Here is a 56,265-nt window from a genome sequence, read left to right as displayed (position 1 = left end):
GGCCCCTCCTGTCAGACAGGAGGCAATGTGTGTCCGAACCCGGGGCAAGGATGGCTCCGTGTATGGTGCGGGGAGGATTGCCGCATACCATCCCGCCACCACTCCGGTATACCCCCACGGCGAGCGCGCTCCCGGACGCCTGCGGGGCTTGAATGCCGCGCGCCCAAGGCCGTCTGGTGATACGCCCATGCCCACCATGAAACGCGCCGTCCTCGTCCTGGCCGCCCTCGCCCTCACCACGCTCAGTGGCTGCGCCGCGCTGCAGAGCCTGCTGAAGGGGGCCTTCAAGAAGCCCTCCCTCACCTTCAAGACGGCGCGGCTGTCGAGCGCGTCCCTCTCCGACGCCACCGTCGACCTGGTCTACGAGGTCAACAACCCCAACGGCTTCGGACTGGAGCTGGCGTCGGTGGACTACGCCTTCTTCGTCGAGGGCAAGCAGGTGGTGGCCGGCAAGCCGCGCAAGGGCCTCAACCTCAAGGCCAACGGCAAGAGCGAGCTGGTCTTCCCCGCCAACGTGAAGTTCGCGGACATCGTCCCCGTGGTGGAGACGTTCCTCAACAAGGACAAGGCTGCGTACAAGGCCCAGGGCAGCGTGGGCGTGGAGACGCCCATCGGCGTGCTGAACTTCCCCCTGCAGAAGGAGGGCTCCTTCGACGTGCCCAAGATTCCGCAGGTGTCCTTCCAGCCGCCGCGCATCACCAACATCAACCTCACCAGCGCGACGGTGGAGTTCCCGCTGAGCATCACCAACCGCAACAGCTTCCCCCTGCCCGTGGCCGGCATCACCGGCGCGCTCAAGGTGGCCGGCGCCGACGTGGGCACCCTGTCCACCGGCAACCTGGGCATGCTCGACGGCAGCGGGACGAAGCAGGTGACGCTGCCGCTCACCATCAACTTCGCCCGCGCCGCCTCCGCCGCCATGGCCCTGCGCTCCGGCGGCAACGCCAAGCTGAGCCTGGACGGACGGCTGACCTCGGACGCCCAGTCCGTGCCGCTCAACCTGAGCCAGCTCGTCAACATCGTGAAATGACGTCTACCCGGGGGGCAGGCAAGGGAGGGCCAACCTCGTGGTTGTCCCAGGACGCCCTTGCCGTTACGGTTGACCGCCTTCCGGGACCCAAGCCATGCGCCGCATCCTCTTCAAGTCCAAGATCCACCGCGCCACCGTGACCCAGGCTGACCTGGATTACGAAGGCTCCGTCACCATCGACCAGGACCTGCTCCGCGCCGCGGACATCCTGCCCTTCGAGAAAGTGGCGGTGTGGAACGTCACCCGGGGGACGCGTCTGGAGACGTACGCCCTGGAGGGCGAGTCCGGCAGCGGCGTCATCTGCATCAACGGCGCCGCCGCGCACCTGAACCAGCCGGGTGACCTGGTCATCCTCGCCACCTTCGCGGAGGTCGAGGAGTCGGAGGTCCCCACCTGGAAGCCCACCGTCATCTTCGTCGACGCGAAGAACCGCGTCGTCCCGGGCGTGACGGAGGAGATTCCGGGGCCCGCGCGTCGCTCCGCCTGAGCTCGCCTGCTGTACGGGCGCTTTGCCCCTCCCCGCGCCTTTTGCCATGCTCGCCCCTCCTTTGCAGGTGGGGCCATGGCCCCGGAGGCGTCATCAATGAGGCGGATGTGGGTGGCAGCGAGCGCGCTCGCGCTGGGACTCGTCGGCTGTTCGGGGTTGGGCTCCTTCCGGCCCAATCCCAATGACGAGGACCCCCTCTACGGGGCCATCCCCGTCATCAAGGCCCCCACGCAGAGCCGCTGTGTGGCCCACGGCAAGTCGTCCGTGCGCGCCAACTGCGACGAGGCCCTCTACCTGGCCACCGAGTACACCCGCCGACTGTCCGTGGGCGACGAGGTCTGCCTGGAGGGCGGCTACGGCGAGGAGCCGGGCTATGCCTGCAAGGCGCGCGCGGCCGTCATCGACACGTCACCCAACCAGGTGAAGCTCGAGGTGCGAGGGGCCAAGCCCGACTCGCGCTGGTTCAACGTGGAGATGCGTCACGCCTGGTACGAAGAGGGCGCGCTGGTGGACCTCTACCTGTCCGAGCGGGGTTATTAGAGGGACGCGCAACACGAAGACAGGAGTGTCGTCATGGGCATCTACGACAGCGTGGCCGAGCGGCTGGCCTTCATCAAGAAGCTGACTCCGGCGGAGCTGAAGAAGCTCGGCTCGACGCGGCTGTCGGACATCGTCCTCCAGGAGACCAAGCGGGCCAAGGTGCGGGTGGCGGAGCTGGAGAAGCGCTACCCGCAGGCCCAGGCCCGGGAGCTGGCCCAGCGGCTGGTGGACGAGAAGAAGAACCTGGCCAGCATGGTGGGCGGCGTCAGCGGCGTGTTCGGCCTCGTCGCGCTGCCCGCCGACCTCCTCTTCATGGCCTACCTTCAGATAACGCTGCTCACCGACGTGGCCACCCTCTACAAGGTGAACCTCAAGAGTGAACGGACCCGCGCGGAGATGCTGGACCTGTTCGGTTACGCCAACGGGCTGGGCCCCCTGCAGCGCTCCAGCCCCAAGGTGATGGGGAAGCTGGCCGAGCTGCTGCTGAAGAAGGGTGGCATGCACACGCTGGGGCGCGCCATGCCGCTGGTCGCCGCCCCCGTCACCGCCTACCTCAACAACCAGCACATCCAGCGCGTGGGCGAGCAGGCCGTCCGCTTCTACGAGGGCTTCGACAAGGCCCACGCCAAGGCCCGCGCCCAGCGCAAACAGGCCAGTTGAGGCCGACCCCGCGTGAAGTCCACCCGCGCTGCCGGGGGGCCTGACGAAAAATTCCGACACGGGTCCGATATGCCCTCGTCGCCCCGCCGTTCACGGATCATGGCGGGGCGGAAGCCCCTTCGATGACGGGTCGCCAGGATGTTTCAGGGCCGGCGGACCCGAGAGGCGGAGGCACGAAGATGTCCGAGCTTTCGGCGGAAGTGCGGGTGCAGGTGGCGCGGTTGCGGAACCTCCTCATCGACGTAGCGCGGTGCGGCGCGCTCAACAGCCCCCTGGGCGCCCTACCCCATCACGAGCTGGACCCCATGGAGGTCCAGGCCATCTGGTGGCTGAAGGCCGAGAGCCTCCTCCCCGTGAACGTCCTGGCGGACCGCCTGGGTGGAATCGCCATGCCGCGCCTGAGCCGGCTGCTGGACCGGTTGGAGGACGCGAAGCTCGTCCAGCGTGAGCGCTCGGTGCGGCATGATCGCCGCCGGGTGCGCGTGCGGCTGACGGAGCAGGGCCGGGCGCTCGCGGAGAACGCGGACTCAGTCGTCCAGGAGCGCATGGCGCGGCTGCTGATGCCGCTGGGGGGCGAGCAGCGCAGCGCGTTGATGGACCTGCTGGAGGGCTGGGTCGAGGCGATGGGCTGCTGGAACCGCGCCGAGGAGATCGCCGCCGAGGAGGCCTCCGCGAACAACCCCAAGCCCACCCGGCATCCCCTGTTGACCGCCGTCGAGGACGTCGGCGTCACCGCCAACGCGGCCTGAGCCCCGAGCACGGCCACGCGTCACGGGCGAAGCGCCAACCCCACCGGAGAGAAGACCCGAACCGCATGAGGCCCGCGCCAGCGACGAGGCTGGCGCGCGCGCCTTTGCCGAGGAGGGGCTCGAACCTCCTGGGTGGCTCGACCCACGCGAGGCCCGCGCCGCTGCTGAGCCTGGCGCGCGAACCATTCCATGAGCAGGAGCACGAACCTCCTGGGTGGCTCGACCCACGCGAGGCCCGCGCCGCTGCTGAGCCTGGCGCGCGAACCATTCCATGAGCAGGAGCACGAACCTCCTGGGTGGCTCGACCCACGCGAGGCCCGCGCCGCCGACGAGGCTGGCGCGCGAACCATTCCATGAGCAGGAGCACGAACCTCCTGGGTGGCTCGACCCACGCGAGGCCCGCGCCGCCGACGAGGCTGGCGCGCGAACCATTCCATGAGCAGGAGCACGAACCTCCTCGACGGCTCGACCCACGCGAGGCCCGCGCCGCCGCTGAGCCTGGCGCGCGAACCATTCCATGAGCAGGAGCACGAACCTCCTCGACGGCTCGACCCACGCTAGGCCCGCGCCGCCGACGAGACTGGCGCGCGAACCCTCCAGGTGTCACAGGTGGACCTCCGCCAGCCCGGCCGACGCGCACGACGCGGCGATGTCTCCGGACCAGGAGTCCCGCGCCTCCCGCGACACCTCGACCTGCACGGGGCCCTCGCCCACTCCGCCGAGCCGCGCGAGTCCTTCCACGTCCGTGAGCAGCCGCAGGGGTGGCAATGAGCCCCTGGCTCCCGAGAGCGTGACGCCCGCTCCGGACACCGGCGCGCCTCCCGACATGACGCGCACCACACAGGTCGCGCCATCCTCTCGCGACGAGGGAGCGACCTGTCGCTCCCGAATCTCTCCATCGAACACGACCGGCGCCGTCGGTTGGACGTCCACGGGCGACGCCGCCACCTGGACACGATACGTCCCCACCCGCTCCACCGACACGGCGAGCCCCTGCGCATCCGGCAGGAAGTGCTCGGCCGACTCCGTGAGCCACCGCCCGTCCTCCGCCCGCCGCTCCAACAGGAAGACCGGATAGGGCCTCCGCGCGCGCGCCTCCAACTGACTCCGCGCGAAGGGGTCCATGCGCAGCACGAGCCAGCGATACGCGGGGACCCGCCACGTCACCTCCGCTTCCGTGTCACGTGGGGACGGAGTGAACGAGAACAGCCGCGACGCCGGAGCGATGGGCCGCCCCCCGCTCGCGGGCGGCATCGTCACCGTGAAATGGGAAGGTCGCCACGACGGCAGCCCCTCGACGACGAACCGGCCATCCCCAGCCATATCGACCGCGCGCCCCTCGGGTCCCATCAGCCGTGCACCGGGCGGAGCCGCCGACGTCCCCTCCAGCAACACCCGTCCCCGCAACGCGACCGTCTTCGCCAATCCCCCCGGAAAGAGCGCGTCGACGTCCAGCACGACCGTCTCCACCCACCCTTCTCGCAGCGCGACCTCCACCGGCCCCGACTCCTGCCCCGACTCCGCGCGCAGCCACAACCGCACGGCCGCGTCCGGCAGCAGCGGCACGAGCGCGACCTCTCCCTCCGCCTCGAACGACAGCGCGGTGCCTTCTCCCAACGCGGCGGCCACGCGCGGCGCGGCGTGCCGCACCAGCGGCCACAGCTCGCTCGCGCGCTCCACATCCCGCGCGTCCTCGCCCACCCCGCGCGCCAGACGCAGGGAGAACACGCCCTGCGCTGGCCGCGCGCCCTTCAACCTCACGCGCACGCCCGTGGGACGCCGTGCCCGCAGGACGCCCAGGTCCAGCACACCCGACGCCGGCACCTCGCCCGGTTCCAAGGACTCCCACCAGAACGTGCCGTCCGGCTCCCACGCCATCACCTGATAGCGGACCGCCGGCGCCACGGGCTCCGGCCCCAGCACGCCGCCCACGGCGGAGGGCGCCACCGTGGCGCGCTCCCACGAGGCCACGTTCGCCAGGTCCTCCCGTCGCGCTGGCCCCGCGCCACCCGAACCCTCGCGCCGCGCGGCCTCCCACCGACGCGCATCCTCCGAGGCGATGGTCGCCGCGCCGATCCGCGCCTCACCCTGGAAGGGATGCGCGCCCTCCAGCACCGCGCGCAGCCACAGCCCCCTCGGCGCCACCGTCGCCTCCGACGCCGGCAACGGCGCGACCTCCGGCATGGCGGGGCGCGAGGTGGACACGGGACGCACGGGCCCGACGACGGGCGCCGCCGTCTCCCGCCACCACACGCAGACGAGCCCCAGCAACCCCGCGGCGAGGGCCCACCCCTTCATGCGAGCCGAGCGACTCAATCCGTGTCGCTGTTGGAATACAGGGTGACGTACACCGGCGCGTGGTCGGAGAGCCGGGTGACGAAGTCGAGCGTGTCCGCGATGTAGTCGCGCCCCGTCGAGGACAGCTCCGTCACATAGGTCGGCTGCATCCAGAAGTGGTCATAGGCGCTGACGAAGGCCCCGTTGGCGTTGAGCGTGGTCGGCACGTCCAGCTTGCAGCTCACCGTGGGAGACAGCGCCGCCAGCTCCGCCCACGAGGCCGCGGTGCAGGGCATGTTGTGGTCTCCCAGCAGGATGACGTCCTGGTCTCCGGGGTTCGCGTCCTGCACCGTCTGGAACACGGTGTCGATGGCCCGCACCTCCGCGTCGCGCTCCGCGGCCGTCCCCCAGATGGCGTGCCAGTTGAGGAACGTGTAGTCCGCGCCCGTGGGCACGTGGCGAACCTGGACCACCTGCGGCTCGCGCTCGAAGCGGTCCTCCGGGTCGGGGTGGACGGTGGAGGACACGAGCGACACCGTGTCCGTCCGGAAGAGCACCGCGTAGCTCTCCTTGTAGGAGGAGCGGCCCAGGAGCGGCGTCTGCGCATACCCCCACGTCACCCCGGACACCTGCGTCAACGCGGCGGCGATGCTCGGCGCCACCGTCGAGTACATCGCCTCCTGGATGAACACCAGGTCACAGCCGTTGTTCGACGTGCTGTTGCCTCCGTACTGGTTCCAGAGCTGCTTCGCGTCGTCGAGATACGTCTGCTCCGCGCTCCAGCCCTCGTGGCGCAGGTTCCAGCTCACCACGCGCAGGTAGGAACCCGCGTGCGCCAGCGTGGGCAACACCCACGCGACCAACAACACCACTCGCGACAACCAGGTCGACACGCCCATGTGGTCACCTCGTCGGGATTGGCCGCCGGACTCGCGGGCCTCGTCCCCACGATGTCCTAGTGGACTCGGCGCGGCGCTCACAACCGCCCCACGCGCCGGGTGCTCACCACCCCACGCCCCAGGTCGCGACCGTGCTCTAAATGCAACTTGATTGCTTTTACGAATCGATTACAAATCACGACTCGCAAGGCAGCATGCGAAGGACCGCAGGACCTACCCCCCCGGGAGGAGCACCGTTCATGACCAGACGCCATTGGGGCCTCGGCGCCGCCATGCTCGCACTCGCGGGCATGCTCGCCGCGTGGCCAGGCCCGCGCGACGCACCGCACGACGTGGCCGCGCATGAGGCGCACGACGTCCCCTCGCCCCCGCTCACGCCCACGCCCGTGAGGGTCCTCGCCGCGCCACCTCCGGGCGCGGACACCGCGCGACCCCAACGGGAGCCTGCGCTCGTGCCGCAAGTCCTCCCCACCGAGGCGGACACCTCCGAGGTGACGCAGGTCCGTCCGCGCCGCGGGGCCTCCGAGGAGCGTCAGCGCGTCGTCCAGGCGCTGCGGAGCGCGCGCGCGCCGGATGTCCGGAGGGAGACCGTGCTCTCCGTGGTGCGCGCGTCCGGCGAGAGCCAGGCGGCCTGGACCGGGCAGGCCCGCGCCGCGCTCGAGACCTGGCGACGTCGGGTGGAGGAGGAGGTCCTGCCTGTCCAGGCGGAGCCGCCCCACTGCTTCGCCGCGGGCTGCGTCGCCCGCGTCACCTTCCCGGACAAGGACTCCTTCGAGGCGTCCTTCCGCCGCACGCCCGAATGGAGGCTCGGCGCCCCGGGCGCGCACCTGCAGTTGCCGCCCGAGCGGCTCACGTCCGGCGAGGTCATCGCCACGTGGCTGGTGCTGCCTCCCGACGCGCCCTGACGCGCCCCCTTCCCACCTGTCTCACCCCCCCGTTGTCCCAACCCAAAGGAGAAGTCCCCATGAAACCGGAGTCGCCGTTCCAGAAGTCCCTCCTCGCCGTCGGCGTGGCCGCGCTGCTCGCCGGCTGCGGCGCCCCTGGCGCCGAGGAAGAGGTCGAGCAGGACGCCCTCGCGCAGGAGGAGGCCGCGCTCCTCCCCTCCTGCGAGGAGGCCGAGGAACTGGCCGAAGTCACCGAGCACGCGTGCATCCACGCGGAGGTCGGCCCCTTCGAGCCCGTCACCGCCGCCGCGCTGGGCGCGCCCGTCCTCGTCGACGTCAGCACGCCCCACACCGCGTACAACATCACCCTCCCCACCAACACCTCCGGCTGGGGTTGGGGCTGGGCGGGCCGCGTCTCGTTCCTCCCGGACGAGTCCGGTGAGTTCGCCTTCCTCCTCTCCCGGTTCCGCGGCCTGCGCATCTACGACGCGGCGACCGGCGCCGAGGTGGCCCGCGAGTGCCGCTACCAGGTGCCCGCGGACGTCTGCGACACGCTGAAGACGGCCATCGTCGCGGACCTGGAAGCGGACACCGAGTACTACCTGGAGTTCCGCTCCCTGCTGCGCCGCAACGCCTCCTTCTCGCTCGTCATCGAGGAAGCGGCCCACCACCACGCGGAGTAGGCGCTCGCGCCTCCCACTCCATGTCCTCCCGAATCCTCGAACTCGCGCGTCCCCATGGGGAGCTTCCACATGAGACACCCCCTCCGTGTCCTCTTCCTCGCCACCTTCGCCCTGGCGGCTTCCGCCTGCGGTGGTGGCGACACGCCCCCAGTCGACGAGCCCATCACTCCGGAAGACCCGTGCGCGCCCAATGGCCACATCCACCGTGAGCCCACGGGCGACTGGTGCCACTGCCACAAGGGCTACCTGCCCGCCTCCACCGGACTCGCCTGCGTCGTGGACCCCGACCATGTCCCCAGCGAAGGCTTCGACTTCGGAGACAATGGAGAGCACGCCTGCTGGCACGTCTCCCACGGCCCCTTCGTCACCGCCGAGGCCTCGACGAGCCGCAACCCCCGGGTGGATGACTTCCACACCTACTACACGGTGAAGCTGCGTCCGGAGGGTGGCCAGTACGTCGGCACCTTCAGCTACAAGGCCTTCGCCTCCGGTGACTTCGTCGTCTACCTGAGCACCCCGGACGTGCCCGTCACGCTGGTGGAGACCACCATCCAGCAGACCGTCACGCCCGCGGCCACGCGGCCCACCGACGACCACTGCGCCGGCCTCCAGCACATGGTCGGCTACGAGCTGACGGACCGCGTCCAGTACACGCTCACGCTCGGCCCCACCTCGCTCTCCGAGGTCGGACTGGTCGTCGAGCACCTCGAGTAACCCCCACCCACGCGCGGACGGCCTCCTCCCCAGGGGGTCGTCCGCGCCGAAATTGCAACTCAGTTACTAAAACAGGAGAAACACCCATGAAGAAGCTGACGTGGACCCTGCTCGCGCTGTCGCTGGCGGCGTGCGGGCCCCTGGACGAAACGGAGCAGCCGCTGGAGGAGCAGGAGACGGAGCAGGCGCTGGAGGCCGGCTGCGCGTCGGTGGACGCCACGCTGATGACGACCCACGCGTGCACCCACGCGAGCAACAGCGCGGACAACGTGAACGTGACGACGAGCGCCACGCGCGTCGCCACGGCGCCGGACATCAGCGCGCGGCACCAGCACTACACGCTGAACCTGCCCTCGGGCGCCGAGGGCTCGGTGACGTACACGCCCGTCGCGGTGACGTCCGGCACGTCCACCGTGGAGTCCATCTCGTTCTACCTGTCGCAGAACGTGGCCTTCGCGGTGGTGGACACCACCACCAGCGCCGTCGTGCCCGCGCTCATCAGCGAGAGCGTCTCCGCCGCCTCCTGCTCGCTGACGCAGGCCCGGGTGTACGACCTGGTCGTGGGCCGCAAGTACCTCCTCGCCGCGGGCCCCGCGTCGGGGAACCAGGTGGGCCTCGTCCCCGAGTACCTCTACGACAACCGGGACCGCTTCTACCGGGACCAGGACGGTGACGGGTACGGCACCAACACGCCCGTCTACCGCTTCGCCTGCGAGGCGCCCACAGGCTACGTGAAGCAGCGCTTCGACTGCGACGACACCAACCCCGCCATCTTCAACTGCTAGTCGCGCCGGGCGCCCCGTCGCCCGACTCCGGTGCACCGCGCCTTCGACGGTCGCACCGCCCCGCCTCACCGGCCGCCGGCCTCGCGCCGGCGGTCCTCCGCCTTCCCTTTCGAGGACCTCCGAAGATGCGCCCCATCCACACCACCGCCCTGCTCACCCTCTGCGCCGCGCTCGCCCTCACCGGCTGCGACGGTGAGGACTCCCCCGCTCCGACTCCCGACGCCGGCCAGACGGACGCCGGCACCGAGCCCGACTCCGGCGTCCCCGATGCCGGCGGAGACCACGTCGCCCCCATCGCCACGGCCTCCGACCCCACCGAGGGCGCCACGGGCGTGCTGCCCGTGCAGACCTTCAAGGTGGACGCGACGAACACGAGCCTGCGGCGGCTCGTCTCCGTCTCCTTCGACGAGCCCATGGACACCACCCGGGCCCAGGTGACGCTGTGGGACCGGACCACGCCCTCGACGCCGTCGCGCGCGCTCACCGGCCAGTGGTCCGAGGACGCCCTGACGCTGAACCTCTCCATCCCCCGCCCGGAGGCGGACCTCCCCCCGCTGGAGGAGGACACGCGCTACACGCTGGACCTCACCGCGCTGCGCGACGTCGCCGGCAACCCGCTCGACCCCACGCACCCCGGCCTGGGCGACGGCAAGCTGGACTTCACCACCGGCGAGCGCGACCGCGTCACCGAGCACGCGTGTGGCCACGCGCTGCTCGAGGCGCCGGTGGCGGTGACGGCGGGCGCGTCGCCGACGACGATGTATCCCGCGACGGACTCGCCCCACGAGTTCTACGCGCTGACGCTCCCGGCGCGAGGCGGGGAGTTCCTCGGCTACTCGGAGGTCGTCTCCGCCGAGCGCGACGAGCCCATCGTCATGTACCTGGACCAGGAGCTGCCGGTGACGGTGCACGACGTGACGGAGGAGGAGGCGGTGATTGCCTCCACGCTGACCCCGGCCCCCGCCGTCTGCCAGCCCGCCATCACCCACGTGCTGCGGTTCACCGCGCCGGCGGGGGACCGCTTCCTGCGGCTCACGTACGGGCCTTCACCGCGCCAGACGCTCCACTTCGTCTTCGAGCGCTACTGACTGGCGCCGCTCGCCGCAGCCTGCTGACGGCGGCGACGCGACACGATGCGGCTCAGGCCCACCTCGGTGATGCCGAGGTAGGCCGCCACGTCCCGCTGGGGAATCCGGCGGTGCAGGTGGGCGTGCTCCTCCCAGAAGCGCTCCAGCCGCTCCTCGGCGGACAGCTCCAGGAACTCCTGCTCCCGCTGCTCCTTCAGCAGGAAGTGCTTCTCCGCCACGCTGCGGGCCAGCTGCACCCAGCACGTGTGTCCCTGCTCCAGCGCCTGGAGGTCCGCCGCGCGGAACACCAACACCCGGGAGGGCTCCAGCGCCTCGATGGCCGTCATCGACGGCTTGCCCTGGAGCATCTCCGAGTAGGCGCCGAGCAGGTCACCCTCCGCGCGGAAGGCCTTCACGGACTCACCGCCGCGCGCGGACACCCGCACCAGCCGGAACACGCCCTGGAGCACGATGGAGAAGCGGTCCGACGCATCACCGGGACGCAGGAAGAGGGCCTTGCGGTCCACTGTCTGCTCCTTGCCCAGTAACTCCGCTCGCTCCCACTCCGAGGGGGGGATGGCCGCGAGCTTGGAAAGGTGCTCGAAGAGCGCTGGAAATCTCACGGGGGAGTGACCTTGGTTAACCCAGGTTAAGGCGACGTGGGGGAGGGGCGCCGTACACCCGATTCATGCCCATCAACGTATACGCCATCGCCACGCCTTTCGTCATCGCGTTGGCGCTGGGTGAGTTCGTGTACTGCGTGGCGCGGCGGAACGGCTACTACAGCTTCCAGGACTCCATCGCGAGCGTGGGCACCGCGGTCATCAACCAATGTGTCAACGTCGCGGTGGCCTTGCTTGTCTTACCGGTCTTCGACGAATTGGGGCGATTCTCCCTCACGAAGATCGACGCCACGTCGCCGCTCGGGCTGCTCGGGCTCTTCCTGGGCGTGGACTTCCTCTTCTATTGGTTCCACCGCTTCGGGCACCGGACCAACATCGGCTGGGCGGCGCACTCCCCGCACCACTCGACGGAGGAGCTCAACTACGCCGTGGCCCTGCGGGCCAGCGTGACGCAGCGGCTGTTCTCCTTCCTCTTCTACTGGCCGCTGGTCATCGTCGGCTTCGCGCCCGGGGCCGTGCTCGCCATGGTGGCCTTCCACCTGGTGCTGCAGTTCATCCCCCACACGCGCGTCATCCCCAAGCTGCCCCGCTGGGTCGAGTCCTGGCTGAACACGCCGTCCCACCACCGCGTGCACCACGCCCGCAACGACCTCTACATCGACAAGAACTACGCGGGCTTCCTCATCATCTGGGACCGGATGTTCGGCACGTTCCAGGAGGAGACGGAGGAGTGCTCGTACGGCGTCACCACGCCGCCGAACACGTGGGACCCGACCTTCATCAACTTCCAGTACTGGTCGAAGCTCGTCAGCGACGCCCTCCACACCCGAAGCGGGTGGGACCGGCTGCGCCTGTGGGTGATGCCCACCGGGTGGCGCCCCAAGGACCTGCCGCCGCGGCAGGAGACGGGCTGGAAGGAGACGGGCGCGGAGGTGAAGTTCCAGTCCACGGAGCTGCCCGGCATCCGCGGCTACCTCGTGTTCCAGATGCTCGCGTCCATGCCCTTCATGCTGCTGGTCAGCCACCACGCCTCGCCGCTGGTGGGCTGGCAGAAGCTGGTGCTCAGCGCGCTGTTCTGGGCCATGGCCACCGCGTGGGCCGGGATGCTGGAGTCCAAGCGCTGGGCCCTGGGGCTGGAGATTGCCCGCGTGCTCGGGATGGGGGGCGTGGTGACGCTGTGGCTGGTGCAGGCCCGCGCGCCCCAGGCCTGGAGCGCGCTCACCGCCGGCTGGCTCGCCGTCACGCTGGTGTGGCTGCGCGTCTCCCGCACGACGAGCCGGACCGCCGCGCCGCTGTCCCAGGCGGCGAGCTGATCACGGCTCCCAGCGTCCGGCGAAGGCCGTGGAGCGCCGCACGTTGACGGACAGCGCGCGGTGGACCTGCGCCTCCGGCGGGATGTCCACCGTGCCTCCTCCTGCCGGGAGGTCGAGGCGGTCGAAGTGGGTTCCCTCGAACCAGCGATGGGGCTGGAGGTCCACGACGAACCGGCCCGCGTCGTCCAGGTCCGCCTCCACCGGCACGAACTCCACCCGCTGGAGCGCCACCGGCGGTGGGAAGTCCAGCGCCACGCGGAAGGGAATCCGGAGGTCCTCCCGCGACGCCGTGCCCTCCAGCAGCACCGAGTGTCCTCCCAGCGGCGCGGCCTCCGACCCCAGCACCCGCGACGGCGGCTGGAGGAGCAGCGAGAAGGAGCGCGCCCGCCCCGCGATGCCCGGCGAACGCCCCAGGACCCGCGTGCCGCCCGCGTCCGCGAGCAGGTCGAACACCACCTCCCGGTCCCACTCGCCCAGCACGGTGCCGCCGGAGAAGAAGTCGCCATCGTGCGCGTGCGCGGTGGGCAGCAGCGCTCGCGCCAGCCGTCGGGGCCAGGCGCGCTCGCGGGCCTGCGGCTGGAGCGGCGAGGCGTTCTCGAAGAGGTAGATGGGGCCGAGCACCATCCATCCCGAGCCGAGGCGCACGCGCCACCCCGTGTCGGTGGAGAACGTGCCCACGTCCGCCTCGTCGGGGGCGAGGGCGGTGCGCAGCCCCATGTCGAACACGATGCTCCGGCCTCCGGTGCCGGACAGCCCGCACGCGGACAGGCCGCCGAGCAGGGAGGTCCCCAGCATCCCCAGCACGGCCCTGCGGGTGACACGCGACGCGGTCGTCATGGTGAATCCTCCTGGAGGTCGAGGTACACGGTGAGGGTGCCCCGGAAGGTCCGGGGGGCTCCGGCGGAGAAGTGACGCGTGGCCAGCAGCGAGGCGGGCGCGTCCGGGCCCCGGAAGTTGGAGACGTGGTTGAGCTCCGTCTCCCGCCAGCGCGTGTCGAGCAGGTTCTCCACCTCCACGCCCAGCTCCACCCAGTCCCAGCGCGCGCGGGTGGCCACGTCGAAGAGGAACACGGGGGCGCTGTAGCGGTTGAGCGGCAGGGGCCGGGGGCCGATGGCGCTGTGCCCCAGCGCCACGTTCCACCCCAGGCGCTGGCCCGACACCGTCACGGTGCCTCGCGCCGACGCGTCCACGCGCCCCAGCAGCGCGGGGATGTACGGCACCACCGTGCCGTCCCACACCCGCCAGGGCGAGGCCCCGGGGACGGGCAGCGTGGCCCGGGACCAGGCGAGCGACGCCTGCATGTCGAACCGCTCGGCCCACGTGAGTCGCGCCAGGGCGAAGGCGCCCAGCCGCTGCGATGCACCCACGGGTTGGTTGCGTCCCCGCTTCTCGTCGAAGACGTAGTCCTGCGACACCCGCGTGGCGAAGGCGGCCGCGCGCGCCTCCAGGGAGTACGGGCGCCCGTCGCCCTCCAGCCGCCAACCCACGCCCGTCTCGCCCGAGACGACGCGCGCGTAGGGCGCCAGCTCCGCGTCGGACAGGGCCGCCGCGTCGCTGGAGCGGGCGCCGAGCCCCGCGCTGGTGAGCCAGGTCCAGCGGGGAGACAGCCGCACCTCCGCGCTCGCGCGGGGGCTGGCGAAGAAGCCGTAGGCCTCCAGGGACTCCTCGGGGATGCGCGCCCCATCGCGGTCCACGGCGGGGCGGTTCAGGTCGTCCACGCCGAAGAGGAAGGCGTCCAGCCGTACGCCTCCGCGCAGCGTGAGCCAGGAGGTCGGCGCGACGCGCAGGGAGGAGAAGCCGCCGAGGTGGGTGGTGCGCACCTGGTTGTCGAAGAGCGTGGCGTAGGGCGCGCCCCCCGCGTCCCGCAGCCGACGCGAGCGCGTGCGCACGTCGTCGTGGCGGACCTCGTAGCCCAGCTCCAGCGGGCGCGACTGGCCCAGCAGCGAGAGGCCTGGGACGTAGCGACCACGCAGCCCCGCGGTGGTGCCCCGGTAGTAGCCCTCCGAGTCGTCGCCCCGCTGCGCGCCGCCGTCGGGCGGTGTGTCCTGGAGGAAGCCGGTGAAGTTGTCGCGGATGCGCGTCTGGCGGACCATCACGTAGCCCTGCTGCGTGAGGCGCCCCCCGCGCGACAGGCGCGTGTGCAGCTCCACGGACAGCAGGTGCCGCTGGCCGGCCCCGCCCTGGTTCGCGTCGTGGAAGCAGAAGAACTGTGAGTCCGCGTCCGGGGCGCAGGGCAGCCGGGCGTTCACCACGTCCGTCTCGCGGATGACGCCCGCCGAGGAGAAGCGGCCCCCGTAGCCGGCGCCGAACAGGCGCACGCGCGTCGCGTCTCCCAGCCGCAGCTCCACCTGGGCCATCACTCCCGCGTTGGCGTAGGCGCGATTGGGTCCGAAGCCGTGCCCCTGGCGGAGCAGGAGGCCCACGAAGGTGGCGTCGCTCGAGTCGGGTGGGCCCCACACCAGGGACAGGCGACGGGACGCGAAGCTGCCGGAGCCGACGGACGCGGTGAGTCCGCGCCGCGCGAGGCCCAGCTCGTACTCCACCGTCCCCGCGACGCCGAAGTCACCCTGGGCCGGGTCGAAGGGCCCCTCGGTGACGCGCAGCGCCCGCACCAGCTCCGGGATGATGAAGTAGGTGTCCGCGTAGCCGTGACCGTGTGAGTGGGAGACCTCGTTGAGCGGCACGCCGTTGAGGCGCAGCTCCACGTCCTTGCCCTCCCCCGCGTCGAAGCCCCGGATGAAGATGGTCTCCGCGTGCCCCTCTCCGCCGTGATTCGCGAGCATCACCCCGGGCGCGAGCAACATCAGGTCCGACGCGGAGTTGCGCGGCACGTCGGCGAGCTGCCCCACCTCGATGTGGAAGTCCCCCACCGCGACCGGCGGCGGCGCCTGCGCGGTGCCCCGCACCGTCGTGGCGAACACCCGAGCCTCCACGGGTACGTCGCCCTCTCCAGATGGAGCGGCGCCTACCGCGAGTGACGGGCCCTCCCCGGTCATCGCCTCGCGTGGTGACGACTCCACCGCCCCTGCCGACACAGGCGCCGCATCGTGCCCCCGCAGTGACGGCCCCTCCCCAGTCATCCCCTCGCGTGGTGACGACTCCACCACCCGCGCCGACACCGTCGGCGTGAAGGTGACGGGGACATCCACCTGCACGGCGAGCGGCACGCCCCCCTGGGTCGCGGGCTGGAAGCGCCAACGGACCGCCGCCGCCATCGCCGCCCGGTCCAGCAGTCGCCCCGCCGACTCGCGCACCTCCACCCGCTCCACCTCGCCCACCGCGTCGATCGTCAGCCGCACCACGACCGTCTCGGCCTCCCGCGACGCACGCGCCTCCGACGGCCTCACCGGCGCCACCATCTCCAGCGGCGCGGGCGGGACGATGGGCGCCTCGGCCAGGGCCAGGAGCCCCCAGGCCATCAACATCGGAATCCACACGGTGCACACCCCTCCTCGGGTCGCGGCGCGCCCGGCGTCCAGGACACCCCGCGCGCCCTCCGGATAACCGTCGCCGCCTTGAAACGCAACTTGGTTGCATATACACCTCAGCATCATGAACGACAATCGATGCAAGGGAATGCGAGGGCTCCGCGTGGCCCTGGTGGTGCTGGGGCTCGCCGGGGGCGGTTGCGACCCGACGGCGCTGGGCGACGTGACGGTGACGATGAGTGGAGGTGACGGCACCCAGCGGGGCCTGCCGGACACCGTCTTCGAGGACGGCTGGTCCATCCAGTTCACGAAGTACCTGGTGTCGCTCGGAGACGTCACCGTCACCTCGGCTTCGGGCGAGGTGCAGCGCAGCCCCCGGCACGTGCTGGTCGACGTGCAGAAGGGGGATGTCCCGCTGACCGAGCTGCGGGGGCTGTCCGCCGGGAGATGGGACGTGGGCTTCCACGTGTCCCCGCCCACGGAGGGCACGGAGCTGGCGGACGGGCAGGTCTCCCCGGAGGACCTGGCGCGCATGCGCGAGCGCGGCTTCAGCTACTGGGTGGAGGGGCGCGCGGTGAAGGCGGGAGCCGGCGTGCTCACCTTCCAGATGGGCTTCCCGGTCGACGTGCGCATGGTGGACTGCATCAACGGCGTGGACGGCACGCAGGGCATCATCGTCCCGGAGTCCTCCACCGCGCGGGCGGAGGTCACCATCCACGCCGAGCACATGTTCTACGACCGGCTGGGCACCCACCAGGGCGTGAAGCTGCGCTTCGACGCCATCGCCGCCACCGCCAGCCCGGAGGGCCTCATCGTCCCCGAAGGCCTGTCATCCCAGCAGCTCACCGACCTGCGGGACCGCGAGGGCCAGGAGCTGCGGGACGCGAAGGGCCAGCCCGTGGTGTACCTGCCCGGCGCACACGACGTCCGGACGCTCCAGGAGTTCGTCACCCAGAGCATCGTCGATCAAGCCCACCTCAACGGCGGAGGGGTTTGCACGGTCGCCAAATGAGAGGGCCGACTCCCGGGCGACCCCCCATCCATGGATTTGGCCCGACCGGCGTCGCTAAGGAACATCCATGGACGCGCCCCAACACCTGCAAGCCCGCATGGCCCTCTGCCGCCCCGAACACCAGGTGCTCACCCTGTTCATGCAGAGCCTCCACGACACCATCGCGAAGCGGACGGGGCGCGCGGTCACCTCCGCGCCCGCCGCCGGACGCGGGGCGCCCACCCACCACACCGCGCTGGAGTACCTGCGGCTGCTCCATGCGGGCGCCAGCACGCTCGCGTCGCTCCTGGGCCAGAGCTACGCGTCCGCGGTGGAGCAGCTCTCCTTCGCCGCCGCGGAGCCCATCTACTCCGCGCCGGTGGGCGCCATGGTGATGGCCATCACCGGCGAGGACCCGCACCGCGGCCTCGCCGTCGCCTCCGGCTTCGCGGAGGCCACCAGCACCTTCGGCGAGCGGGACTACGAGCGCCTCGACGACACCCGCGCCCGGCTGCGCTTCCGCGACGAGCTGTTCGGGCCCGCATGGACTCGCGGCATGATGCGGCGGGGACTGGTGCGGACGAGCCCGGGGCGGCGCTTCCACGTGGAGCTGGAGTCCGGCGAAGCCCCCTTCAAGGACTTCACGCTCCTCGTCCACTGGTAGCCCCCGGGCACCTCCGGGGCGGGGACGAACACCCCGCCCCGTCCGGCTCAGGCCTTGGGCGCTTCCTTCTCCTTGTTGCGGCGCTCCTCGACCTCCTTCTTCACCTGCTCCATGTCGAGCGCGCGCACCTGGCGCACCAGGTCCTCCAGCGCCGCCGCGGGCAGCGCGCCGGCCTGCTCGAACAGCAGGATGCCGTCACGGAACACCATCAACGTGGGGATGGAGCGGATCTCGAACGCGCCGGACAGCTCCGGCTGCGCCTCCGTGTCGATCTTCCCGAAGACGATGTCCGGGTGCTTGTTCGAGGCCGTCTCGAACGTGGGCGCGAACATGCGGCAAGGCCCGCACCACGCCGCCCACCAGTCGAGGATGACGATGCCATCCTTGCCGACCGTTTCCTTGAAGTTGTCCTTGGTGATTTCCACCGTCGCCATGACGGAACCTCGTTTCTCTCCGCCCCAGGCGGAGCGTGACTTCAGCGGACCGCGAGCAGCTCCACCTCGAACAGCAGCGTGGAGTTCGGCGGAATCACGGGCGGGAAGCCGCGCGAGCCGTAGCCCATCTCCGGAGGGATGGTGAGCTTGCGCACGCCGCCCACCTTCATGCCGGCGACGCCCTGGTCCCACCCCTGGATGACCTGGCCCGCGCCGAGCCGGAAGGTGAAGCCCTCTCCCCGGTCGCGGCTGCTGTCGAACTTGGAGCCGCTGGTCAGCGTCCCCACGTAGTGCACCGTGACCGACTTGCCGGCCGTGGCCTCCGCGCCAGCTCCCACCTTCACGTCTTCGACCTTCAGGCTCATTCCCGCTCCTGTCCCAGAAGAAGGTTTCACATTAACCCGCGACCCCGCCTGGCGCCGCACAGGAAAGCGGGATGGCGCGGGCCCGTTGGCTACCGGGCACCGCGCCACCCCGTCATGCCCCTTCAGGGGGCTTCACTTCTGGTGAATCAGAACGTACCACCCACGCTGACGGTGCCCTGGTAGCTACCACCCCCGGACACGTTCTCCGTGCCGGGCGTGATGCCCGGAGCGAAGTCCTTGTCGAAGAGGAAGTTGTAGTTGGCGCGCGCGTCCACCGTGAAGTGACCGACGTACCCGCGCACACCCAGGCCGGCCGGCACGTTGCCCACCGTGTCGTCCCGGTAACCCAGCGCCTCGCCGTGGCGGAAGTTGTAGTTGCTGATGCCGATGCCGCCCAGGATGTACGGCTGGACCGCCGTCGGCGTCAGACCCACCGTCAGCACCGCCTGACCGCCGTTGCGGACCAGGTCCGGGCTGTCACCCACCACGTCGCCACGCTTGGCGTCGATGTTGTTGAGCGCGCCCGTGTAGCCCACCTCGAGCCCCAACTGGCGGGTCGGCTTGAACGACGCCGTCACGCCGGCCGTGGGACCGGGGTTGAGCTGCGGCGCCAGCGCGCCGGTGTAGCCCTCGATACCGCCACCAATCGTCACGGTGAGGCCCTTGGTCTTGTTCTTCTCCTTCTTCTTCACCTCGAGCGGCTCCACCTGCTCGGAGGCGGGCCGGAAGTCGTTGGACGGCGCGGAGACGCCGCTACCACCGAAGGCCTGCGTGTCCTGCGTCGGGTACGACTCGGACGACTTGTTGCTCCCGGGCGTGGCCTCCGGGCGCGGCTGCGGCCCGGACTGCGACGGAGACGGAGGCGGAGGCGGCGTCAACGGCTGCTGCTCCATGCCACTGCCGCCGGTGCCGCTGCCGCCGGTGCCGCTGCCGCCGGTGCCCTGCCCGCCGGACTCACTCGGCTGGCAGCGCAGCGGCATGTTCAGGTAGACCTCGCCCTGGGGCGTGCCGCCCTGGGACGTGGAGCCTTCCTGCCCCACCGCGCCGCTGCCGCCCGTGCCCGAGTCGTCCGACATGGAGCTGTCGGGCACCGGCTGCGTTTCGATGATGAGGTCATTCTCCTGGTAGTCGTTCCCACTAGGAGAGGTATCGGACTGCGCCAGCAGCACGCCCTCTCCCACCTTCTCCGCGCCCGCCCGGGGTGGGGGGCAATCACCATCGGCCGCGAGGCCGGAGGTGCCGTAGAAGAACGCCCCGATGGCGCCAGCCAGAATCTTCGCTTTCATTCCAACCCTCCTCGTCGAGTGGCTGACATGAAGGTTGTTTCCGGCGCGACATCCGGCAAGGCACACCAGGGCGAGGATCACCCCTCCTTGGATGTCTGCTCAGCAAGCGAGCGGACGTGGCATCCGACCGACAACGGTTGCGCGTGGCGGCGTCAGACGCCGCCGCGCATCCACTCGGAGCCGGTGACCACGGGCAGTTGGAGCGCGCGCTCGCGGTCCAGGTCCAGGTTGCCGATGTGCAGCGCGAGCGGCGACTGCACCCACTTGTAGATGGACTGCTGGAACAGGCGCACGAACTTGTCCACGTACGCGCCCAGCCGCGCGGGCTCCACCTCCGGGAACATGGAGGTCAGCGCCTTCACCATCTCCGCGGGGGTGAGCTTCTCGCCCGCATGGAGGTAGAAGCACGCGTCGAGGATGGGGAAGGGCATCAGCTCCTCCTCTCCCACCTGGTTGTGCGCCAGCTCCGGGCCCGCGGGCTTGGCGAGCACCTTGCGGATGCCCTCGTAGCCCGTCGTGTCCTGGAGGTAGTCCAGGAGGTACATCACCACCGTCTTGGGCACGTTGGCGATGACGGCCAGCGCGCCCATCAGGTCCCCGCCGATGGTGGTGTAGCCCACGGACTTCTCGCTCATGTTGCCGGTCTGGAGGAACAGGCCGCCGCAGGAGTTGCTCCAGTTCCACATGCGCTGGGCGCGCAGGCGGGCCTGGATGTTCTGCTCGGTGATGGGCGTGACGGGGGCGTCGCCGAGCATCGCCTGGGCCACGGCGCGCTCGCGCTCGAAGGCCTCGTCGATGGAGACGACCTGGAAGGGCACGCCCAGCTCGCGGGCGATGGTCTCCGCCGCGTCGCGGGTGGAGTCGCTCGAGTAGCGGCTGGGCATGTAGAAGGCCCGGAGCAGCGAGCCCGGGTCCTCCGGCCGCGCGCGCTTCGCGTAGCGATGCGCGATGAGCAGCGTCAACAGCGAGTCGCGTCCGCCGGACAGGGCGATGCCCAGCACCTTGAAGGCGCGCGTCTTCTCGAAGTAGTCGCCCACGCCCAGCGAGAGCGCGTCGAGGAGGTCCTCGCACAGGGCCTCGCGCGCCGGGCGGCGCGTGTCGGGCGCGGGCAGGAAGAAGCTGCGGTGGGCGGGCACCGGATAGGTGAGCGCCTCGCGCCGCGTGGTCACCGCGCCGGTGCAGTCCAGCTCCGGGGTGCCCTTGCCACCCCGGGTCAGCCAGTCCTCGCGGTCCACGCGCCAGGTGGTCGCCTCGCCGCGCAGGCGCAGCGTGCGGTCCAGGTCCACCACCGCCGCCGCGAAGCCCTCCTGGAAGCGCGGCGTCTCCATGACGTGGCGCCCGTTCTGGTTGAGGAAGCCGCCGCCGTCGAAGATGAGGCCGTCGTTGCTGCCCACCGCGTTGCAGTAGGCGATGGTGCACTGGTGGTCCGCCGCGCGCGTGGCGATGAGCTCGCGGCGCGTCTCCACGAAGCCCAGGCGGAAGGGGGACGCGGACAGGTTGATGACCAGCTCCGCGCCGGAGTACGTGCGCCGGCGCATGGGGCCGTCCGCGCTCCAGATGTCCTCGCACACCTCCGGCGCCAGCACGCCGAAGTCGAAGCGGAAGAGGTAGTCCCCCAGCGGCACGCCCCGGTGCACCTCCGCCATGCCCGGCCGGCCCCGGCCGAAGGTGCGCGCCTCGTAGAAGACGCTGTAGGTGGGCAGCTTCTCCTTGGGCACGAGCCCGAGGATGCGCCCGCCGGCCACCACCGCCGCGCAGTTGAGCCGCTGGCCCTGGAGCGCCACGCCCACGCCCACCAGGAACACGCAGGGGAGCGCCGCGGTCTCCCGCGCGAAGCGCTCCAGCTCCGGCCACTGCCGGTCGATGAAGCCCTGCCACTGGACCATGTCCTCGGCGGGGTAGCCGGCGATGAGCTGCTCCTGGAAGACGCCCACGGTGACGCCGTCGTCCGCCATGCGCCTGGCCAGGGTCAGCGCCTTGTCCGTGTTGCGGACGAAGGCCCCCACCGTGGTGTTGACGCTGGCGATGCCGACTTTCACGAGCCGCATGTTGCTCCACTCCCTCTGGGTCGGACGCGCGGGCGTCCGGAGCCGGTCCGGCGCCCAGCAATGCCCGGCCCGGCGCGCAAGGCAAGGGCCTCGACGCGCGCGTGCCTCAGTTCAGCGGACCGGAGGGCCGCACCGGCTGGAGCCGGCCGATGAGCTCCCCCACGTCCTCCAGCACCGCGTCCAGCCGGCGCTTCACGTCCAGCTCCACCAGCAGCGCCTGGCGCCGCTCCGCCTCCGGGACGATGGCCGAGGCCACCACGTCCGCCAGCATGCCCCCCGTCGCGCGCGCGGCCACCGGCAGCAGGTTCTCCGCGAAGGTGGGCGGCACCCGCCCGGCCAGCTCGAAGACGGCCTGCCGCAGCCGCTCCTCCTCCGGCCCCTGGTAGGGCGCGTCCGGCAGCACCTGGGCGCGCACCTCGCGGTAGGCCTTGTCCCCGGGCAGCTCCGACAGCATCCGGATGCGGGTGATGCCCTGGAGGAGGATGTTGAAGCGGCCGTCCTCCACTTCCTCGTCCCAGGCGATGACGCCCGCGCACATCATCGTCTGCATCGGCGGACGCCCGTCGTAACGCCCCTCCCATCCGTCCTCCAACTGGGCCAGCGCGATGACGCGGTCCCCCGCGAGCGCGTCACGCACCATGGCCCGGTAGCGCGGCTCGAAGATGTGGAGGGGGATGACGGTGTGGGGGAAGAGCACCGCCGACGGCAGCGGGAAGACCTTCAGCGCGCTCGCGGCGCGCTCGACGCGTTCTTGGGCGGTCATCTCGGGCATCCTTCCTGGAGTTGTAAGCCCGCCGGGCCCCGGACGCACCGGAACCGTCCCCCCGACGCGCCCCCCTGCGACCAGCCCACCCAACCCGCTGGATTCGCAGGGACTTTTCCCGGAGGTGCCGGTGCTCGCTACCCGCCGCGCGGGCGCCTGCCGCCCGCATCCCAGGCGCGCAGCGCCACCTCCACCAGCCCGAGCAGCTGCGCCTCGGTGGCGCCGTCCTGCGCCTGCACGGACATCCCCTGGACGATGGCGCCCACGAAGCGCGCCAGGCCCTCCGCGTCCGTGCCCCGGGGCAGCTCTCCCTCCTGGATGCCCCGGGCGATGCGCGCCTCCAGCCGCTGGAGCGACTCGCCGCGCAGCCCGGAGACCCGCTCGGCGACCGGCTGGTTCTCCTCCGCGCAGCGCAGCACCGCCGTGGCGACCATGCAGCCCGCCGTCTGCCTGCGTCGGGTGAACTGCCGCGCGGCCCCTCGGAGCATCCGCTCGACCGCCCCCCTCGCCGTGGGCTCCTCCATCAGCGCCCGGGTGGTGTCGGCGCCATGCTCGGCCTGGTAGCGCTCCAACACCCGCTCGTAGAGCCCGGCCTTGGAGCCGAACGCGCCATACAGGCTGGGCGGGGTGATGCCCATCGCCCGCGTGAGGTCCGCCACCGACGCGCCCTCGTACCCCAGCCGCCAGAACACCTCCAGCGCCCGGTCCAGGGCCTTCGTCTCGTCGAACTCCCGGGGCCTCCCGCGAGGACGCGGCTGGGGGGTGGCGGTCTTTTTCATAGCGGTCACTCTTGAAATCGCGGTGGGTGGTCCCTATTTACGTAGCGCTCATTACGTAAACAGGAGTCACCCCCCATGCATTCTGCCATCGTCGCCCTGCTGGTGGCCGCAGGTGTTGGAAGCACCCCCGTCGCGTCCTCCCCTCCCCCCACACTCCCGGAGAAGCTGGACCCGGTCATCGACCGGGCGCTCGCGCAGGAGCGCATCGTCGGGACGGTGGTGGTCGTCGTCCAGGACGGGAAGGTCGTCTACCGCCGCGCCGCGGGGCGCTCGGACCGGGAGGAGGCGAAGCCCATGCGGGAGGACGCCGTCTTCCGGCTGGCGTCGATGACCAAGCCGCTGGTGTCCGTGGCCGCGCTCGCCCTGGTGGACCAGGGGACGCTGTCGCTGGAGGACCCCGTCACGAAGTGGCTGCCCGACTTCCGCCCCAGGCTCGCTGACGGTCGCGAGCCCGTCATCACCGTGCGGCACCTGCTCACGCACACCTCGGGCCTGACGTATGGCTTCAAGGAGACCACCGTCGACGGCCCGTACCGACGCGCCGGCGTCTCGGACGGCATGGACGCCACGCCCGGGTTGACGCTGGAGGAGAACCTGCGCCGCATCGCCTCCGTGCCGCTGTCGAACGAGCCGGGCACCGCGTTCAACTACTCCGTCTCCACGGACGTGCTCGGCGCGGTCGTCGCCAAGGCGGGGGGCGCGTCCCTGCCGGAGGTCGTCTCCCGTCTCGTCACCGGGCCGCTGGGGCTGAGGGACACGGGCTTCACCGTGGGCGACGTCTCGCGGCTCGCCACGCCGTACGCGGACGGCAAGCCCCGGCCGGTGCGCATGGGCGAGGCGCAGGAGGTGCCGCTGTGGGGCGGCGTGGTCCACTTCGCGCCGGGACGCGCGCTGGACCCCACGGCCTTCCCCTCGGGGGGCGCGGGCATGGTGGGCACGGCGGAGGACTACGTGAAGCTCCTCGAGACGGTGCGCCTGGGGGGCGCGCCAGTGCTGAAGGCGGCCACCACGCGCCAGCTCGTCGAGGACGGCTTCGCGGCGAAGAAGCTGCAGGGCAGCGCCCCGGGCTGGGGCTGGGGCCTGGGCTCCTCCGTGCTCGTGGACCCGGTGAAGGCCCGGACGCCGCAGTCCGTGGGGACGCTCCAGTGGGGTGGCGCCTACGGCCACAACTGGTTCGTGGACCCGAAGCAGCGGCTCACCGTCGTGGCCCTCACCAACACCGCGTTCGAGGGCATGTCGGGCGCGTTCGTCACCGAGGTGCGGGACGCCATCTACGCGGGGCTCGGCAAGGCGCCCTCGGTGAAGGCCCCGGCGACGAAGGCGCGCGCCAAGGGCACGGAGCGCGGCGTCGCCCAGCCGCGCCCGTGAGTCGCGGGCTCGCGCCTCAGCTTCGCTTCACCCAGGTCGCGAAGCGCTCGTCGAGCACCGGGGTCGCCTGGTCCACGGCGGCCCAGGTGTCCTCGTCCAGCACGACCTCGTCATGGCCCCGCGGGCCCGTGCGCAAGCCGAAGACGCGGGCCAGGTCGTCGCGGATGTAGACGCCCTCCAGGCGGTGGAACCAGGCGTAGGCGAACGCGCGCAGCCCCGGGAGGTCCCGCAGGTGCGCGTCCCAGAGTCCTCGCGGGAGCACGGCGTCCACGAGCGCCGAGCCCTGGACCTCGCGACGCTGGAGCTGCGCCAGCAGGGGCGCGGGCGCCGCGAGCCGCTCCGTGTCGAGCAGCCCCCGGAGCGCGCACCACGCGACGAAGAGGCCCGCGTCCACGCGCCGGGTCGTCAGCTCCCGCGCCGCGTCGATGAGCAGCCGGAGCCGGGGGCCCTTCGCGGAGGACTCCGCCATCAGGACGATGCGGGCCTCGGCGTCCAGGACCCGCGTCCACTTCGGTGAATCGTCCTCGGGATTCCACGGCGCATCGGGCTCGCCGAGCACCGCGCGCATCTGCTCCGCCGTCATCTTCCGCGTGAGGCCCTGGGGCAGGTCCGCCTCCGCGAACTTCTCGCCCAGCCAGACGACCGAGAGGTAGGGCACGAAGGCGCGGCGCGTCTTCGCGATGGGCGGATAGCGCTCGTCGAGCACGTCGTGGGAGAAGAGCATCTCGATGCCCTGCGGCTTGGCGACGACGTGGGCGGAGTCGTTCACGTCGGACGTCGAGGCGGGCACCTTCTTGCCGAGCGTCTCCGTCACGTACGCCACCACCTCGGCGTCGTCGGCCCTGCGCCCCATCAGCCGGGCGAGCGCGCGCAGCCCCGGGGGCAGCGCCGAAATCGCCGCGCTCTCGGGCCGGGCGGCGGGCGTGGGCTCGGCCTCGGGCGTCTCCCCGGAGAGGTACACGTTGAAGTCCACCGGGCGCTTCACCTTGGGCGCGGAGACCTTCTTCTCCTTCAGCCACTTCGCGAGCGCCTCGCGCGCGTCGTCCTCTCCCTCGTCGAGGTCCCCCAGCTCCGTCTCGCCCTTGGACAGCGCGAGCAGGAACTCCTCCAGGCTGGAGGCGACGGTGCGCGTCTCGCCCTCGGAGCCGAGCAGCACCACCGCCAGGGGCGCCTTCGCGTCGGAGCGCAGCAACGCGAGCAGCGAGCCATCCGGCAGGGACAGGAAGCTGAAGGCGTCGCGCTGGAGTCGCTCTGCGACCTCCGGGGACCACTCGCGGGGAACCTCGGTGGCGATGAGTTCGAAGTAGCCGAGCGCCCCGTAGGTCTGGGTCTCCAGCCACTTGCCGAAGTCGACCAGGAGCGGAGGGAGCGAGTGCGCGGAGGGGACGGTGTCGAGTCGGGCGGTGTATCGAGCCATGGAGCGCCGCAAGGTAGTCCGGCCCGCCGACACACCGACAGCCCCCTCAGTCCTTTCTCACTGTCTCATCTTCTCGCTGTCGGAACGTACCCGGTGTCACCCCGACGCTCCGCTTGAAGGCCTTGCCGAACGAGCTCTCCGTCTCGTAGCCCACCGCGCGCGCGACCTCCGCGAGGGAGCGATGCCGGTCGCGCATCAGCCCCATGGCGCGGTGCATCCTCCACCGCGTGAGGTACGCCAGGGGCGCCTCGCCCACGAGGTCGCGGAAGCGCTCCGCGAACACCGACCGGGACATGCTGGCGAGCCGCGCGAGCCCCTCCAGCGTCCACGGCGTCTCCGGCTTCTCGTGCATGCGCTGCAACACCCCGCCGATGCGCGGGTCCACCAGCGCGCGCAGCCACCCGTTGCCGTCCGAGGACGACGCCAGGTGCGCCCGGAGCGCCTGCACGAAGAGCACGTCCGCGAGGCGGCTCACCACCGTCTCGTAGCCGGGTTGCTTCGCCTCGATTTCGGAGGCCACGAAGCGCAGCGTGGACTCGAGCCAGCGCGGCGTCGTCTCCGCGTCACCCTTCACGTGCAGCAGCGTGGGCAGGTGCTTGACGAGCGGGCTCAGCGTCTCGCCCTCGAAGGTGAAGGAGCCCACCACCAGCGTCACCTCCGCGCCGCCCCCGCCGTAGCGGAGCAGACCGCCGCAGCGCATGGGACCACGCGAGGCATAGACCTCCGCGATGGGGAGCGCCCGCGTGCCCTTCCGGTCGCGGAGGGTGAAGCGAACGCCCGCGGGGATGAACACGAAGTCGCCCCCCGCGAGCACCAGCTCCTGGTCGTCGGCGGACAACAGGCAGTTGCCGCGCATCACCGCGTAGAAGAGCGGATACGGGCAGCCATCGACGCGCATGCCCCACGGCGCGGACAGCTCGTAGCGGGCGTCGACCCGACTCTGGAGCCGCACGCCGCGCAGCGCGTCCGCGAGCACGTCCATGCCGGGGGCTCCTTCGCCGGACGATTGGACGAGAGAAACGGACTTCTGGCGCATGTTCGTCCTTTCCGTGGGGACTATAGGTCCGCGCGACGTCCTCCTCCCAGGAAAGCGAGCCCCCATGAAGGCCCTCCGTCTGCGCGCGTTCGGTGGTCCCGAGCAGCTCCATCTCGAAGACCTCCCCATGCCGTCTCCCGCCGAGCACGAGGTGCGGCTCCGCGTGCACGCGGCGGGACTCAACTTCACCGACCTGGGTCAACGCGAGGGGCGACTGCCGGGCGCCCCCACGCCTCCCTTCACGCCGGGCTGGGAGGCCGCGGGAGTCATCGACGCGGTGGGCGCCTCCGTCCAGGGGTTCGCGCCGGGCATGCGGGTCGTCGCGCTGCTGCCCGCGCAGGGCGGCTTCGCGGAGTACGCCCTCGTCCCCGCCTCGGCGCTGCTGCCCCTTCCGGAGCGAGTGTCCTTCGAGCAGGCGGTGGCGCTGCCCGTCCAGGCCCCCACGGCCCTGCTCGCCCTGTGTGTCGGCGCGAGACTCCAGCCCGGGGAGTCGGTCTTCATCCCCTCCGCCGCGGGAGGCGTGGGCACGCTGCTCGTGCAGCTCGCGCGCGCGCTGGGCGCCTCGCGGGTCATCGCCGGCGTGGGCAGCGAGGCCAAGCGCGCCCTCGTCACCCGGCTCGGGGCGGACGCGACCGTGGACACCTCCCTGCCGGACTGGCCCGCCCGGGTCCGCGAAGCCACCGCGGGGCGCGGCGTGGACGTCGTGTTCATCTCGGGAGGCGCCGAGTCCGGTGCCCAGGGCCTCCAGGCGCTCGCGCCCCGCGGTCGGCTGGTGCTCTTCGGGGCGCAGAGCATGTTCGACTCACATTGGAGTCGTGAGCAGATGATGGCGCTGGTCGCCCAGAACCAATCCATCACCGGCTTCGCCACCTTCAGCCTGCCGCTGGAGCAACGCCAGGAGGCGCTCCGCGAGGCGCTCGCGCGCGTCGACACGGGGACCCTCGAGGTCGTCGTCGGACAGTCGTTCCCCCTGGAGGACGTGGCCCACGCCCACCGGGCGCTCGCCGCGAGGACGACCACCGGCAAGGTCGTCATCCACATCCCGCAGCGTTCCGCTTCCTCCATATTTTGATGAAACAGCAATCAAGAGACATCAACATCAATCCTACACATGTACTTTCGGCGCATCTCCGGACTAGGACCGGCTTTGCTTTTCTTTCCCGGAGAACACGCCTTGACGAAGAAATACATCTCGATGGGGAGTTGGGCGCTGGCCTTGATGCTCGCGGGCTGCGAGGGCGCGACCGAGACACCGGCATCGGCCATCGCCGGGAAGACCTCGGCGCTGGACGACGGGCTGGTCAACGTCACGCTGCTCAAGCCGGCCACGGCGTCACACGTCCAGGAGGACCCGTTCTTCCCGCCGGAGAAGGCGGTGGACGGCAACATCACCGCGGATGACTCGCGGTGGTGCCCCGGGCCCTATCGCTTCGCCCAGCGATACCTGGACATCGACCTCCAGGGCACGTTCGACCTGCACCGCGTGGAGCTCTACACGGGCTACCAGGACATCCGCCCCGTCGCGAACTACGACCTGCACTACTACGACGGCACCCGTTGGCAGCCCATCCCCGGCGCCGCGAGGACGGGCAACACCAGCATCGCGGTCTCCACCACCTTCACCCAGGTGGTGCGGGGCCAGCGCGTGCGCTTCCTCTGCAACGAGCCCAACGAGGAGAACTGCCGCGTGAAGGAGCTGTGGGTGTTCGGCCTGCCCGCCACGCCGGGCGCGAACCAGCCCCCCGTGGCCAACGCGGGCGCGGACCGCAGCGTCACCCTGCCCTCCTCCGGCATCACCCTGACGGGCTCGGCGACGGACGCGGATGGAACCATCGTCTCCTATGGCTGGACGCAGGTCAGCGGCCCCATCGCGACCCTGGCCGGCGCGAACACCGCCACGCTCTCCCTCACCGGACTCTCCGCGGGCACGCTCGTCTTCCGGCTCACCGTGACGGATGACGACGGCGCCACCCACTCCGACGACGTCACCCTCACCGTGTCCGCCGCGCCGGTGAACCAGGCTCCCGTCGCCAACGCGGGCCCGGACGTGGGAGTCACCCTGCCCACGTCCAGCGTCACGCTGACCGGCTCCGCGACGGACACCGACGGCACCATCGCCGCCTATGCCTGGACGCAGGTCAGCGGGCCCGTCGCGACGCTCGCCAACGCCAGCACGGCCACGCTCTCCGTGAGCGGCCTCGGCGCGGGCACGTTCGTCTTCCGGCTCACCGTGACGGATGACGACGGCGCCACCCACTCCGACGACGTGACGGTCACCGTCTCCGCCGCTCCGGCGAACCAGCCGCCCGTGGCCAACGCGGGCGCGGACCGGAGCGTGGCCCTGCCGTCCGCGGGCATCACCCTCACCGGTTCGGCGACGGACTCCGACGGCAGCGTCGTCTCCTACGCCTGGACGCAGGTCAGCGGGCCTGTCGCCACGCTCAGCGGCGCGAACACCCTGTCGCTCTCCGTGAGCGGCCTGACCGCCGGCACCTACGTCTTCCGCCTCACCGTGACGGATGACGACGGCGCCACCCACTCGGACGACGTGACGGTGACGGCCACCAGCGCGGACACGCTGACCAACGTGGTCAAGGGCAAGCCCACCACGGCCATGCAGGCCAGCGGCTCCTTCCCGGCCGCGCGTGCCACGGACGACAACCTGACCACGCGGTGGGAGACCTCCGTCAACCCGGACCGTCCGGGCACGTACCTCGACGTCGACCTCCAGGGCGCCTTCGAGCTGCACAGCGCCGAGGTGCATCTGGGCACCTCCGCCACCGCGACCAACGCCATGAAGAACTTCGTCCTCCAGTCCTGGGACGGGGGTTGCTGGAAGACCCTCCCGGGCGCGACCGTGAGCGCGAACCCCGTCGCCACCACGGTGAAGAGCCTCACCTTCACGGAGCCGGTCGTGGCCACCAAGGTCCGCCTCCTCTGCCTCGACAGCGTCTACAACCCGCAGGACCCCAACCAGACGGACCCCTGTGTCGTACGAGAGCTGAAGGTGCAAGGCAAGGCGGCACCCTCGCCCACCGGAGCGATGTCCTGCCCCGCGGGTGAGCAGTATGCGGTGCGCAGCGCGCGCCATGGCTACGCGGCGTTCCTCCCGGCTGGATACAACGCGGACCGCAACGCGCGGTGGCCGCTCGTCATTTCCCTGCACGGAACGGGCGGCGTCACGCTGAACAGCGACCTCCAGTCGGTGGCCACCACTCCCGAGGGCCTCGCCTGGAACCTCCAGTCGGCCACCTTCCGCCAGACGTTCGGGGCCATCGCCGTGTCCCCCCACTTCTTCAGGGGGGCCAAGACCGGGAACAACGCCTGGTTCCAGTCCAACCGGATCCTGTCCCTGCTGGAGGACCTCCAGAAGGACTTCCTGGTGGACACCGACCGCGTCTACGTCACGGGGTTCAGCGGAGGCGCCAACACCCTCTACGAGGAGATCCTCCTCCCCAACCTGTCGAAGTTCGCCGCGTTCGTGCCCATCTCCGTCACGAGCACGCCCGCCAACATCTCCGGCTACTGCGGCTTCCGCACGCTGCCCATCTGGCCCTTCCACGGCGCGCTGGACACGCAGTCGAGTCCGGAGATGTCCACGGACCTCAAGACGAAGCTGGAGACGCAGTGTGGCGGCACCACGAGCGCGATGAAGCTCCCCACCATCTACGCCAACCTGGGGCATGACCCGCAGGTGTGCCGGAACGCCTACGCCACCCAGGCGCTCTGGGACTGGATGTTCCAGCAGCGCGTCAGCACCCGCGGCAACTGACACACCCACCGCCGGGTGGCGCCGTCCTCAGTGGCGAGCGCCGCCCGCGCGGGCCACGGGCTCGTCGTCCTCCTCGAGCGCCTCCCGCCGCTGCTCGAGCGCGTCCAGCGCGGCGTCCACGGACGCCATCAGCACCTCCGGACGCACGGGCTTCTCCAGCACCAGGTTGGGCACCGTCTCGATGAACACGCGCGTCTCCGGCGTGTACGCGCCACCGGAGATGAACACCACCCGCCGCGCCAGCTCCGGCGCCATGACGCCCAGCCGCCGATACAACGTGGCGCCGTCCGTCTCCGGCATCTGCAGGTCGCAGAGGATGACGTCGAAGCGGTGGCCCGCCGACAGCAGCGCCAGCGCCTCGCCGCCCCGCGTGGTGGTGACGACGTCGTGATACGGCTCCAGGAGCAGGCGCATGGACTGGGCCAGCCTCGGCTCGTCGTCCACCACCAGCACGCGTCCGCGCCGCCCCGACGACGGCACCGGCGCGGACATGCCCCGGGACGCGGGCCGTGGCGGCACCTCCACCTGGACGGGCGCGGCGGGCAGCAGCACCGTGAAGACGGAGCCCTTGCCCTCCACGCTGCTCACCGTGAGGTCTCCGCCGTGCGTGCGGATGATCTGCTGGCAGATGGCCAGCCCCAGCCCCGTGCCCTCGCCCGTGGGCTTGGTCGTGAAGAAGGGCTCGAAGATGCGCGGCAGCACCTGCTCGGGGATGCCCACGCCGGTGTCCATCACGTCCACGCGCGCGCGGCCGGAGGCGTCCGTGCTGGTGCGCACGCGCACCTCATGCAGCGTGGGGTTCCCCTCGGGGATGGCCTGCATCGCGTTGACCAGCAGGTTGAGCAGCACCTGCCCCAGCCGCGCCTCGCTGCCCATCACCCGGGGCACCGGACCGAACTCCTCCACCAGCCGCGCGCGGTGGCGCAGCGCATGGCTGACGATGCGCACCGCGGGAGGCACCAACGCGTTGAGGTCCAGCACCGCGCGCTCCTGGTCCCCCTGGCGGCTGAACACCTGGAGGTCGCGGACGATGAGCCGGATGCGCTCGGCGCCCTCGAGCGCGCCGCGCACGCTGGCCTGGGCGTCGCGGACCCCCAGCATCCCGCCCTCGGAGAGCCCCCTCGAGGCGGCCTCCAGGTTCAGCACCAGGTAGGCCAGCGGGTTGTTGATTTCGTGGCCCACGCCCGCCGCGAGGGTCCCCACCGCGGCGACCCGCTCGGCGGCCACCAGCCGCGCCTGGAGCTCCTTCGTCGCGGTGATGTCGCGGTGGGTGGCCACGAAGTGCGTGACGGCCCCGCCCGTCGCGCGCACCGGCGACAGCAGCACCTCCGTCGAGACGACGCGGCCATCCTTGCGCGTCACGGTGACCTCGACGCAGAGCGACTCCCCCGCCACCAGCGCCGAGCGCACCCGCTGGTGGAGCCGCGCGTCCTGCTCGCCATACAGCAGGCACGGGTCCTTCCCCACCATCTCGTCCTGGGAGCGCCCCAGCAGCAGGCTCAGCGCCTCGTTGGCGAACACCGTGCGCAGCACGCCCGTGCTCGACATCTCCGCGATGAAGACCCCCTCGTGGACGCCGCGCACCGTGGTGGCCAGCAACTGGAGCTTCTCCACCGCGCGCTGACGCTCCTCGCTCGCCGCGGCCAGCAACTGCGCCGTCACCGCGTTGACGACGATGAACAACTGGAGCACCAGCAGGTCCTGCGCCGTGCTCCCCGAGGAGAACGGCCCCTGCCCCCGCACCGTGCCGGTGATGGCGACGACGGAGAGCGCCAGCGACACGGCCGCCGCGCCCCGAGGCCCGAAGCGCAGCGCCGCCAACGCCGACATGGGGAACAGGAGGAAGCTGGCCGCGTGCGCGACGGCGGGCTGGAGCCCCGGGAACAGGAAGATGCTCGCGCCCAGCCCCGTGGTCAGCGCCGCCAGCGCCGCCGCCTCGCCGAACCGCTGGGGCCAGGAGGGACGACTGAGCAGCAACAGCGAGGGCGACACCACCAGCACGCCGGTCAAATCCCCCACCCACCACACCCACATGCCGCTGGCCAGGAACTCCCGGGGCAGCGCGCCGCCCAGCGCCAGCGACAGCGGCCCCAGCAACCCGCTCACGATGGAGCACCCCGCGCCCGCGACCGCGCCCAGGATGACCACGTCACGGATGCGTGACAGGTCCACGCCCATGCGCATCCGCCGCGCGAGCACCGCGCCCAGCGTGGGCATCAGCGTGTTGCCCGCACCGATGCCCAGCACCACCGGCCAGGGTAGGCCCGTGGAGGCCGTCGACAGACATGCCCCCAGGAAGACACCCGGCCAGAGGAGGGGACCGCGCAGGAGCAGCGCCGCCAGGGCCACGCCCGTCGGTGGCCACACGGGGCTGATGACGCCCCCGAGCGTGGCCATCGCGAGCCCGAGCTGGGCGGTCACGAAATACACGCCGGCCAGGGCCAGCATCTCCAGGAGATGCTTCCCACGAAGCGCGCCCGCGCTGGCTCGGATCAGCCCGATGATGACGTGCCCCCCGGGGACTCCCGCCTGGCCGACCCGGCGGGTTCACAAAGTGACTCCATGCTAGCGGCCCGGGCCCGGCATTGCACCTTCACTCAGCCCGCCAGGCGGGCAAGCGTCCAGGAGCCGATAGGTCGGCGGCGCCCGCCCATGCGCCGTGCCCATGCAATGGCCACGGGGTCCGTCCGTAGTGGAAGACAAGGAGGAACCAAGACGATGTCGCGTCCCGGAATCGCTGCCCTGCTGTCGTTTCTGATCCCCGGTGTGGGGCAGATCTACAACGGGGACATCCTGCGCGGTGTCTTCTGGCTCATCATCACCCCGGGCTTCTGGATCGGCACGGGAGGATGCCTGGGCTGGGTCTGCCACATCATCTCCGCCGCCACCGCCCACAACCGGGCGGAGGACCAGGCGAAGTATCGCGTCACGGTCGTCTAGCCGCGCGCGACCTGGAGTCGGAGACGGACCCACGACGTGACGGGTGGGCCCGTCTCTCCAGCAAATCAGGCAGGCCACCGGGCGCTCGCCCGGGCGGAGGCGCCGCCCAGCACCGCGAAGCCGACCTCCCAGGTGCGCTCCACGCGGTCCCCGCGCCGTCCTCCCCGACGTGCCGTGGTGGAGAAGACGGGGGCGTTCAGCGGTCCGTGTCCGCGACGCGCTCCCAACCCGGTGGATAGCGGAGCACGAGCCCCAGCGCGTCCACGTCCACCTCGGCCTGGAAGCCGCTGCCGGTGGTGCTCTCGTAGCGGTAGCGCGTCTGCGACAGCCGCGTGTAGCGCTGGGGCAGCGGGAGCAGGGCCAGGTCCGGCATGCGCACCCACGCGGCCGTCAGCGACTCGGCCTGCCCCACCGCCAACCCCAGCCGGCGGATGGGCAGCGTGTTCGTCGACGGCGAGAAGCCCAGGTCCACGTCGACGAAGCCCCGGAACGCGGTGACCTCCTCCGCGCCGCTCCACCAGCGCCCCGCCTCGTCGGCCCGCAGGTCGAGCGACCGGCGCACGTCGCCCCGTCGCAGCTCGACGCGCGTCGCGCGGGTCCGCCACGCCGCGTCCACGTGGATGGCATAGGTCACGAGGTGGGGCGCGCCCGCGTCCTCGAGGGTGACGGAGCCCACCAGCAGGTGGCCCGTGTCCGTCGCGCGCAGCTCGCCGTACTCGCTGCCCTCGCCGTCCAGCCGCTTCCACATCCAGGCGCGCAGGAGGCGGGACGAGGCCGCCGGTCCGTTCCAGGGGAAGTCCATACGCGCGGTAACCTATGTCAGGGCCGGGCGCCGCGCAGCGCCGCCAGCAGCTCGTCCGCCGTGGTGGCCACCGCCCGCGCGCCGTGGGTGTTCAGCTCGTGGACGTCGCGGAACCCCCACGTCACGCCCACGCCGTACATGCCCGCCGCGCGCGCCGTCAGCATGTCCACCGCGGTGTCGCCCACGAAGCCGCACGCGCCGGGCGCCATCCCCAGCTCCGCGGCCAGCGCCAGCGCCGCCGTCGGGTCCGGCTTGCGCGGCATGCCCGGCCGCTCCCCGTACACGGCGCCGAACGGCACCCCGGGCAGCAGCTTCGCCACCAGGCGCTTCACGAAGTCATCCGACTTGTTGCTCAGCACGCCCAGCGCCACGCCCTGCTCCGCGAGCGCCGTCAGCATCGCGGGGATGCCCGGGTAGTACGCGGTCCGGTCGAAGAGGTGCGTGTCGTAGTACGCGTGGTACGTCTCCAGCACGGGAGCGGCCAGCGCCTCCTGACCGGCGCCCACCGCGCGGCGGGCCAGCTCCCGGACGCCCTCGCCCACGAAGTGGCGGTACGCGACCTCCGGGTGCGTGGGCAGCCCATGCCGCGCCAGCGCGTGGTTCATCGCGTCCGCGATGTCCCCCAACGAGTCCACCAGCGTCCCATCCAGGTCGAAGAGCACCGCGCGCAGCCGCATGTCCACATGGCTCCCAAAACGAAAAACGCCCCGGCCGCGAGGCCAGGGCGTCCGAGGCGTCGACTCCGCCTTGTATCAGTGAGGCGCCGCCGCGGCCGTGGCATCGTTGCCACCGCTCGTGGTGAGCACCGCGAAGTTGATGTTGTTGTAGCCGGCCGTGGCGCAGCTGAACATCACCCGCTTGATGATGGCGTACTCCACGTCCTTGTGGGCCTGGATGTTGATGTCGCCCTTGAACGTGTTCGCCGCGTCGTTCGCCATGGCGTGGAGGTCCTCGAACTGCTTCTTCATGTCCCGCAGCTTCTCTTCCAGCGCGGGGATGTTGAGGTACTCGTCCTTGGTGAGGTCCTCGACGCGACCGACGATGGTGCCGGACACGCTGACCTGGTCACCGGACACCATGACGACCGGGTGCATCTCCACTTCCTTGACGTTGACCGCCTCGGGAAGCTGGATGTCCTTGGTCATCATCAGCACCTCGCCCGTCGCGGAGAAGTTCGCGATGAGGAAGAGCACGATGATGACGAACATGTCGACGAGCGGGGTGATGAGCAGGTCGGCGTAGCCGCTGCGCTTGGCATGGGCCGCGCCGTGACCGAACACCTTCGAGTGCTGGAGGCGCTTGCCGTACCGCTTGCCTGGAACCTTGATGGCCATGTGTGCTGTGGCTCCGTGCTAGCCCATCGCCGCGGACACCGACACCTGGGGCAACCCGGAGCCGATGCACTCGTCGATGATGCGGACCAGGTCCTCGTAGCGGACCTTGTCCTCGGGCTGGAGGGTGATGGACGACTGGTCGGGAAGCTGCGCCTTGAGCTCCTTGAAGCGCGCCGTCAGCTTCGACAGGTCCGTCTTGCCCTTCGCGTCCTTGGTGAGGGGAATCGGTTCGAACGTGCTCTGGTCCGCGGTGAGTCGCATCTCCGTGGGCGTGATGAGCAGCGTGAGCTGAACCGTCTTGGTCTCCGGGGGCGGCTGCTCCTCCTCCGTGGAGGGACCTCCCGCCTGGGAGACCTGCAGACGGCCGATCTGCGTCCAGACCGCCGTCATGATGAGGAAGCTGATGGTCACGGCCATCAGGTCGATGAAAGCCGTCAGGTTGATGGCGGTGTCGAGCGGCTTCTTGCCACCCTTGCCACCTTGACCTGTGTCCATTCCGCCGGCCATGGCGTTCTCCTCCTGCGTCCGCGCCGGACTGCCGGGTGGCGCGGTTGTGACTGAAGAAGGGCGCGCGGCGCGTCCCTTTCGGGGACGTCAGACAGCGCGCCCGGGTTCCGGTTCCCTCCAGGGGACACGGACCTCAGTCGTCGTGGTGGTCCCGGGCGGCGGGGACGTTCAGGTTCTTGAACTTGTCCTTGTTGGCCACGATGAGGTTGAGCACGGAGACGCTGGTCTCGTTGATGTCGTTGATCAGCGACTGGGTGCGGCCCATCAGCACGGAGAAGGCGATGAGGCAGGGAATCGCCGTCACCAGACCGAAGCCCGTGCAGTTCATGGCTTCCGAGATACCGTTCGCGAGAATGGTCGCCTTGTCGGCCGGGTTCACGTTGGCCACCGCCTCGAAGCAGGCGATGAGGCCGGACACCGTTCCGAGCAGACCGGCGAGCATCGCCGCGTTGCCGAGCATCGCGAGGTAGCCGCTGCGCGCCTCGAGGCGCGGCGTCTCGCGCAGGGTGGCCTCGTCCAGGGCCGCCTGGACCTCGTCCTGGCCCTTGGGGACGTTCATCAGGCCGGCCTTGATGACGCTCGTCAGCGGCGTGGCCTTCTGGCCGGCCACGTAGTTGATGGCCTTGTCCAGATCACCCGCGTAGATGTGCTTCTTCAGGCCGCGCAGGAAGGCTTCCTTGTTGATGGAGGCCTTGCCGAACAGGACGATGATGCGCTCCACCATGATGGAGAGCGCCACCACGAGACAGGCGGCGATGGGGTACATACCCCACTGACCGGCTTCCCAACGCCTGGCGACTTCCTCGAAGAAGCCCCGCTCGGGACCGCCGGTGTTCGCGAGCACGGCCAGATTCGTCAAAAACCCCAGGTTCATCGCGTCTTGCCTCCACGGCGGCTCGGCCCGTCGGTGCGGACCTTCCAGAACCTGTCGCCCCCCCGGGCGTGCGCCCCAAAGACTCAGTGGGCGGCAGGAATGGATGTTGAAAACGGTGGTGCCGACTTTAGGAATGGCTGTCAGGGGTGTCAAGGCAGGCACCGCGCCGTTAAGTGCTGAAATCTCACAGGAAATTTGCGCGAAACCACCCCTTGCCAGCCGTCTCTGCGGGCAGCGGAGCAGGCATTGCGGGGGGCTTCCCAAGAACGTGCGGTTGTGCAAGCGCACGTGCTTCCGAGCCCACGGGGCGCGTGGTAATGGCCGGCCCATGGCGAGGAAGCGCATTGGCGAGCTGCTGCTCGAGCAGCGGGCGATCACCGTCGCCCAGCTCGAGGCGGGGCTCGCGGCCCACCGCAAGTCCGGGCAACGACTGGGAGCGACACTCATCGCTCAGGGAGCGATTACCGAAGCCACGCTGGCGGGCGCGCTGAGCCAGGCCCTGGGGATGCCCCAGGTGGACCTGGCGGCGCTGACGCCGGAGTGGGCGGCGGTGCACATGCTGCGGGCTCGGTTCTGCGAGCAGCACGACCTGTTCCCCATCGCGTTGGAGAGCGTGGGCGGGCGGCGGCAGCTCGTGGTCGCGATGAGTGATCCACTGAACGTCACGGCGGTGGAGGAGATCGAGTTCACCACCGGACTGAAGGTGGGCGTGCGCGTGGCGGCGCTGTCCGCGGTGCGCGGCGCCATCCTGCGCTACTACCACAAGGTCCCCGTGGCCACGCCGGGCGCGGCCACCTCCGCTCCCGCGCCGCGCCCCGCGCGCCCCCGTCCCGCGACGCCGCCCCCCGCCCGCCCCACGGCGCCCCAGCCGGTCGACGTGGCCGAGCCGGTGGACGACGAGGAGGTCATCGTCGGCGAGGAGCTCCCGCCGGGAGAGCAGACCCAGCGCACGTCCCTGGCGGAGCTGATCCGCTCGCGCGAGGAGCAGCGCAAGCAGAAGCGCGAGCAGGCCACGACCAAGCCGAAGCCCGCGACCGGCGGGGGCGTGCTGGACGACCTCGACTACCTCTTCGGCCAGGCGCGCGAGGACCCGGACCGCGTGGAGGAGCTGGAGCGCAAGTTCTGGGCGCTGATGCGCATCATGGCGCGCAAGGGCCTGCTGTCGAAGGAGGAGTTCACCCGCGAGCTGGACAGCGAGGGTGAGGGCGAGGGCTGAGCGCGTCGCGCCACGGGCGTGGCGCCGGGCCAGCCGACTCCGGCTGAAACCGACTCCAGGGCTCGCGCGTACGGTGAGGAGAGCCCCGTATGCCGGGCATGCCTGGAGGCCTGGAGCCATGACGTCCGCCACCGCCCACCCCACCCCGTCGCCGCGTCGGCGCGACGGCCCCTCGCGGTACCTGCTGTTCGGATTCATCGCCACACTCGCGGTGCTGGCCGCGTGCACGCAGGCGAGCGGCGCGTCCTCGGCGGCGCTCGACTCGGGCGCGCGCGCCAACGTGAGCGACACGCGCCGCTACGCGAAGCCCTCCGACGAGGAGCTGCGCCGCGACCTCACGCCGCTGTCCTACGAGGTGACGCAGGAGGCGGCGACCGAGCGCCCCTTCCACAACGCGTACTGGAACAACCACGCGGAGGGCCTCTATGTGGACGTCGCCACGGGCGAGCCCTTGTTCTCCTCGCGCGACAAGTTCGACTCCGGCTCCGGCTGGCCCAGCTTCACGCGGCCGGTGGACACCGCGCACGTCGTGGAGAAGCGCGACGAGAGCCTGGGGATGGCGCGGGTGGAGGTCCGCTCGAAGACGGGTGACTCGCACCTGGGCCACCTGTTCGACGACGGGCCGAAGCCCACGGGCCAGCGCTACTGCATCAACTCGGCGGCGCTGCGCTTCATCCCCGTGGGGGAGCTGGAGCAGCGCGGCTATGGCGAGTACCTGCCGCTGTTCGGCCGCCAGCCCACGACCGCCGCCGCGCCCGCCCCGAAGGTGGACGTGGGCAAGGCGCTCGCGGCGTCCGGCGCGACGCAGACGGCGCTGCTCGCGGGCGGCTGCTTCTGGGGCATGGAGGATCTGCTGCGCAAGATTCCCGGCGTCCTCCAGACGGACGTCGGCTACACGGGCGGCACCCTGGCGAACCCCACGTACGGTGACGTGAGCTCCGGGAGGACGGGGCACGCGGAGTCGGTGCGCGTGGTGTTCGACCCGAAGGTGCTGAGCTACGAGACGCTGCTGGAGAAGTGGTTCTTCCGGATGCACGACCCCACGACGCTCAACCGCCAGGGCAACGACGTGGGCACGCAGTACCGGTCCGCCATCTTCGTCCTCTCCGACGAGCAGCGCCGGGTGGCCGAGGCGGTGAAGGCGCGGGTGGACGCCTCCGGCAAGTGGTCGCGCCCCGTGGTGACGCAAATCACCCCGGCAGGCGAGTTCACGCCCGCCGAGAGCTACCACCAGGACTATCTCGTGAAAAACCCGAGTGGATACACCTGCCATTACCTGAGGGATTGAGAGCGGCGGAGGGGAGCGCGCGGACGCGCGGAGACTGCGGCTATGCTGGCCCGCATGCTCTGCCCAGTCTGCGCGCGACTCCGAGCGGGGGAATCGGGGTCGGAGTGCTCGGAATGTGGCGCTCCCCTCGTTCCTGTCACCGAGCCTCACTTCGAGGCGCTCGTCCGCGAGACGTTGTGGCGACGCATCCAGGGGTGGCGCACCCACGCGCTCATCGACGCGGAGACCGCGACGCGCCTCGAGCAGACGCTCGACGAAGCGCCCGCCCTCGAGGTCCCCACCGGGACCGCGACCGAAGTGACGGCCCCTGGGGTCGAGGCCGCGGCGGCGGTGGTCGCCGCGACCGTGGTGGCGGACCCGGCCGCTCGCGCGGAGGCGTGGGCGGAGCGGCTCGCCGGCTCGCTGCAACAGGTGTTCGACTGGCGTCCGGGCTGGGGCGGAGAGCTGGCGCGTTCGCTGGACGCCGCGGCGCGGGCGGAGCGCGAGGAGAAGGCCCGTCGCCGTGAGCGGGCGGCCCGCGCGCGGTCCACCGGGAACGACGACGCGAGCGAGGACGACCTCGGCTCGGCCCTGGGGTCGGGACAGGCGTTGTTCACCCGCGACCCCGCGGGCGCGCTGAGCGGTGGGCTGGAGGCGATGGTCGCGCTCGACGCCAGCGCCGAGCGCTCGCCGCGACTCAACGACTACATCTGGTGGTTCCTGGGCGCGGTGCTGGTGCTGGGCGGCTCGCTGATGGGCGTGCGCGAGGCCTGGCGCGCGCTGGGCGGCGTGCCCCGGCAGTTGCTCGTCACGGGCGCGCTGCTGGTCTACCACGCGGCCTTCGTCGGGCTCGGTGTGTTCCTGGGGCGGCGCTCGCGGCCGGTGGGGCGCGTGCTCGCGGGCATCGGCCTGGCGCTGCTCCCTGTGGTGTTCATCGCGCTGTCCTCGCTCGTGGCGCTCTGGCCGGCGCTGGGCGTGGCGGTCGCGCTCGCCGTGGCGGGCGTGAGCCTGGTGCCCCTGCGCGCGGCGGGACGGCTGCTGCACGGCACTCCGGTCTCGACGCTCGCCGTGGCGCTGTTCCCGTCGCTGCTCGCGGGGCTGCCGTTGATGGGGTTCGAGGACGAGGCCCCCTGGGCGCGCGCGCTCTGCGCGGGCGCGGGCGTGGTGGCGCTCGCGGCGACGGCGTGGCGTTCGCGCAAGGACGTGGACGGGAAGGTGGCGCTGGTGGGCGCGGGCGCGGCGCTCTATGGCGCGCTGTGGCTGGCGGTGTTCGGCGTGGCGAGCGGCCCCTCGGGCTTCGACGCGCTGTCTCCGGGCACGCCCCTGTTCGCGGGCTTCTGCCTGTGGGCCATGGCCCTGGCCTCGGTGGTGGCGTTCGCCTCCACGACGGACGCGATGCGTGACACCTTCGCGCGCGCGAGCCCGGTCCTGGAGCTGGTGGCCCACGCGGTGCTGGCCAGCGGCGCGGTGGTGGGCGCCATCGCGGCGTTCTCCATCACACCGGGCGAGGACCTCACCGTCGACCTCGTCTCGGCGCTCACGCCCGCCCTCGCGGCGCTGCTCTTCTTCCTGTTGGAGCCGCGGCGGCGCGCGCTGCTCCACCCCGCGGTGATGACGGCGCTGCTCGCGGGGGTGTCGTGCGGGCGGCTCGTCTTCCCGCTCGACCCGGGCGGCTGGGTGTTGGGCGGCGCCGTGGTGTCCTCCGGGCTGATGCTCGCGGCGCGACTGCGTCCGGTGGGCAGCGCACGCGGCCAACAGTTGCTGTGGACCATCGTCATCGCCCTGGTCGCGCCCCCCCTCGTCTCGCGGGTCGGCCTCCCCGAGGGCCTGTGGCCCCGGACCTTGACGGGGCTGGTCATCGCGTTCGCGGCGTACACGGCTGGAGGCTGGCGCTGGCGGGGGCTGCACTATCTGGCGGGGCTCGCCGGTGTGCTCGGCGCCCGGGCCTTCATCGATGGAACGCCCGGGTTGGCGGGGAGCTGGAGCACGCTGGCGCTCTTCGCGGTGGCGGGCGTGCTCCATGGCCTCGTCGGACGCGTGCAGGCCCGGTGGGCCCAGCCTGTCGGCCATCCCGAGAACGACCTGCTGCCCCTGGACGACCTCTCGCTGGTGTTCGCGACGTGGGGGGTGTTCCTCGCCGTAGGGGCGATCCCCGTGGCGCCCGAGCTGCTCGTGGGCCTCGCGCCACCGTTGGGTGCGGCGTTGCCGTTGCTCCCCACGGCGCTCCTCTTCGGACTCCTGCTGTCGCGCATCGCACGTGACCGGAGCCGCGCCGTGGGCTTCCTCGCGGCCTCGGCCCTGGCGCTCCTCGTGTCGCAGGTCGCGGGGACGGTGGCGGACTACCAGTCGTCCCGCGCCGCGTTCGTCGCGGCGGCCCTCACGCTCGGCTTCACGCTCCTCGCGACGCTGCGAGGCCGTCACGTCACGGCGCCCGACGCGCCCCTCCTCCGGGGACGCAAGCTGTTCGACGCCCAGTGGCTGCCCTTCCCCGAGAAGGGACGGGCCCTCTTCACCGACGGGTTCGCCGTCGCCGCGCTCGTCCAGGCCGGCATCGGCGCGCTCACGCTCGTCCAGTGGCTGTCGAGTCCCGACGACCTCGGGCGTCCCCAGGTGCTGCTCGCGGGCGCCCTGCTGACGCTCGCCTCGCTCGGGGTCTTCACGTCGCGGGGCTTCGTCTTCTGGCGACTGCGTGGCTCCGTGGTGACGCTCGCCGTGGCGGGCGGGTTCGTCGCCCTCACCTCGATGGCGAATCGGGCGGGGCGGCCCTTGCCGCCGGACGTGGTCGCGTGGCGGCTGACGCTCATCGGCATCGCGCTCTGGGGACTGGCGGTGGCCACGCGGCGGTTCGGTCCGTGGCTCGGGCGGCTGCTGGAGAATCCCCGTCACGGGTCGCGCTACCACTTCGTCCCGCACGCGGGGGTGCTGGCCCTTGCCCTCGTGCTGCTCAAGGGCGCGTACCTGGTCGCGATGCCCTTCCCCTCGCGCGCGCTCGGCGTGACGCCGCCGCTGCTGGTGCTCGGCGCCGCGGTGCTGTTCCTCCTGTTGGAGCGCTCCTTCCGCACGATGCTCCTGTCGCACCTGGGGCTCATGCTGGGACTGGGGGGCGCCGCGCTCTGCGCCGCGAGACAGTCCCTCCTGGGGCCGGCCCTGGCCGCGCTCGTGCCTCCGGATGGGCAGTGGGTTCGCGAGAGCGCCATCAGCCCGACGTTGGACTGGCTGCGACCCGAGGCGTGGCTCGCGCCGGGCGACACCCTCTTCCTGCTCTGGCAGCGGGCCCTCGTCGGCGTGGCCACGGCGGGGCTCCTCTATGCCTTCGCCACGCTGACGCGGCGCTCGGAGGCCTTCACGCGGGCCCTGCGCCGCTGGTCCGTCCATGCCGTGGGGCTCGTCTGCATCGCGGCCCTCTTCCAACCCGGGCTGCTGGCGGCGGCGCTCGTGCTGGGCACCGGCGTGGTGCTCTTCCTCGGTGGGGCCCGCTCGCAGGGACGCGGCGTCATGGCCGTGAGCCTGCTGCTGCTCGTCCACGCCCAGGCGCACCAGGTCGCCCTCTTCGAGGCGTGGCCCGGACCGGTGCTCGCGCTGTCGGGATTGCTCGTCGTGGTGCTCGGCCCGTGGGTCGCTCGGAGGAGGGGGCTGTCCGAGGGCACCGCGCGCGTCCGCGTACAGCAGCTCGCCGCCGTCTACTTCGCGGTGGCGCTGGCGTACGCCTACGCGGTGAACGGCAACACGTCCCCGGTGTTCGCCGTCCCCAACCTGCTCGCGGAGACGCTCGTGGGCCTGGGCGGCACGTGGATGCTCTCACCGGCGGTCGCCGTCACGTTCGCGCTGATGGCCACGACCTTGTTCGTGGCGTCGTTCCAGTGGAAGGGCGCGCTCTCGGCCTTCGTCGCGGCGGCGGGCGCGGGCGCGGTGGGGCTCGCGAGCCTCGCCACGCTCATGTCCTCCATCGCCCTCACCGCGAGCCGGGTCGGTCCGTGGCCGCGCTACGACGCGCTGTTCACCGTGCGCGGCGCGAGCCTGGCGCTCGTCACCGCCGGATGCGCGCTGGTGCTGCACGTCGCGCGTCAGGCGCTCCAGTCCCGACGCGCGGACGTGGCGAGCGGGCTGGCCGCCGGGCGAGACGCGTGGCTCGTGATGTCGGGCGTCCTCCTCTCCGTCCTCGCGGTGGGCGGGCGGGCGCCGGAGGAGGCGCTGCTCCAGGCCGTCGCCGCCGTGGGCCTCGCGGTGCTGGTGGCGCTGCACTGCGCCTGGACGGAGCACACGGGCCGGCACGTCTACTTCGTGCAGATCTCCATCGTGGGCGTCTATGCCCTGGTGCGGAACCTGTATGCCCCCGGGCTTCGGGCGGAGCATGACGCGCTCTTCGCGTTGGCCCTGGGCTTCGTGCTGGTGGGGGTGACGGTGCTGGCGCGGCGCGCGGGCGTCCGGCCCGTGGAGGCGGCGACGCGGCGCTTCGCGGCGCTCCTGCCCTTCGGCATGGCGCTGGTGCTGCCGAGCGAGGCCACGCGCGAGGCCGCGCTGCTCGCGGGAGGCTCGGGCATCCTCTACGCGGCGCTGGGCGCGGTGGAGCGCAGCCGCCTGTTCGGCGCCTTCGCGGCGGCGGCGGCGAATGTGGCGCTGCTCATCGCGGCGCTCGCCTTCGGCTTGGAGGGCGCGGAAATCTACCTCGCGCCGCTGGGCCTCCTGCTGTTGATGCTCAGCCAGCTCTTCGCGTCGAGCCTCCCCCACGCCGCGCGCAACCTGGTGCGCATCATCGGCGGGTTGCTGCTCTACGTGCCGGCCGCGGCCAAGGTGGCGATGCGCGTGGGCGAGGCGCCGGACGGGACGTACGCGCTCGTCTTCGGCGGCGTCTGCCTGTTGGGCGTCATCGTGGGCATGCTGCTCCAGATTCGCGCCTACCTGGCGTTGGGGACGCTCTTCCTGACGCTGGACGTGGTGGCGAACCTGCTCGACGCGGGGCTTCGCGACCACCGCGTGGGCTTCCTCGTCATGACGCTCACCGGGCTCGTGCTCATCGGCGGACGCATCCTGGCGACGCTCAAGCGCCAGGAGTGGGAGCTGCTGGTGCGTCGGGTACGCATCCAGCTCCAGGGCTGGGACTGAAGCCGGAGCGAGGCCCCACCCTACTCCACCGACAGCGGCAGCTTCACGGTGAAGGTCGTGCCGCCGCCCACCGTGCTCTCCACGGTGAGCCGACCCCCGTGGTTCTCCACGATGCCCTGGCAGATGGAGAGGCCCAGGCCGGTGCCCCTGCCCTCCGGCTTGGTGGTGAAGAAGGGCTCGAAGATGCGCTGGAGGTGCTTGGGGTCGATGCCCGTGCCGGTGTCGCGCACCGTCACCACCGCGTCCTGCCCGTCGCGCCGCGTGGAGAGGTACACGGCGCCGCCCGGCTGCATCGCGTGGCAGGCGTTGGTGATGAGGTTGACGAAGACCTGCACCAGGTTGGCGCGCACCGCGGACAACGGCGGCAGCTCCATGTACTCGCGGTGGACGCTGACGCGGGCCTGGGCGACGACGTGCTCGCAGAAGCCCACCGCCATGTCCACCACGGCGTTGAGCTGCACCCGCTCCGGCTTGTCCTGCGCCGGGCGCGCGTAGCTGACCAGGTCGCGCGTGAAGCGCAGGATGCGGTGGCTGCTCTCCAGGATTTTCCGCAGCTTCTCCTGGTCCGCGGGGTTGGCCCCCGGCGTGGTGCGCGAGCGCTGGAGCAGCGCGTCCGCGTACGTGGCCACCGCCGTCATGGGGTTGTTGATTTCGTGCACCACGCTGGCGGCGAGCTGCCCGATGGAGGCCAGCTTCTCCGCGTGGATGATGCGCTTCTCCAGCTCCTTCACCACGGTGATGTCCTGGCCGATGGCGATGACGCCCTCGACCTCGCCGTGGTGGGCGAGCATGGACGACGTGGCGAAGGACACCCGCACCTCGCCGCCGTCGCGCGCGAGCAGCCGCGTCTCGAAGCTGTTCACCGACTCGCCGCGGATGGCGGCGGCGATGACCTGGGACAGCCGCAGGTGCTCGCTCTCCGGCACCAGCCAGAAGATGTCCTTGCCCAGCACGTCTTCCTTCCGGAAGCCGGTGAGCGCGCTGAGCGCCTGGTTGAACACCACCACCTGCTTGTCCCGGTTGGCGACGAGGATGAGGGCGTTGGCCTTCTCCAGCAGGTCCTCCAGGTACTTGCGCACGAACGTCAGCTCGTCGATGAGCTTGGCGTTCTTCACCGCCACCGCCACCTGGCTGGCGAGCTGGAGCAGCACGCGCTCGTCGTGCTGGACGTCCGCGTCGAAGCCCTCCGGGTACTCCATGTTGATGGCGCCGAAGAGCTGCCCGCTGGCGACGAGCGGCGCGCTCACGCCGTGGGTGCTGCCCAGGAACAGCAGCGGCACCTCGCCCAGCACGGCCACGCGGCCCGAGGGCAGCGCCGCGCGGCTCAGGTTCAGCTTCTCCACCGCGCGCTGGAGCAGCACCAGCGGCTCGTGGGCGCCCTCCTTCAGGCGGCCCTCCGCGTAGAGCGAGGTGAGCCCGCCGGTGCGCGAGTCGGTGATGCGGATGCAGAACGAGCGGCCGGGGAACAGCTCCTTCACCCCGCGCGCCACGGCGGCCACCAGCTCCTCCTCGCCGCCGACCTCCGCCACGCTGCGGCCCAGGTCGAGCAGCACGCCCTCGGTCCGCGCCTGCTCCAGCAGGGCCTTCTCCGCCACCACCAGCCGGCTGCGGGCGAGCTCCGGGTCGTTGCGCGCGCGCACGGCCACCACCTCGCCGCGGCGAGACAGCGTCAGCACCGCGCCCGACAGGCCCATGCCTCCCAGGGCGACGTCGCAGCTCGCGCCGTCGGCGGGGAGGACCCCGGCCCCCGCGAGCGTCCGCGTGACGTCCTCCACGGAGAAGTGGTGCTCCACGCAGAAGCGATGGAAGGCGTCGTTCACCATCACCAGCCGCAGCGACGCGTCGCACATGGCGGCGGGGGCATCCAGCGCCTCGAAGAAGGCCTGGAAGGCTTCGGGTCCCGGTCCATCCGGGAGTCGCATGGCGCGGGTCTCAGTCTTCATGGGAGGTGGCCTTGTCCAGGTCGAGAATCTGCTGCTCCCCCATGTACGACTTCGTCTCGTAGCGGGTGATCTTGCCGATCTTGCGCACGATCTCCGCCATGCGCTCCGCCTCGCGGTAGATGATGTCCACCGGCTTCCAGGCGAAGTCCTCCTCCTTCAACTTGCGCTTGAGCAACTCCGCGTACCCCATGACGGAGGTGAGCGGCTGGTTCAGCTCGTGCGCGGCGGTGCCGGCGAGCGCGACGATGACCGCGCTCTTCTCGCTCTCCTCCAACCGCGTCTGCGCGTCCGACAACTTGCGCTCCAGCTTCATCCGGTCGCGCATGTCCGTGAAGATGCCGACGCTGAAGACCTCGCGCCCGGTCTCGTAGACGATGGACGCCGTCATGTTGACGGGGACCCGTTCACCGGAGCGGTGGATGAGGTCCTCGCGCGTCAGCGACATGCGCCCCTTGCCGCCGTGCTCGGTCCCCCGGAGCGTGGCCATGATGCGGCGGGCGACGCCGGGCGGATACAGCCGCTCCGCGGTGAGGCTGCTCATCGCCTCCTGGGCGGTGTAGCCGACGAGCGCCTCCGCGCCCTTGTTGAAGAGGATGATGCGCCCCTTCAGGTCCGCGGCGATGATGGCGTCCACGGACGAGTCGATGAGCCGCTCCAGGAAGTCCTTCGTCTGGCGCAGCTCGTCCTCCAGCTTGCGCGCGTCGGTGACGTCGCGGAAGGAGAGGATGGTCGCGGCGTCCTCGTCGCGCAGCGGCGCGGCGGACATGGACAGCGTCAGGCGGCGCCCCAGCGCGGTGCACACCTCCACGTCCACGCCCGAGCGGGCCTCGCCCCGGGACGCGGCCGTCACCAGCTCCATCAACACGCCGTCGTCCACCGGCTGCGTCACCTGGTGCAGGTGCCGCCCTCGCGCCATGTCCGCGGGCATGTCCAGCATCGCCGCGCCGGAGGGGTTGAGCGACAACACGCTCGCCTTGTCGTCGAGGATGGCCACGCCCTCGCTGACGTTGGCGAAGAAGAGCTGGTAGGGCTTGAAGGAGGCGGCCTGTTCCTCGGCGGCCAGGCGCGCCGTCTTCTCCGCCTCCGTCTGGCCCCGCACCGTCTGGAGCACGGAGGCGTTGCGCAGCGCCACCGCCGTCGCGTGCGCCACGGTGGTGAGGAAGTCGATCTCCCGGGGCGTGAAGGTGCGCCGCCGTCCCGCCGCGCGCAGGAGCAGCACGCCGCGCACCTGGCCCCGGACGGGCAGCGGCAGCGCGGCGATGGCGTGGATGCCCCGGGCGGCCACCGCGCGGCGCTCCACGTCGCCGAGCAGCGGGTGCGTGGGCGCCTCCTCCATGACCACGGGGCGCCCGGTGCGCATGACCTCGCGGATCTCCGGGTAGCGCGACAGCTCGATGCGCAGGTCCTTGAGCGCCGGGTCGTCGCTGGCCGCGACGATGATGCCCTCGTCCGCGCTGCGCCCGAGCATCACCAGCGTGGCGCGGGCGATGTCCAGCTTCTCCGCCAGTCGCCGGGTGACGCCGTACAGGAGCGCCTCCACGTCGGGGCTCTCCGCGTAGTCCGCCGTCAGCTCGAGCAGGAGCGACATGTCCTCCTGGCCGCGCTCCTGGCTCTCGCGCTCCATGTGGCGGCTGGCGGCGCGCTGGAGCCGGAAGACCAGCTCGTGCGCCACCACGGGCGTGGTGAGCACGTCCAGCGGGCGCAGGGGCTCGGCGGCGGCGAAGCCCTGCTCCCCGGGCTCCACCAGCACCACCAGGGAGAGGCGCGGCGCGCGGGGCGAGTCGAGCAGCGCGGCCAGTGCGGGGCCGCTGCCCGGCGCGGTGAGGTCCACCAGCGCCAGGGACGCGCCCTCCACGCCATCCACCACGCGCAGCCCCGCACGCGCGGCCGCCGCCGCGAGCACCTCCCGCGCGGCCGAGGCGGGAGGCACCAGGGTGATGCCGAGAGCGAATTCCAGCGAGGACGGCACGTGGCGAGTAGGGTCCAGTGGGGGGAGCCCTACTCTACACGCACCAGCGGCTCAGGGGCAGTCCGACTCGAATGCCCCCAGGTCGGGGGCGCCACCGCAGAAGGTCAGGCCCACCCCGAGTCCCGCGTTCCTCGCGGGCGAGGTCGGACCCAGGCGGAAGTCACCTGTGTCGATGTTGACGAAGGCCGGGGACTTCTCCATCGAGCGGCGGTCCAGTCCGCTCGAGGAGCGCCAGTCAGCGAATCCCCGCTCGGAGCCGTCGAGCTGGAAGCGCGCGGCGCCGGACGTGCTGAAGTAGAGGTTGCCGTCCACGACGGCGCCGGAGCGCCCCGAGCCCGCACGGACCCCCAGGCCACAGCCCGCGAAGATGTTGTTCCGGACATCGAGGCTCGCGCTGGCGCCGGTGTCGCCATGACCGAAGGTGAGGCACGCGCCGGGCATGTTCCACACGGTGTTGTGGAGCACCTTGACGGTGTTGGAGGTGTCCACGCGGATGCCCCCGCCGTCCTCGCTCCCGCCGAGCCCATCCCGGATGAGGTTGCGCTGGACGGTGATGCGGGTGGGCGGCGCGTTCACGCGGGTGCCGCCGATGTTGATGGCGCGGCCGTTGCCGTAGAAGACGTTGTCCTCCAGCGTGACGTCGGACGCGGAGAGGTGGACCACGACGCCCTCGCCCCGCGAGGTCGAGGTCGCCTTGTGCCCCCAGATGACGTTGCCGCGCAGGGTGACGCGGGTGCAGGTCTTGATGTCGGCGCCGTTCTCCCGGTTCTCGTGCAGCTCGTTGTCCTCCACGAGGAGGTTGTCGAAGGGCGTGCCCGTCACGGTGGCGCCTCCCTCCGGGCCGATGCACTGCACGCCGTCACCGGAGTTGTGGTGGATGTCGTTGCCGCGCACCACCACGTTGCGCGCGGTGGTCTGCACGATGACGCCGTGGCTGTCGCTGCTGCCCTTGTCGAAGTGGGAGATGGTGTTGCGCTCGATGAGGATGTCGCTGGCCTTCTCCGACACGTTGAGGCCCGCGCCCGCGGTGCCGTTCTTCGCCACGCAGTTGCGCAACACGCCGTGGTGCGTGGCCGCGCCGCGCCACAACACGGCGAAGGTGGGGGTGCCGGCGGCGTCCAGCGTGAGGCCGTCGACGGTCCAGTAGGCGCCGCGCACGTCCACCAGCGCGGATTCGCTGGCGCCCGGCTTCACCACCGGCGACGCGCCGGGAGCGGCCTTGACGGTGAGCGGCTTGGACGCGGTGCCACCGCGCTCCTCCAGCTTGAGGCGCTCCGCATACGTTCCGGTCTTCAGGTAGATGGCCTCACCCGGCGCGATGAGCGTCAGCGCGCGCGACACGGTGCGCAGCGGCGCGGACTCGGTGCCCGAGGCGCTGTCGCTGCCGGAGGGCGACACCCAGAGGATGCGCGAGTAGGTGGGCGCGGGAGGCGGCGTGGGCTCGGGTTCGGGCTCGGGTGTGGGGGTCGGTGTCGGCGTGGGTTCGGGCGTCGGCGTCGGCGTGGGAGCGGGTGCTTCGCCGGGGGACTCGGGCACGTTCGGCGTCGACGGCGAGGGGGTCTGCGGCGAGCCCGTGGAGGGGGATTCACCGGTGACGGGTGGCGCTCCCGTGGTCAGGGTGAACTCGCCCTTGCCATTGCATGCCAGCAGGGCGAGCAGGGCGGCGGAGCAGCAGGTCGTCAGCAGCGTCGGGCGTTGGCGCATCCTGTCGGACTCCTCGTGTGGGTCGCGATGCACGAGGCGCTCGCGAGGACGGCCGCCAATCGGGGCACGCGCCCTGTTCATTCCCCGGCCCGGTCGCAACCCTCGCCTGTCGGGCCGAGGGGGAAGAAGGCAGGTGATGCGATTCCGCGAGGTTGGAGGACGCGAGGCGCGCCTTCACGCGTCAGCGTGGGCGAGCAGGCACCTGGGTCGGGAACGGTGTGTCTTCACGCGGGGAGAAGCGTGACTCCTGCATTCGCGAGCGGGCGTGCGAGGGGCAGGCAGAGGCGTCACGTGAGCCCGTACGCGGGTCGCGGCACGGCGGGGAGGCGGGGGCTGGCCTCCGCGTTTCCCTGTGCGCGAGCGGGGGACGCGTGCAATGTAGCGGCGAGGACGTCGAATCGGAGGGGAAGGCCATGATCGTGTTGGTGACAGGGGCCACGGCCGGCTTCGGGCTGGCCATCGCGCGTCGCTTCGTCCGGGATGGCTCGAAGGTCATCGCCACCGGGCGGCGCACGGAGCTCTTGGAGAAGTTGCGGGAGGAGTTGGGGGAGCGGCTGCTGCCGGTGACGCTCGACGTGACGGACCGCGACGCGGTCCAGCGGGTGGTCGGAGGGCTGCCCGCGGACTTCGCGGAGGTGGACGTGCTGGTCAACAACGCGGGGTTGGCGTTGGGGCTGGAGCCGGCGCAGTCGGCGAAGCTGGACGACTGGGAGGTGATGGTCGACACCAACGTGAACGGGCTCCTGTACTGCACGCACGCGGTGCTGCCCGGCATGGTGGCGCGCAACCGGGGCCACATCGTCAACATGGGCTCGGTGGCGGCGGAGTATCCGTATCCGGGAGGCAACGTGTACGGCGCCACGAAGGCGTTCGTGCAGCAGTTCAGCCTCAACCTGCGCGCGGACCTGCTGGGCACGGCCGTGCGCGTCACGGACATCGAGCCGGGGCTGGTGGGTGGGACGGAGTTCTCCAACATCCGCTTCCGGGGCGACGACGCGCGCGCCGCGTCGGTGTACGCGAACACGCAGGCGCTCACGCCCGAGGACATCGCGGACGCGGTCCACTGGGTCGCGACGCGCCCCGCGCACGTGAACATCAACGTCATGTCGCTGATGCCGGTCTCGCAGTCCTTCGGGCCGCTCCCGGTGAAGCGACAGGGCTGAGACGCAACGCGGGCGGACTTCGTTTCGGAGTCCGCCTCCGCGCCTCGTCACCTCACAGGTCGTTGCCTGTCCCCAGGATGTCAGAGGTATGGTGCATCCTGCACGGATGAACGAGAACCTCCAGGCGCAGGGCGACGGGCGTGGCGAGCGAGGGCAGGACGAGCGGAGTGCAGGGAGCGCCATGAGCGACAAGCCACCGCGACCGCCGAGCGTCCGTGAGGAGTTCGAGCGGCTTCCGGAGCACGTCCACGCGGAAATCATCGATGGCGAGCTTCACATCAGCCCCCAACCCGCGCTTCCCCATGTCCGCTCCGGCCACGAGGCTGGGGGTGCTCCTCGGCCCGTTCGACCTGGGCAGCGAGGGGCTCGGGGGCTGGATCATCCTGGACGAGCCAGAACTGTATCTGACGCGGGGAGACATCCTCGTCCCGGACCTGGCGGGGTGGCGACGGGAACACATGCCGGCGCTGCCTCGGGATGCGGCCCTCACCCTCCCCCCGGACTGGGTCTGCGAGGTGCTGTCACCGTCGACCGAGGTGCGCGACCACGGACGGAAGATGGAGGTCTACGCCCGGGAGGGTGTGAAGCACCTCTGGTTCGTGGACCCACGTATCCAGACGCTGGAGGTCTTCGCGCTTCGTGACGGGACGTGGGAACGGCTGGGGTCGTACACGGGTGACGCACAGGTACGTGCCGAGCCCTTCGAGGTCAAAAACATGAACCTCCATTCACTTTGGGGGCGCTGACCCCTGCGTCCCCGGCGCGCCTTGGGCTAACCTGGGCGGCATGAGTGACTCGGATCGCCCGCCACACCCCAAGGGGCTCCTCGTCCGGGGGCTGAAAGCCCTGGGCCACCTCACCCACCCGGACACCCGCTCGGGTCGCCTCTTCACCCGCGCCGAGCAGGGCCTCACGCGCGCCCTCGCCCGCGTCACCGAGAGCCCCACGTACCTGCGCGCCAGCGGCACCCTCATGCGCCAGGGCTTCAATGCCCGCATCCGGCGCAACAGCTTCGTGGAGGGCGCCCTGCGCTCGCTGCGACTGCCCACCGCCTCCGAGGTGGAGCTGCTCCAGGACCAGTTGCGCCGCGTGAACGACCAGGTCGAGGCGCTCGGCTCCCAACTGGAGGTGGTGGTGGACCTGCTCCACAAGCAGGAAGCCGCCGAGCACGCCTCCGCGCCTGCCGACACGACCCCCAAGTCCAGCGACCCGACATGACCGCGTCCACCACGCAGCGGCTGCGCTCCTTCGTCACGGGACAGGTCGAGCTCACCCGGGCCGTCGCCCACGCCTTCAAGAGCCGCCCCTTCAATCCGTACCCCTACCTCAAGCCCTTCATCGAACGGGCCGCGGGCGTGCGCGAGCCCCCCATCAGCGCCACGCCCCACACGGTGGTGTACACGCGCGGCAGCATGCGCCTCTTGCGCTACGCCGCGCCGCGCCGCCGCCACCGCACGCCCATCCTGTTCGTCTATTCGCTCATCAACCGCTGGTACATCCTCGACTTCCAGCCCGGCCGCAGCCTCATCGAGCACCTCACGCGCGACGGCTTCGACGTCTACGCCATCGACTGGGGAATCCCGGGCCAGGAGGAGGAGCGGCTCACCTGGTCGGACCTGCTCGGCGGGCTCATCCAGACGGCGGTGCGCTGGACGCTGCGCGTGAGCAAGAGCCGCGACCTGACGCTCTACGGCTACTGCATGGGCGGCACCATGGCGCTGGCCTACACGTCGCTCTATCCGGAGGGCGTGCGCAACCTGGTGGCCCAGGCCACGCCGGTCGACTTCAGCAAGGGCGGGCTCTACACGCTGTGGACGTCGTCCAGCCACTTCGACGTGGACTCGCTGGTGGACGCCTACGGCAACGTGCCCACGCCCGTGCTGGAGAGCGGCTTCCTCATGGCCGCGCCCGTGCAGCGCCTCACGCGCTGGCTGGAGGTGTGCCGGCGCATCGACGACCCGGACTTCGTCTCCACCTTCCTCGCCATGGAGCGCTGGGGCTCCGACCCCGTGCCGTTCCCCGGCGAGGTGTATCGCCAGTACATCAAGGACTGCTACCAGCAGAACCTCTTCCACCAGGGCCGAATGAAGGTGGGCGGCGACCCCATCGACCTGCGGCGCATCCAGGCCGCCCTGCTCAACGTCATCGCCGAGCAGGACACCATCGCCTTCCCCGCCATGAGCGAGCCGTTGCTCGGGCTCGTCGCCTCCAAGGACAAGGAGACGCGGCGCTATCCCGTGGGCCACATCGGCCTGTCCGCCTCCAGCAAGGGCCCCACGCTCGTGTGGCCCTCCATCTCCGCGTGGATCGCCGCGCGCTCCCAGTCGATGGAGCCATGATTCCCTCCTCCAGCAACGACGCTTCCTCCGGCACGGGCGTGCGGGTTCGCGAGAGCCACGTGCGCCTGCGCGACGGCCGCCGCCTGGCGTATGTCGAGGCCGGTGACCTCGACGGCCTCCCGGTCTTCTTCATCCACGGCAACCCCGGCTCGCGCTACATGCGCCACCCGGACGACCGCATCGCCCATGCGCTGGGCGTGCGCCTCATCATCCCGGACCGGCCCGGCTATGGCCTGTCGGACTACCAGCCCGGGCGCACGCTGCTCGACTTCCCGGGCGACCTGGAGCAGTTGGCCGACGCGCTGAAGGTGGGCCGCTTCGCCCTCTTCGGCGTGTCCGCAGGTGGCCCGTACGTCGCCGCGTCCGCGTGGCGGCTGGGCGAGCGCATCACCCGCGTGGCCATCGTCTCCGGCGCCTCTCCGCTCAAGCGCCCGGGGGCGATGGAGGGCGTCAACCGCGAGTACCGCAACGCCTACTCGCTCGCCGCCTGGCCCGAGTGGCTGCTCCACCCGTTGATGGCGATGCACGACCGGCAGGTGCGCGCCAACCCCGAGCGGGCGCTCGCGGGGCTCATCTCGCACTCGTCCCCGGCGGACCGCGAGGTGCTGGCGGATCCCCTCATCGCCGCGCAGGTGCACGGCTGGCGACGCGAGGCCACCCGGCGAGGCGTGGCCGGCATGCGACGCGAGGCCCACATCCTCGCGTCCCCGTGGGAGGTCCCCCTGGAGGAGATTCGCCAGGAGGTGGACCTCTGGTACTGGGAGGGCGACAGCATCGTCCCGCCGCAGATGGGGCGGTATCTCGCGGCGCGCATCCCCCGCACGGTGCCCCACTTCCTCCCGGGCGGCGGGCACTTCTCCCTCTATCCCCACTGGCGCGACATCCTCGCGCCGCTCACGCGCCCGGGCGCATGAGGTGACGAGGACGGGCATGCTCCAGCGGGCCTTCATCCAGGAGGAAGGTCACGGGCGGATGGAGCCCGAGATGCGTCAACTGCTGGAGGGGCTGCATGAACTGGGCATCCCCACCGAGTGCTTCACCCCCAAGCGCCTGGAGCGACGCCAACTCCCCCTGGCCCCCGACACGCTCGTCGCGGGTCACGTCCCCTCCGTGCTGGGGGCCTTGAAGCAGCTCGGCCTCGAGCCACCGCCGACGAACGACTACCCCGCGAGCCTCCAGTCCCTCCTCCACCGGCGCCTGTGGCGGAGCACGGTGCGGCAGCTCACGGCCGACCTGCTCGACACCGCGAGCGCCCCGGTGTTCGCCAAGCCGCTGGGACGTCGCAAGCGCTTCACCGGCCACGTGTTCCAGGACGCGGACGACCTGCTGTACCTGGAGCGGGCCGGGGCGAGCACACCGCTGCTCTGCTCGACGGTGGTGCGCTTCCGCAGTGAGTCCCGCGCCTTCGTCGTGCGGGGCGCCCTGGTGGGGCTGCGCCACTACGCGGGCGACCCCACCGTGTCCGTGGACCCGGCCCTCGTCGAGGACGCCGTGCGACGACTGGAGTCCTCCGGCGAGGCGACGGCGGGCTACGCGCTCGACTTCGGCGTGCTCGACACGGGAGAGACGGCGCTGGTGGAGTGGAACGACGGCTTCTCGCTGGGCGCCTATGGCCTGCCCTCCGTCGACTACACGGCACTCACCGTCGCGCGCTGGTGTGAGCTCACCGGCCTCACCTCGCGCGCCGATGCGGGCTGAGAGCGTTCACTCCCCGACGCCCACCTTGCCTCGGAGCGCCGGGCACCCCAGCTTGGCGTCCGGCCGGAGGGCGGACTTCATCTCGGGGAGTCGACATGAGACGGTGGTGGCAAGGCACGGCGACGCTGACGCTCTGCGCGGGTCTGGTGCTCGGCTGTGGTGGCGGTGACGCCTCCCCGCCGGAGCCCCCCGTCGAGGAGGAGCCCCCTCCCGAACCCGAGCCCCCCACCCCACCGAAGCCCCGCCCCGGAGACACCCGCTGGACGGTGCACACCCGGACGGCGGGCGGACAGGACGCCATCGCGGTGGCCTCCGACGGCCTGGGCGGTGTCGTCGTCCTCGGG

Annotated in this window: 49 protein-coding genes (1 of these 49 cut by a window edge); 27 read left to right on the top strand and 22 right to left on the bottom strand. The window is 71.3% G+C overall.

The features are described 5' to 3' along the window. Positions 1-187: 187 nt before the first annotated feature. The 5 genes from LZ198_RS12855 (at position 188) to LZ198_RS12835 (ending at position 3,466) form a co-directional block, all read left to right on the top strand. The gene (locus LZ198_RS12855) at positions 188-1,030 is read left to right on the top strand and encodes an LEA type 2 family protein (protein ID WP_253972223.1); all 843 of its coding nucleotides are present in this window, start codon (positions 188-190) and stop codon (positions 1,028-1,030) included. A 94-nt stretch (positions 1,031-1,124) separates the two neighbouring features. After that, the gene (panD, locus tag LZ198_RS12850; RefSeq protein ID WP_253972222.1) at positions 1,125-1,517 is read left to right on the top strand and encodes an aspartate 1-decarboxylase; all 393 of its coding nucleotides are present in this window, start codon (positions 1,125-1,127) and stop codon (positions 1,515-1,517) included. Between the two features lie 96 nt (positions 1,518-1,613). Beyond that, positions 1,614-2,057 (top strand): hypothetical protein, encoded by a 444-nt coding sequence (locus tag LZ198_RS12845; protein WP_253972221.1) that lies wholly within the window; start codon positions 1,614-1,616, stop codon positions 2,055-2,057. 33 nt (positions 2,058-2,090) lie between these two features. After that, the gene (locus LZ198_RS12840) at positions 2,091-2,717 is read left to right on the top strand and encodes an EcsC family protein (RefSeq protein WP_253972220.1); all 627 of its coding nucleotides are present in this window, start codon (positions 2,091-2,093) and stop codon (positions 2,715-2,717) included. Between the two features lie 179 nt (positions 2,718-2,896). After that, a complete protein-coding gene (locus LZ198_RS12835; RefSeq protein WP_253972219.1) occupies positions 2,897-3,466 on the top strand; it encodes a MarR family winged helix-turn-helix transcriptional regulator in 570 nt (189 codons plus the stop codon). Positions 3,467-4,069: 603 nt separating this feature from the next. Here LZ198_RS12835 and LZ198_RS12830 read toward each other — a convergent pair. Together LZ198_RS12830 and LZ198_RS12825 are read right to left on the bottom strand one after the other, a co-directional pair. Beyond that, a complete protein-coding gene (locus LZ198_RS12830; protein ID WP_253972218.1) occupies positions 4,070-5,764 on the bottom strand; it encodes a carboxypeptidase regulatory-like domain-containing protein in 1,695 nt (564 codons plus the stop codon). Between the two features lie 14 nt (positions 5,765-5,778). Then, entirely contained in the window at positions 5,779-6,642 is an 864-nt protein-coding gene (locus tag LZ198_RS12825; RefSeq protein ID WP_253972217.1) for an exonuclease/endonuclease/phosphatase family protein, read from the bottom strand. A gap of 239 nt (positions 6,643-6,881) precedes the next feature. On the opposite strand from LZ198_RS12825, the gene LZ198_RS12820 reads away from it, so the two are divergent. From LZ198_RS12820 to LZ198_RS12800, 5 genes are all read left to right on the top strand, one after another. Then, positions 6,882-7,547 carry a hypothetical protein gene (locus tag LZ198_RS12820; protein WP_253972216.1) on the top strand — a complete coding sequence of 222 codons (666 nt, stop codon included), beginning with the start codon at positions 6,882-6,884 and terminating at the stop codon, positions 7,545-7,547. Between the two features lie 59 nt (positions 7,548-7,606). Next, complete coding sequence (locus tag LZ198_RS12815) at positions 7,607-8,209, top strand: hypothetical protein (protein ID WP_253972215.1); 603 nt, start codon at positions 7,607-7,609, stop codon at positions 8,207-8,209. A 69-nt stretch (positions 8,210-8,278) separates the two neighbouring features. Further along, on the top strand, positions 8,279-8,923 hold the full coding sequence (locus LZ198_RS12810; RefSeq protein ID WP_253972214.1) for a hypothetical protein: 645 nt from the start codon (positions 8,279-8,281) through the stop codon (positions 8,921-8,923). Positions 8,924-9,009: 86 nt separating this feature from the next. After that, the gene (locus tag LZ198_RS12805; protein ID WP_253972213.1) at positions 9,010-9,708 is read left to right on the top strand and encodes a hypothetical protein; all 699 of its coding nucleotides are present in this window, start codon (positions 9,010-9,012) and stop codon (positions 9,706-9,708) included. A 125-nt stretch (positions 9,709-9,833) separates the two neighbouring features. Next, a complete protein-coding gene (locus LZ198_RS12800; protein ID WP_253972212.1) occupies positions 9,834-10,796 on the top strand; it encodes an Ig-like domain-containing protein in 963 nt (320 codons plus the stop codon). Here LZ198_RS12800 and LZ198_RS12795 read toward each other — a convergent pair. Continuing rightward, the gene (locus LZ198_RS12795) at positions 10,790-11,398 is read right to left on the bottom strand and encodes a Crp/Fnr family transcriptional regulator (protein WP_253972211.1); all 609 of its coding nucleotides are present in this window, start codon (positions 11,396-11,398) and stop codon (positions 10,790-10,792) included. The two genes, LZ198_RS12800 and LZ198_RS12795, sit on opposite strands and share 7 nt — an antisense overlap. A gap of 65 nt (positions 11,399-11,463) precedes the next feature. Between LZ198_RS12795 and LZ198_RS12790 the strand changes: the two genes are divergently transcribed. Beyond that, positions 11,464-12,711 carry a sterol desaturase family protein gene (locus LZ198_RS12790; RefSeq protein ID WP_253972210.1) on the top strand — a complete coding sequence of 416 codons (1,248 nt, stop codon included), beginning with the start codon at positions 11,464-11,466 and terminating at the stop codon, positions 12,709-12,711. On the opposite strand, the gene LZ198_RS12785 is transcribed toward LZ198_RS12790, so the two are convergent. Continuing rightward, positions 12,712-13,548, bottom strand: a complete 837-nt coding sequence (locus LZ198_RS12785) for a hypothetical protein (protein WP_253972209.1) — start codon at positions 13,546-13,548, stop codon at positions 12,712-12,714. It lies immediately after the preceding gene. Beyond that, positions 13,545-16,070 carry a TonB family protein gene (locus LZ198_RS12780; RefSeq protein ID WP_407667423.1) on the bottom strand — a complete coding sequence of 842 codons (2,526 nt, stop codon included), beginning with the start codon at positions 16,068-16,070 and terminating at the stop codon, positions 13,545-13,547. Before LZ198_RS12780 ends, LZ198_RS12785 begins: the two co-directional genes overlap by 4 nt. Before the next feature lie 217 nt (positions 16,071-16,287). On the opposite strand from LZ198_RS12780, the gene LZ198_RS12775 reads away from it, so the two are divergent. Together LZ198_RS12775 and LZ198_RS12770 are read left to right on the top strand one after the other, a co-directional pair. Next, positions 16,288-17,151, top strand: coding sequence for a hypothetical protein (locus LZ198_RS12775; protein WP_253972208.1), 864 nt, complete (start codon positions 16,288-16,290; stop codon positions 17,149-17,151). A 67-nt stretch (positions 17,152-17,218) separates the two neighbouring features. Next, positions 17,219-17,794 carry a DUF2378 family protein gene (locus LZ198_RS12770; protein WP_253972207.1) on the top strand — a complete coding sequence of 192 codons (576 nt, stop codon included), beginning with the start codon at positions 17,219-17,221 and terminating at the stop codon, positions 17,792-17,794. Between the two features lie 47 nt (positions 17,795-17,841). On the opposite strand, the gene trxA is transcribed toward LZ198_RS12770, so the two are convergent. The 6 genes from trxA to LZ198_RS43200 all read right to left on the bottom strand — a co-directional run bounded on the left by trxA (position 17,842) and on the right by LZ198_RS43200 (position 23,469). Then, the gene (gene trxA / locus LZ198_RS12765) at positions 17,842-18,228 is read right to left on the bottom strand and encodes a thioredoxin (RefSeq protein ID WP_253972206.1); all 387 of its coding nucleotides are present in this window, start codon (positions 18,226-18,228) and stop codon (positions 17,842-17,844) included. A gap of 41 nt (positions 18,229-18,269) precedes the next feature. After that, the gene (locus LZ198_RS12760) at positions 18,270-18,593 is read right to left on the bottom strand and encodes an FKBP-type peptidyl-prolyl cis-trans isomerase (protein WP_253972205.1); all 324 of its coding nucleotides are present in this window, start codon (positions 18,591-18,593) and stop codon (positions 18,270-18,272) included. A gap of 146 nt (positions 18,594-18,739) precedes the next feature. Beyond that, on the bottom strand, positions 18,740-19,879 hold the full coding sequence (locus LZ198_RS12755) for a hypothetical protein (RefSeq protein WP_253972204.1): 1,140 nt from the start codon (positions 19,877-19,879) through the stop codon (positions 18,740-18,742). A gap of 152 nt (positions 19,880-20,031) precedes the next feature. Next, complete coding sequence (gene nadE, locus LZ198_RS12750; protein ID WP_253972203.1) at positions 20,032-21,927, bottom strand: NAD(+) synthase; 1,896 nt, start codon at positions 21,925-21,927, stop codon at positions 20,032-20,034. 106 nt (positions 21,928-22,033) lie between these two features. After that, entirely contained in the window at positions 22,034-22,690 is a 657-nt protein-coding gene (locus tag LZ198_RS12745) for an LON peptidase substrate-binding domain-containing protein (protein WP_253972202.1), read from the bottom strand. Positions 22,691-22,827: 137 nt separating this feature from the next. Continuing rightward, entirely contained in the window at positions 22,828-23,469 is a 642-nt protein-coding gene (locus LZ198_RS43200) for a TetR/AcrR family transcriptional regulator (protein WP_267145467.1), read from the bottom strand. A 75-nt stretch (positions 23,470-23,544) separates the two neighbouring features. On the opposite strand from LZ198_RS43200, the gene LZ198_RS12735 reads away from it, so the two are divergent. After that, the gene (locus tag LZ198_RS12735; protein ID WP_253972201.1) at positions 23,545-24,837 is read left to right on the top strand and encodes a serine hydrolase domain-containing protein; all 1,293 of its coding nucleotides are present in this window, start codon (positions 23,545-23,547) and stop codon (positions 24,835-24,837) included. Between the two features lie 16 nt (positions 24,838-24,853). On the opposite strand, the gene LZ198_RS12730 is transcribed toward LZ198_RS12735, so the two are convergent. Together LZ198_RS12730 and LZ198_RS12725 are read right to left on the bottom strand one after the other, a co-directional pair. After that, entirely contained in the window at positions 24,854-26,254 is a 1,401-nt protein-coding gene (locus LZ198_RS12730) for a hypothetical protein (RefSeq protein WP_253972200.1), read from the bottom strand. 46 nt (positions 26,255-26,300) lie between these two features. After that, entirely contained in the window at positions 26,301-27,236 is a 936-nt protein-coding gene (locus tag LZ198_RS12725) for an AraC family transcriptional regulator (RefSeq protein WP_253972199.1), read from the bottom strand. Positions 27,237-27,354: 118 nt separating this feature from the next. Here LZ198_RS12725 and LZ198_RS12720 point away from each other — a divergent pair, with 118 nt between their 5' ends. Next, positions 27,355-28,362 (top strand): quinone oxidoreductase family protein, encoded by a 1,008-nt coding sequence (locus tag LZ198_RS12720; protein ID WP_253972198.1) that lies wholly within the window; start codon positions 27,355-27,357, stop codon positions 28,360-28,362. Between the two features lie 102 nt (positions 28,363-28,464). Next, on the top strand, positions 28,465-31,062 hold the full coding sequence (locus tag LZ198_RS12715; protein ID WP_253972197.1) for a PKD domain-containing protein: 2,598 nt from the start codon (positions 28,465-28,467) through the stop codon (positions 31,060-31,062). A gap of 27 nt (positions 31,063-31,089) precedes the next feature. On the opposite strand, the gene LZ198_RS12710 is transcribed toward LZ198_RS12715, so the two are convergent. Then, entirely contained in the window at positions 31,090-33,510 is a 2,421-nt protein-coding gene (locus tag LZ198_RS12710; RefSeq protein WP_253972196.1) for an MASE1 domain-containing protein, read from the bottom strand. A gap of 270 nt (positions 33,511-33,780) precedes the next feature. Between LZ198_RS12710 and LZ198_RS12705 the strand changes: the two genes are divergently transcribed. After that, the gene (locus LZ198_RS12705; protein ID WP_253972195.1) at positions 33,781-34,002 is read left to right on the top strand and encodes a DUF5683 domain-containing protein; all 222 of its coding nucleotides are present in this window, start codon (positions 33,781-33,783) and stop codon (positions 34,000-34,002) included. A 196-nt stretch (positions 34,003-34,198) separates the two neighbouring features. Here LZ198_RS12705 and LZ198_RS12700 read toward each other — a convergent pair whose 3' ends face one another. The 5 genes from LZ198_RS12700 to LZ198_RS12680 all read right to left on the bottom strand — a co-directional run bounded on the left by LZ198_RS12700 (position 34,199) and on the right by LZ198_RS12680 (position 37,519). After that, on the bottom strand, positions 34,199-34,804 hold the full coding sequence (locus LZ198_RS12700; RefSeq protein ID WP_253972194.1) for a putative glycolipid-binding domain-containing protein: 606 nt from the start codon (positions 34,802-34,804) through the stop codon (positions 34,199-34,201). Positions 34,805-34,821: 17 nt separating this feature from the next. Beyond that, positions 34,822-35,481, bottom strand: a complete 660-nt coding sequence (locus tag LZ198_RS12695) for an HAD family hydrolase (RefSeq protein WP_253972193.1) — start codon at positions 35,479-35,481, stop codon at positions 34,822-34,824. Between the two features lie 75 nt (positions 35,482-35,556). After that, a complete protein-coding gene (locus LZ198_RS12690; protein ID WP_253972192.1) occupies positions 35,557-36,138 on the bottom strand; it encodes an ExbD/TolR family protein in 582 nt (193 codons plus the stop codon). 18 nt (positions 36,139-36,156) lie between these two features. Next, positions 36,157-36,645 carry an ExbD/TolR family protein gene (locus LZ198_RS12685; RefSeq protein ID WP_253972191.1) on the bottom strand — a complete coding sequence of 163 codons (489 nt, stop codon included), beginning with the start codon at positions 36,643-36,645 and terminating at the stop codon, positions 36,157-36,159. Positions 36,646-36,778: 133 nt separating this feature from the next. After that, complete coding sequence (locus LZ198_RS12680) at positions 36,779-37,519, bottom strand: MotA/TolQ/ExbB proton channel family protein (protein ID WP_253972190.1); 741 nt, start codon at positions 37,517-37,519, stop codon at positions 36,779-36,781. A gap of 328 nt (positions 37,520-37,847) precedes the next feature. Between LZ198_RS12680 and LZ198_RS12675 the strand changes: the two genes are divergently transcribed. The 3 genes from LZ198_RS12675 to LZ198_RS12665 all read left to right on the top strand — a co-directional run bounded on the left by LZ198_RS12675 (position 37,848) and on the right by LZ198_RS12665 (position 45,105). Further along, a complete protein-coding gene (locus LZ198_RS12675) occupies positions 37,848-38,735 on the top strand; it encodes a GspE/PulE/PilB domain-containing protein (protein WP_253972189.1) in 888 nt (295 codons plus the stop codon). Between the two features lie 118 nt (positions 38,736-38,853). Next, on the top strand, positions 38,854-40,023 hold the full coding sequence (locus LZ198_RS12670; protein ID WP_253972188.1) for a bifunctional methionine sulfoxide reductase B/A protein: 1,170 nt from the start codon (positions 38,854-38,856) through the stop codon (positions 40,021-40,023). Positions 40,024-40,197: 174 nt separating this feature from the next. Next, entirely contained in the window at positions 40,198-45,105 is a 4,908-nt protein-coding gene (locus tag LZ198_RS12665) for a hypothetical protein (RefSeq protein WP_253972187.1), read from the top strand. Positions 45,106-45,125: 20 nt separating this feature from the next. Here the strand turns inward: LZ198_RS12665 and LZ198_RS12660 are convergent, their stop codons facing one another. Genes LZ198_RS12660 through LZ198_RS12650 form a run of 3 tightly spaced genes read right to left on the bottom strand, consistent with a single transcriptional unit; the run spans position 45,126 to position 50,721 of the window. Continuing rightward, positions 45,126-47,048 (bottom strand): ATP-binding protein, encoded by a 1,923-nt coding sequence (locus tag LZ198_RS12660; RefSeq protein WP_407667419.1) that lies wholly within the window; start codon positions 47,046-47,048, stop codon positions 45,126-45,128. Beyond that, positions 47,038-49,017 (bottom strand): PAS domain S-box protein, encoded by a 1,980-nt coding sequence (locus LZ198_RS12655; RefSeq protein ID WP_253972186.1) that lies wholly within the window; start codon positions 49,015-49,017, stop codon positions 47,038-47,040. Before LZ198_RS12655 ends, LZ198_RS12660 begins: the two co-directional genes overlap by 11 nt. A gap of 51 nt (positions 49,018-49,068) precedes the next feature. Continuing rightward, on the bottom strand, positions 49,069-50,721 hold the full coding sequence (locus tag LZ198_RS12650) for a right-handed parallel beta-helix repeat-containing protein (protein WP_253972185.1): 1,653 nt from the start codon (positions 50,719-50,721) through the stop codon (positions 49,069-49,071). Positions 50,722-51,134: 413 nt separating this feature from the next. Here LZ198_RS12650 and ydfG point away from each other — a divergent pair, with 413 nt between their 5' ends. The 7 genes from ydfG to LZ198_RS12615 form a co-directional block, all read left to right on the top strand. Then, a complete protein-coding gene (gene ydfG, locus LZ198_RS12645) occupies positions 51,135-51,884 on the top strand; it encodes a bifunctional NADP-dependent 3-hydroxy acid dehydrogenase/3-hydroxypropionate dehydrogenase YdfG (RefSeq protein ID WP_253972184.1) in 750 nt (249 codons plus the stop codon). A gap of 263 nt (positions 51,885-52,147) precedes the next feature. Next, positions 52,148-52,630, top strand: a complete 483-nt coding sequence (locus tag LZ198_RS12640; RefSeq protein ID WP_323382465.1) for a Uma2 family endonuclease — start codon at positions 52,148-52,150, stop codon at positions 52,628-52,630. Positions 52,631-52,670: 40 nt separating this feature from the next. After that, a complete protein-coding gene (locus tag LZ198_RS12635; RefSeq protein WP_253972183.1) occupies positions 52,671-53,102 on the top strand; it encodes a hypothetical protein in 432 nt (143 codons plus the stop codon). After that, complete coding sequence (locus tag LZ198_RS12630) at positions 53,099-54,223, top strand: alpha/beta fold hydrolase (protein ID WP_253972182.1); 1,125 nt, start codon at positions 53,099-53,101, stop codon at positions 54,221-54,223. The genes LZ198_RS12635 and LZ198_RS12630 overlap by 4 nt, the downstream gene beginning before the upstream one ends. After that, positions 54,220-55,137, top strand: coding sequence for an alpha/beta fold hydrolase (locus tag LZ198_RS12625; RefSeq protein ID WP_253972181.1), 918 nt, complete (start codon positions 54,220-54,222; stop codon positions 55,135-55,137). The genes LZ198_RS12630 and LZ198_RS12625 overlap by 4 nt, the downstream gene beginning before the upstream one ends. A 16-nt stretch (positions 55,138-55,153) precedes the next feature. Then, positions 55,154-55,921 (top strand): ATP-grasp domain-containing protein, encoded by a 768-nt coding sequence (locus LZ198_RS12620; protein WP_253972180.1) that lies wholly within the window; start codon positions 55,154-55,156, stop codon positions 55,919-55,921. Between the two features lie 95 nt (positions 55,922-56,016). Continuing rightward, on the top strand, positions 56,017-56,265 hold the beginning of the coding sequence (locus LZ198_RS12615; protein WP_253972179.1) for a hypothetical protein. It continues 1,059 nt past the right edge of the window; the window shows 249 of its 1,308 coding nt (coding positions 1-249); the start codon lies at positions 56,017-56,019; the stop codon falls past the right edge of the window.

This window comes from Myxococcus dinghuensis, from assembly GCF_024198235.1.
Classification (GTDB): domain Bacteria; phylum Myxococcota; class Myxococcia; order Myxococcales; family Myxococcaceae; genus Myxococcus; species Myxococcus dinghuensis.
This window is presented reverse-complemented; position numbering and strand designations above follow the sequence as displayed.

Bases quoted from the DNA above. Each gene is read 5' to 3' on its own strand.
- LZ198_RS12770 (WP_253972207.1), top strand. From the start codon at position 17,219: ATGGACGCGCCCCAACACCTGCAAGCCCGCATGGCCCTCTGCCGCCCC.
- LZ198_RS12695 (WP_253972193.1), bottom strand. From the start codon at position 35,481: ATGCGGCTGCGCGCGGTGCTCTTCGACCTGGATGGGACGCTGGTGGAC.
- LZ198_RS12775 (WP_253972208.1), top strand. From the start codon at position 16,288: ATGCGAGGGCTCCGCGTGGCCCTGGTGGTGCTGGGGCTCGCCGGGGGC.
- ydfG (WP_253972184.1), top strand. From the start codon at position 51,135: ATGATCGTGTTGGTGACAGGGGCCACGGCCGGCTTCGGGCTGGCCATC.
- LZ198_RS12840 (WP_253972220.1), top strand. From the start codon at position 2,091: ATGGGCATCTACGACAGCGTGGCCGAGCGGCTGGCCTTCATCAAGAAG.
- LZ198_RS12700 (WP_253972194.1), bottom strand. From the start codon at position 34,804: ATGGACTTCCCCTGGAACGGACCGGCGGCCTCGTCCCGCCTCCTGCGC.
- nadE (WP_253972203.1), bottom strand. From the start codon at position 21,927: ATGCGGCTCGTGAAAGTCGGCATCGCCAGCGTCAACACCACGGTGGGG.
- LZ198_RS12725 (WP_253972199.1), bottom strand. From the start codon at position 27,236: ATGGACGTGCTCGCGGACGCGCTGCGCGGCGTGCGGCTCCAGAGTCGG.
- trxA (WP_253972206.1), bottom strand. From the start codon at position 18,228: ATGGCGACGGTGGAAATCACCAAGGACAACTTCAAGGAAACGGTCGGC.
- LZ198_RS12630 (WP_253972182.1), top strand. From the start codon at position 53,099: ATGACCGCGTCCACCACGCAGCGGCTGCGCTCCTTCGTCACGGGACAG.
- LZ198_RS12855 (WP_253972223.1), top strand. From the start codon at position 188: ATGCCCACCATGAAACGCGCCGTCCTCGTCCTGGCCGCCCTCGCCCTC.
- LZ198_RS12660 (WP_407667419.1), bottom strand. From the start codon at position 47,048: ATGAAGACTGAGACCCGCGCCATGCGACTCCCGGATGGACCGGGACCC.
- LZ198_RS12755 (WP_253972204.1), bottom strand. From the start codon at position 19,879: ATGAAAGCGAAGATTCTGGCTGGCGCCATCGGGGCGTTCTTCTACGGC.
- LZ198_RS12705 (WP_253972195.1), top strand. From the start codon at position 33,781: ATGTCGCGTCCCGGAATCGCTGCCCTGCTGTCGTTTCTGATCCCCGGT.
- LZ198_RS12810 (WP_253972214.1), top strand. From the start codon at position 8,279: ATGAGACACCCCCTCCGTGTCCTCTTCCTCGCCACCTTCGCCCTGGCG.
- LZ198_RS12670 (WP_253972188.1), top strand. From the start codon at position 38,854: ATGACGTCCGCCACCGCCCACCCCACCCCGTCGCCGCGTCGGCGCGAC.
- LZ198_RS12800 (WP_253972212.1), top strand. From the start codon at position 9,834: ATGCGCCCCATCCACACCACCGCCCTGCTCACCCTCTGCGCCGCGCTC.
- LZ198_RS12735 (WP_253972201.1), top strand. From the start codon at position 23,545: ATGCATTCTGCCATCGTCGCCCTGCTGGTGGCCGCAGGTGTTGGAAGC.
- LZ198_RS12620 (WP_253972180.1), top strand. From the start codon at position 55,154: ATGCTCCAGCGGGCCTTCATCCAGGAGGAAGGTCACGGGCGGATGGAG.
- LZ198_RS12815 (WP_253972215.1), top strand. From the start codon at position 7,607: ATGAAACCGGAGTCGCCGTTCCAGAAGTCCCTCCTCGCCGTCGGCGTG.
- LZ198_RS12685 (WP_253972191.1), bottom strand. From the start codon at position 36,645: ATGGCCGGCGGAATGGACACAGGTCAAGGTGGCAAGGGTGGCAAGAAG.
- LZ198_RS12805 (WP_253972213.1), top strand. From the start codon at position 9,010: ATGAAGAAGCTGACGTGGACCCTGCTCGCGCTGTCGCTGGCGGCGTGC.
- LZ198_RS12675 (WP_253972189.1), top strand. From the start codon at position 37,848: ATGGCGAGGAAGCGCATTGGCGAGCTGCTGCTCGAGCAGCGGGCGATC.
- LZ198_RS12625 (WP_253972181.1), top strand. From the start codon at position 54,220: ATGATTCCCTCCTCCAGCAACGACGCTTCCTCCGGCACGGGCGTGCGG.
- LZ198_RS12745 (WP_253972202.1), bottom strand. From the start codon at position 22,690: ATGACCGCCCAAGAACGCGTCGAGCGCGCCGCGAGCGCGCTGAAGGTC.
- LZ198_RS12825 (WP_253972217.1), bottom strand. From the start codon at position 6,642: ATGGGCGTGTCGACCTGGTTGTCGCGAGTGGTGTTGTTGGTCGCGTGG.
- LZ198_RS12650 (WP_253972185.1), bottom strand. From the start codon at position 50,721: ATGCGCCAACGCCCGACGCTGCTGACGACCTGCTGCTCCGCCGCCCTG.
- LZ198_RS12640 (WP_323382465.1), top strand. From the start codon at position 52,148: ATGGCGAGCTTCACATCAGCCCCCAACCCGCGCTTCCCCATGTCCGCT.
- LZ198_RS12690 (WP_253972192.1), bottom strand. From the start codon at position 36,138: ATGGCCATCAAGGTTCCAGGCAAGCGGTACGGCAAGCGCCTCCAGCAC.
- LZ198_RS43200 (WP_267145467.1), bottom strand. From the start codon at position 23,469: ATGAAAAAGACCGCCACCCCCCAGCCGCGTCCTCGCGGGAGGCCCCGG.
- LZ198_RS12730 (WP_253972200.1), bottom strand. From the start codon at position 26,254: ATGGCTCGATACACCGCCCGACTCGACACCGTCCCCTCCGCGCACTCG.
- LZ198_RS12820 (WP_253972216.1), top strand. From the start codon at position 6,882: ATGACCAGACGCCATTGGGGCCTCGGCGCCGCCATGCTCGCACTCGCG.
- LZ198_RS12780 (WP_407667423.1), bottom strand. From the start codon at position 16,070: ATGGTGGCGCCGGTGAGGCCGTCGGAGGCGCGTGCGTCGCGGGAGGCC.
- LZ198_RS12790 (WP_253972210.1), top strand. From the start codon at position 11,464: ATGCCCATCAACGTATACGCCATCGCCACGCCTTTCGTCATCGCGTTG.
- LZ198_RS12680 (WP_253972190.1), bottom strand. From the start codon at position 37,519: ATGAACCTGGGGTTTTTGACGAATCTGGCCGTGCTCGCGAACACCGGC.
- LZ198_RS12710 (WP_253972196.1), bottom strand. From the start codon at position 33,510: ATGCTGGCCCTGGCCGGCGTGTATTTCGTGACCGCCCAGCTCGGGCTC.
- LZ198_RS12830 (WP_253972218.1), bottom strand. From the start codon at position 5,764: ATGAAGGGGTGGGCCCTCGCCGCGGGGTTGCTGGGGCTCGTCTGCGTG.
- LZ198_RS12635 (WP_253972183.1), top strand. From the start codon at position 52,671: ATGAGTGACTCGGATCGCCCGCCACACCCCAAGGGGCTCCTCGTCCGG.
- LZ198_RS12720 (WP_253972198.1), top strand. From the start codon at position 27,355: ATGAAGGCCCTCCGTCTGCGCGCGTTCGGTGGTCCCGAGCAGCTCCAT.
- LZ198_RS12760 (WP_253972205.1), bottom strand. From the start codon at position 18,593: ATGAGCCTGAAGGTCGAAGACGTGAAGGTGGGAGCTGGCGCGGAGGCC.
- LZ198_RS12835 (WP_253972219.1), top strand. From the start codon at position 2,897: ATGTCCGAGCTTTCGGCGGAAGTGCGGGTGCAGGTGGCGCGGTTGCGG.
- LZ198_RS12785 (WP_253972209.1), bottom strand. From the start codon at position 13,548: ATGACGACCGCGTCGCGTGTCACCCGCAGGGCCGTGCTGGGGATGCTG.
- panD (WP_253972222.1), top strand. From the start codon at position 1,125: ATGCGCCGCATCCTCTTCAAGTCCAAGATCCACCGCGCCACCGTGACC.
- LZ198_RS12845 (WP_253972221.1), top strand. From the start codon at position 1,614: ATGAGGCGGATGTGGGTGGCAGCGAGCGCGCTCGCGCTGGGACTCGTC.